Origin of the sequence: Sphingobacterium multivorum, assembly GCF_900457465.1 — a bacterium.
Lineage (GTDB): Bacteria > Bacteroidota > Bacteroidia > Sphingobacteriales > Sphingobacteriaceae > Sphingobacterium > Sphingobacterium multivorum.
The window spans coordinates 115,343-173,013 of the sequence record NZ_UAUU01000009.1 but is presented as its reverse complement, the minus strand read 5'-3'; the positions used below and the strand labels follow the sequence as shown (position 1 = coordinate 173,013).

Here is a 57,671-nt window from a genome sequence, read left to right as displayed (position 1 = left end):
ATGTTTTTTTTCATCCGTATAAATTATTTATGATATTTATGAGTGATCTTCATTTATATAAATGAACTCGTTTCACTCGGTTATTTGTTCATCATTTGTTTTTTGTCACAAGCATTCACGCTGCCTTCGGCGGTATGCGTAGTATTTGTGTTCAATATATACTTTTTTGAACAACAGCACAAAATTATCAGATTATATGAATTATTCGTACTTTTATTTAACAATATTTTTGTATTCCCAATATTTTAAATGGGTGATTTTGGAATTGTTAAAATTGATGTGCTAAAATACGCATTTGCCTATTAGAAAGGACGGTTTTAACCAAATTTAACAAGTCTATTGACGATATTTACGCCTATAAAATGGCGGGGTTTTAGATCCTCACACTGCGGAATGAATGGGGAAATTTGAGTGGGATCTCGTATAATTTAGAAACAAACTTGATGTAACGGCTCATTCAACAAATGAGTAGCTACATTTATAAAATAATTTCAATGAAAAAAGCATTTGTTTATTTGATGACGATTTTACCTTTGGCTAGTTTTGCCCAACAGATTCCCATGTTTGTGGGAACATATACGAGTAAAACCGCGAGCAAGGGTATCTATATTTATAATTTTGATGTTAAAACTGGTGAAACAACTTTGTTGAGCACACAAGAGAGTAAAGATCCGTCCTTTTTAGCACGAAATAATAACTTTATTTATGCCGTTAATGAGGTTCCAAATCAAGAGGGGACTGTTTCTGCCTATTCTTTTAAGGACGGTCATTTAACTTTTCTAAACTCACTTCCTTCTGGAGGGGAGTCGCCTTGTTTTGTTGAAGTACATCCGAAGGGTAGCTTGCTCGCTGTGGCAAATTATACAGGCGGCTCTGCAGCTTTGTTTGATTTAGAAAGTAATGGTGTGTTAAGCAAAAGAGCGCGTTTAATACAACACGAGGGTAAGGGGGTGGATCCCGTACGCCAAGAAAAGCCACATGTACATTCTACTTTTTTCTCCAATAAAGGGGATAAGTTGTACGTCCAAGATCTTGGTTTGGATGAGATTTCTATTTATCCGGTGAATAAAGCGGGAAATGTCTATAGTCTTGCTGATGAATCGGAAGATGTCTTTACTCCAGCTGGAGGAGGACCACGTCATATCGTGTTTGATAAGAAAGAGAAATTCCTGTATGTCGTCCTGGAAATGACCGGTCAAATTGCATCGTATAAGAAAGATGGAGATGCATGGATGTATCAAAGTACTTTTGATATCAACCCCGAAGGTTTTAAAGGAAGTAACGGTGGAGCTGATATTAAGATCTCCGCTGATGGAAAATTTCTGTATGCGACCAACCGCGGCGATGCCAATACAATAGCTACTTTTTCGGTAGAGAAGGACGGCGAATTGAAGAAAATTTCTAATCTTTCAGTGAAAGGCAAAGGACCACGCAATTTCAACCTTTCTCCGGACGGGAAATATCTTTTGGTCGCAAATCAATATACCAATAACATTGTTTTGTTTAGCCGGGATGCCAAAACGGGTTTGTTGACAGATACTGGAAAAGAAATCGCTGTACCAGCTCCTGTTTGTATTATATTTTAATCCAGAAAGGACGTTCTAATAAGAAGAAGATTTTTAGGAATAACTGTATAGGCTTTTCTTAAAAATCTTCCTTTCGACAATCTAATTTACCTTCCTTTTCGAGATCATTTAAGGTGGTACCCTTCCATGTTTTCACACGCTGTATATAAGCTGCTCTGCCAATCATGTGTGCGGCAACCGGAGCCGTTAGGATCAGAAAAAATCCAATGGCTATAGCCTTGGTTGTTACGGATACATCCGGGAAGGTCATGGCCGCACAGATGAGTAAAAGTCCCACACCCAGCGTTGCTGCCTTTACCGTAACCGAAAGGCGTAAATAAAAATCGGGCATCCGCAAGATGCCAATAGACGCAAATAGTATGGCCAATGCCCCGATGGTACTGAGTATGGCTAAAGTAATATCAATCATCTTTGCTTTGTTTTTCTAAATAAAATGAAAACGCGATCGTGCCAAGAAATGCGATCAGTGCCAAGATCATGGCAATGTCTAAAAACACTTCCTGCGACGTTCGTATACTATACACGGTAATAATGCCGATCCCGATGGTGATAATGAGATCGAGGGCAATCACACGATCAAATATCTGAGGGCCTTTATACAGACGAATAAAAGCCAGTATGACTGAAATAGTCAGGATCGGAAGGATCACATAATCAAAGTAGCTATTTAAAGTCATCTTAAGAGTTCTAAAAGTCTTCGTTCAACATTATTTTTAAGGGTAGAAACAAACTGTTCTTTGCTTTTCATGTACATGACGTGAATAAAGAGCGTTTTTTTATCTTCACTTACGTCGAGGATAAGTGTGCCGGGTGTCAACGAAATAAAGGTTGAAAGCAGGTTTATTTCCAAATCGGTTTTTGCATCCATGGGGTATTTAACAATCGCCGGTTTGATAAAAAACTTGGGTGTTATCACGTCGTAGGCAACCTGCACATTGGCGACAATCATTTCCCACAGGAAAAAAAGAATAAAACTCAATGTTTTGGGTACCCGATAAAAGTAGCGTTGATCCACCTCATTTCTGTTCATCAACCAGAGGATACCAAATCCCAACATAAAGCCGAATAGGAAGTTGGTATAGTACATCGATCCCGTCAGTGCGACCCAGATAAAGGATAACATGAGGTTCATTAAAAACTGTTTAATCATATCATTTCTGCCCTCCTAATACAGCGTTTATGTAAGGTGATGTGTCCAATAATTGTGTAGCGATCTGATCTGCGACATGGATAATTGATTCGGCGTTGAGTCCGATATACAGGGACGCTGATGCCAAAATAACGACAGGAAGTATGAGCATTGTTCTTTTATAGCCGATCATGCCCGCAAATTTATCCTCAATGATTTCCGGATCGGGGGCATCTTTCCAGAATACCTGTGCCCACATTTTGGCGATGACAAACAAGGTGATAAAACTGCCAATGATCAGAGCTCCCGCGAAAGCATACTTCTCTAGGTGAAAGGCATCTTTGAATAGATAGATTTTAGGCCAAAAGCCCGAGAGCGGTGGGATGCCCACCAGTGAAAAAAGAACAATGGCAAAAAGCAATGAGATCTTTGGGTATTGCGCATAAAGTCCGCCCAGTTTATTCATATCCATGGTACCACGGAGTTGTCGTATAACACCGGCGATGAGGAATAAATTCGTTTTGACCATAATATCATGGATCAGATAGAAAACGGCGCCCAATAAGGCCCATTTGCTATACAAACCTAATCCGCCAATCATAAAACCAATATGGCAAACGATCAAATAGGAAAATAACCTCCGGATATTGGATTTGATCAATGCACCAAAAGCGCCCGTCAGAATAGTCAATATAGCCAGTACGATAAGGAGTTCTTTGGTAAAATGATTGGGAATAAATAATAGGGAAAAGACCCTGAACAAGGCGTAAATCCCAACTTTGGTCAATAAGCCCCCAAATGTCGCTGCTACGGCCGAAGGCGGCGTATGGTAAGAAGAGGGTAACCAGAAATAGAGTGGAAAAACGGCGGATTTAATGCCAAAACCGATCAGGAAAAATGTTGCTGTAATTTCTACTAATGCCTGATTTTGTATTTTGGGGATACGCAGTGCCAAGTCGGCCATGTTTAAGGAACCTGAAATGCCATAAAGTATTCCTATTCCGGTTAGGAAAAATGTGGAGGCCAGGATATTCATGGCCATATATTTTACAGCCCCCTCCAATTGGGATTTTCTACCCCCTAAGGTCATCAGTACAAAAGAGGAAATAATAATGACTTCAAACCATACGTACAGGTTGAAGATGTCACCTGTCAGAAAGGCGCCGTTAAGTCCCATCATCAAAAAGTGAAAGATCGGGAAATAGCCGTAGAGGATGCGCTGGCGTCCCACACCGACACAGGAAAAGATGGAGACCGCCAGCCCTGCGATTGAAGTCAGGAGAACAAGGGTACTGCTGAATAGGTCGGCAACAAAAACAATCCCAAAAGGAGCTTTCCAATTGGCCGCATTCATGGTCAAAATACCACCGTCATAAACCTTGAAGAATAGTTTAAAGGCAAGAATGAGTGCAAGCAAGCTTCCACCAACGCTCAGAAAACGTTGTGCAGTGGATTTGCGCCACAACATCAGTTGGACAATAGCAATAAATAAATGCACGATAATCGTGGCAATAATGTGGTTGTCTATCATATATCTTCTTCCTCAGGCGTGTTCAAATCATCCAGATCATCGGTACCCAGCAATGCATATACACGCTTGAGTAAAACGATGGCAAAGGAGGTCAGGCCAAAGCTGATCACGATGGCCGTTAAAATAAGGGCTTGCGGAATCGGGTCCGCATAAATATCGGTGAATACCTTCAAATCGGGACCTATAATGGGTGGTTTACCTTTAATAATATTTCCCAATAAGAAGATCAATATATTGGTACCATTGCCCAGTAACATAATACCCAGCAACAATTTCACCATGCTTCGACGCAGGATGAGGTATATTCCGGCAGCATAAAGGATGCCGATCAAGAGTACGAGTATCAGTTCCATTATTCTTCTTCTTCTGTCGTTAAAGCAATTGTAAATAAAATCGTCAGGACGACGCCAATGACAACAAAGTATACACCAAGGTCAAAAAATAAGGCGGTTCCTATCATCCCGATGACGGGAATTTTCTCTTCCAGCCAAAGACCGGTCATGACGGGATAACCAAAAAATGCAGGTAGGAACATACTGATGGCCGAAATTCCCAGTCCGATGGGGATGAGCGACAGGGGCTTGTATTGAATCAATTTCATGGTATTTTGCGGGCCAAAGGCAAAACTATGCAGGACAAAAGCAATCGAAGCAACCAGGCCGCCCACGAAACCTCCGCCTGGGTAATAATGCCCCCGGAGTAGAAGGAACACCGAGAAAAGTAAAAGTATTGGTAATAAATACCGCGTAGCGGTCTGTAATATTGTACTGTTCATTTGTTATTATTTAGCAATGAGTTGTCCGCTCATTTGTGCATCACCTTTATCTTTCATTATTCTTTGTCAGAGGACTTTAAACGTAATTTTAATAAGCTATATACCCCCAGTGCAGCGATACTCAATACCACAATTTCAAACATGGTGTCAAAACCTCTGAAATCGACAAGTATTACATTGACGACATTTTTTCCTTTAGCAAGCACATAGGCGTAATCGCCATAGAAATCACTGATATTTGTGGTTGTTGGTTCGTGCAGAACTCGAAGTGCGACCATGGAAAGCAAAATTCCAAAAACGATAGCGACAATGGCGTCACGAATGATGGTGCGCCGGTTGGCCAGGTTCAGGAAAGAAGGTAGTTTAAAGAGTACCAATACGAAGAGTACCACAGTAAGGGTATCGATGGTAAACTGTGTCATCGCTAGATCTGGAGCACTGTAAAACACGAAAATAAGACATATAGCATAACCTACAACACTGGTGGCTACTACGGCTGTTAAACGGGATGAGGTGCGGATGGTGAGTACAATGGCGCCGATCAAAATGCAGACTGTGGTGACTTCGTAGAAACTCACCGGAGATAAGGTTTCCCATTTAATATGGAGTGGCCCACCCAGGTATAGTTGGTAGGCGATGAGTAATTCGGCAAATAAGATAATTTTCAACAGATACGAACGCAAATAGCCGTTGTGCATTTTGCTGGTGAAAAAAGTAGAGAATAAAACAATTTCCTGAGCACATAATCGAATGATATATTCAGGCGAAATCTTATTGAAATTTGCAATCCAAGCCAATTTTTTAGCATTGGGTCTGTTTGCGAAATAAAGTAAGGTACCCGCGGCAATTGTAATAGCGCTTAATAGCAGGACTAAATTAAAGCCATGCCAGATTTTCAGTTGAAAAGTTTCCGGTTTTGCAAGTATGCTTACCGCGGTTGGCCCTGCAATCCAGTCGCCGATAAGTCCGGGGATACAGCCAAAAGCAACACCGAGGACGGCTAAAAGTAAAGGCGGGATCCACATGGCTTTATAGGGTAGGTGGATTTCATGAAATTGCTCGGGCAACTTACCCATAAAAGGTTTGATACCGGCCATAAATCCAGCAGAGACTAAGAGTATATTTGTTGCTACTGCAGCGACGGTCAAATAGAGAAATAAATCAGGTGTGGCATGTAGTGTTGCCTCATAAATCAAATCCTTTCCAATAAACCCAAATGTAAGTGGAATACCGGCACTGGAAAGTGCCGCTAGGAAACCTGCTATAGCGACAGGCATTAATACCTTACGTAGCCCCCGTAAGATGGTAAGATCCCGCGTTCCCGTTTCATGGTCTATAATCCCCGTAATCAAGAATAAGGCAGCTTTATACAAGGCATGTACGAGTATAAAGACACTTACTGCGATAACGGCATCCTTGGTGCCTAGTCCCAACAAGAATACTAAAATACCGAGGGCGGATATGGTTGAATAGGCGAGTACTCCCTTGAGGTCTGTTCTAAAAAGCGAATGGAATGCAGCATAAAGCATCGTGAAACCACCAATGGCCATGAGGGAATACGTCCAGATCGGGTTGCCCCCAAGTATTGGTGAAAAACGGGCCAAAAGATAGATTCCTGCCTTAACCATCGTTGCCGAGTGTAAGTAGGCCGACACTGGCGTTGGCGCCTTCATGGCACCGGGTAACCAAAAATGGAAAGGGAATTGTGCTGATTTCGTAATTGCTCCAAGTGTTATGAGGGCAAAGACCAGGGGAAATAGTGGATGTTGCTGAATGAGGGATACTTTGTCGATGAGTGCTGTAATATGGTAAGTACCCGCAATATTACCCAGCAAAATAAAACCTGCCAGTAGAAAAAAACCACCCAGACCAGTAATGGAAAGTGCAGTTAATGCGCTTTTGCGCGAATCATTTTTGTCATTGTTAAATCCAATGAGAAAAAATGAGCTGATCGAGGTTAGTTCCCAAAAGATGAAGAGCAACAGCATATTGTCCGACAGGACTAACCCCAGCATAGCCGACATAAAAAGGCAGAGGTAGCCAAAGAACCGGTCGATATACCGATGACCTTTGAGATAGGCATTCGCGTAGAAGAAGATACAAGCTCCAATCCCAGTGATCAATAAGGCGAAAAGTAGGGATAGTCCATCTAATTTAAAATCCAGATTGATGCCTAAGGAGGGCACCCAGGGTGTTGATTGCACGAAATAGGAGCCTTGGCCAATAGGTACAATATATTGTGCAAAGTATAAAAATAGAAGTACCGGTAAGAATGCGAGAATAAAACCCCATCTGGTTTTTAGGAACCGACCAAATGGAACAATAAGGCTCGATGTTATTAATCCTGACAGAACAGTAAATAGCATTTAGTCTTTGTTTTAATTTTTAACCTTCACTATTTCATCGTTGCCAATGCTTATATGGCGATGAAGGTTTTTTGAAAGTTTACAATATAATAAAAAAAAGCGAAAAAATGCTAGTTTTTGATCACTTTCCCGCTATATAAAGGATGAAAGAGGGGATTTTGTTTTGAATTCGGGGGAAAAATCAAGGTTAAAAATTCTTAAAAAAATGAATGAAAAAACACTAATTTATTGAGAAATATGATTTTTACGCGATGATATTCATAATTAATGTAATAAAAATGTTAAATCTTGTTAAACAAAATTTAAAAATTCTATCTTTAGAGTAGTTAATCAGCCGCCAAGGACTGTTTCTAATCAATTTTGTTATACCCGTTGGAATTATGGGCCCTGAAGAGAAGTTATTTAGAACGCATTATAAAAGCTTGTGTCATTTTGCATGGAAATTTGTAGGAGAATCTGCTATTGCAGAAGATTTGGTGCAAGAGGCATTTATTACATTCTTTAGAGAGCAGCAACGAATGGATGAATCCGAAACTTTTGTACGGAACTATTTATATACTGCGGTGCGGTTTTCTTGTCTGAAGCATTTAAGGCATGAAAAAGTAAAGGAAAAGTATTGGACCCGAGTAAAGTTCATTGAGGAAGATGCGCATTCAGTTGAGCTTTCTATGATTCATACTGAAGTGATCAATGAAGTCTATCGAATTATTGCTGAAATGCCAGTTGCTTGTCAGAAAATTTTTAAGATGGGTTATTTGGAAGGATTGTCGAATCTTGAAATTACTGAAAAACTTCAGATCAGCGTAAATACAGTGAAAACGCAAAAACAGCGTGGTATGAAGATTTTATTAGATAAGCTACACCCCGAATTTTTACCCTTTATTATTTTTTTATTAAAATAATTTTAATTTCCTGTCACCCTTGACGAATCTATAGGGTTTCTAACCTATAGATATGAAAGCTAATACCAATTACATAGCCAAACTCATCAATAAGTTGCTTCGTGGTCAAGAAACCATGACGGATCGGGATGCTATTGAGCAATGGCGGAAATCGGACAAAAGTAACGATGATTTGCTTGAAAGCTTTCGAGACGCAAAAAATATTGAGGAGGATCTTATCTTTTTGGACAATTTGGATGAAGATGGTGCTTGGCATAAAATTCAACATGTTTCCGCTAAAGCAAAGAGAAATTATAGACCACTTCTTCATGCGGCAGCCATTCTCGTGATATTGCTGGGAACATCGCTCTTTTATATCCTTCAGCAGAAAGGTAAAGTTTTAGAGAAAGTAGCAATTGTACATCCTGTAAAAGGGGATATTTCACCGGCGAAATCTGGAGCTTTACTCGTCCTGGCGGATGGATCGATCATGCCTTTGGAGAAATCTAACAAAGCAGTTGACCCGAAAATAGTTGCCTTAACGAATAAAGACAGTGTTGATCAACTGAATAATCCGAAAGCAGAGACTCGAATACAATTTAATACGCTGGTTGTTCCTAAGGGTAATTTTTATAAATTAAATTTAGAAGATGGCACCCAGGTTTGGGTAAATGCCAACTCTCAGCTTAAATTTCCTGTAAAATTTAAAGAAAATGAGCGTCGTGTCATTTTGGAGGGAGAGGCTTACTTTGAGGTCGCTCATGAAGCTAAGCGTCCTTTTGTTGTGGAATCTAGAGGAAGCGAAGTGAAGGTGCTGGGGACACATTTCAATGTTAACGCTTATAGTAGTAATGTCCGTACGACATTATCCTCGGGAAGAGTTCAAGTTAGCCATTCAGGAAATATTATTGTTCTTGAGCCCGGAGAGTATGCGAATCTCAAAGGTGAACTTCTCAGCAAAGGGAAGGCAGACTTAGATCACGATCTTTCCTGGCATAATAATCAGTTTTATTTTAAGAAAGAAACGATCGTAGAGATTGCCTCTACACTATCTAAATGGTACGATGTTCAGGTTCGATTTAAGAAAGATGTGGCGCTGGATAAGGTGTATAACGGTAATTTTAAACGCGATGTTAAGCTGTCCGAAGTTTTGGAAATGTTGACTTACGTCTGTGATTTGAAATTTGAGCTTCAAGGAAAAGAATTAATTGTCGAAAACAAATAAAAAGGAGTGCTTATGTAAGAGAAATAATACCTAACCTAAAGGTCTTACATGCAAAGTAGAACAGGAATGTTGCAGCATCCCTGTTCCGAAATGATCAAAAGGCCTAGAAATTTTTAAAGCGAATTAAGTAAACCCAATTAACCACAAAGAGTAAATGTATGAATAACTTACCATTTGGCAAAACGTGGCGACTGATACCTCATGACCCACGGTTTTGTAAACCTTTACGTATTATGAAAATTAGTACCTGCCTTCTTTTCGCCTTTGTGACCGGAGTTCAAGCCAATGGCCTTGCACAGAAAGTTACTTTGAAGATGAAAAATGCAAGGATTGAAGAAGCATTGAATGCGATTTCCAAACAATCCAATTTGCAATTATTTTATGGGGAGAATATTGATTCTAAGGTGAGGGTCAATGTGAACTTAAAAAATGCTTCAGTAGAAGAAGCATTGAATTCTGTCCTACGCAACAATCATATAGACTATAAGATTATAGCAAATACGATTTCAGTTAATGGCGAGGAAGGCAGTCGTTCGGATCGAAATGCGCTGCAACAGGGTATCTCTGGAACTGTTAAGAGTCAGGATGGAAAAGGGTTGAGCGGTGCAACAGTAACCGTAAAAGGAACCTCTATTTCAACACAGACTGACGACTTGGGCCATTTTAAAATCAATGCTTCTACATCGGCTGTTTTGGTTGTTCGGTATGTAGGATTTGGCACCCGGGAAGTCTCAATGGACGGTAAGTCAACCGTAAATATTACACTTACGGCTAATGATTTAAAATTAGACGAAGTCAACGTCGTTGCGACCGGATATCAGAATCTTGATCGTAAGTTTTTCACGGGGGCATCCACGAAAATTGATGCGAAAGAAGCCGAACGAGCTGGGGTTCCTGATGTTTCCCGGATGCTGGAAGGCCAAGCAGCGGGTGTCTCTGTTCAAAACGTATCTGGGACATTTGGTGCAGCACCAAAAATTCGGGTACGGGGCGCAACCTCATTAACTGGGGATAATAAACCCTTATGGGTAATTGATGGTGTTATCTTGGATGAGGCCGTCAATATCTCCAACGAAGCATTATCTACAGGAGATGCTAATACATTATTAGGGTCTTCTGTAGCAGGGCTAAACCCCGACGACATCGAATCGATTACTGTGTTGAAAGATGCTGCCGCAACTGCGATGTATGGTGCTGCTGCGATGAATGGAGTGGTCGTCGTGAATACAAAAAAAGGTAAAAATACAGATGGGCAGGTACATTTTAATTATTCTGGAAACTTTACGACCTATATTAAACCCAACTATAACCAATTCGATATCATGAATTCTGCTGAGCAGATGCAGTTGGTAATTGATATGGAAAACAAAGGTTACCTCAATCACTCTCAGGTTTCGAGAGCTGGAACAGGAGGGGTATTTACCAAAATGTATAACCTTATGTATGAGTATGATCCTAGCACTGATTCTTTCAAACTCAGAAATGATGCTCCTTCTCGTTATAATTTCTTACAACGTTATGCAAATGTAAATACAGATTGGTTTGACCTATTGTTTAGAAACAGTTTTGTACATGATCATTCGTTAAGTATGAGTACCGGAACTGCAAAGGCACAGACCTATGCTTCAACGAGTTTTATGAATGATCCTGGTTATACGCTTGGCAATCAGGCAAAACGTTTTACGGCGAATATTCGTAATAACTATAAGATCAATGATAAATTGAGTACAGAGTTTATTTTTCAGGGAAATATCCGTGATCAACGTACGCCTGGAACTCTAAATCGTAACTCCGATGCAGTTTATGGTAGTTATTCCCGGGATTTTGACATTAACCCATATTCCTATGCGCTCAATACCAGCCGTATTATTACACCTTACGATGAAAATGGTGACCTGGAGTATTTTACGCGAGATTATGCGCCATTTAATATCTTCAATGAACTCGATAACAATTACATCAAACTAAAATTGATGGATATTAAAGTTCAGGCGGGTTTAACGTATAAGATTTTGCCCTCCTTGACCTATTCAGCAACCGGAATGTATCGTTATTATAATTCCGAAAGGCAACATATGATCACGGAGAATGCCAACCTTTCTAAAGCCTATCGGGCAAACCAAGACCAAACTGTCAATAGCGGAAATCGCTTTCTTTACGCTGACCCCGATTTTCCAAATACCGATAAATATGTTATTCTTCCCAATGGAGGATTTTTTAATGTAGCCAATAACAATATGATCAGTTATTATATGCGGCACAATTTGGAATTCAACAAAAAGTGGAATGACCATACCATGAATTTGTTTGGAACTTATGAACTCCAATATGCAGATAAGCAGAGCCACGATTTTAATGGGCCAGGAATCGAATATGGAAATGGCAATCTGGTTTTACCTGCCTATCGGTATTATAAAAAGCAGATTGAATCCGGCGATTCGCCATTTGCGATGAATTATACTTACGACCGTAAACTCGCTTATGCATTGCGCGGTGCTTATAATTATAAAGATAAATACTCATTTAACTTTACAACCCGTTATGACGGGGCCAATAAAATGGGCCGTACGAATGTCGCAAGGTGGTTACCTACATGGAACGTATCTGGAGCATGGGATATCGATCAAGAGAATTTCTTTAATAGAGATAATAAGATCTTGTCACGCGCTAGGTTAAGGGGAACTTATGGTCTGGTTGCTAATATGGGGAATGCTTCTAATTCTTCGGCTGTTTTCTATAATGCTATTACTTATAGACCTTACGACGGAGAAAAAGAAGGCAAGATTAGCATAAATGGCCTGGAAAATTCCGAGCTAACCTGGGAGAAAATGTACGAACTTAATATTGGTACAGATTTAGGATTTTTGAACGATCGAATCGATCTGAATTTTGATTATTATAGGCGTAATATATTTGATTTAATTGGGCCAATTCGTACTTCAGGGATTGGTGGACAATTTGAGAAATTAGCAAACTACGCTGATATGAAAGGTCATGGGGTTGATATTCAGCTTGGCGGATATCCATTTAAAGACCCGAATGGTTTTACCTGGCGTACACAGCTTACACTTGGTTTTAACAAAACGAAAATTACCAAATTAAATGTAACCCGCAATATCTGGGATCTGATTTCAGGCGAAGGTGGAGCAATGGTCGGCAAACCTCATAGAGGTTTGTATTCTCTAGACTTTGATAAATTGGCCGCCAATGGAGGTTATCCGACCTATATCGGTACGGATGGTACTCCAGGTGAAACTTATTTCTGGTTTCAGGACAATCAAACGGAATTTCTTAAATATGAAGGACCTGTGGATCCGACGCTTGCCGGAGGCTACTACAACCGATTGGAATATAAAAATTTTAGTTTTTCCTTTTTGTTGAAGTTTGGTTTGGGCAATATGGTTCGTCTACAGCCTAATTATTCTCCTGTATATCTAGATATGTATAATGTATCAAGGGAACTGATCAATCGTTTTATTTACAAAGGCGACGAATATTTAACAGTAATTCCTTCTACACTCGATGGGTTAACTGCAGAATTTGATGTCCAGAATGCTGCTGGTGACCGTACGGCATCTGTTTATTCTTATAATGCTTACAACTATTCCTCAGAACGTGTAGCAAAAGGTGATTATCTACGTTTATCGCAAATTTCCGTGGGATATAATATTCCCAAATCTGTTGTCAGTAAAATTAAATTTAGAACTGCGCAAGTAAATTTGGTGGGTAATAACCTCTGGCTGATTTATTCCGATAAAAAATTAAATGGAGTCGATCCTGAGTTCTATAACAATGGAGGGGTAGCCTTACCCGTTCCGAAGCAAGTAACTCTATCTGTAAAATTGGGATTTTAAACGACTAAATTATGAAACTTACAAATCTTAAATATTTATTCATTTCTTCTACGCTGCTACTCAGCAGTTGTAACAAATATCTGGATCAGCAACCGGATATGCGCGCCGAGATCAATTCGGTTGATAAAGTCAAAAGACTGATTACCTCAGCTTACCCTTTTGGTAATTATCTTGCTATGGCCGAAACCTATTCAGATAATGTGGAAGATAAAGGGGTAGGCGGTCTATACCAGCCAGTTCCTTTCTTATATTTTTGGCAAGACATCAACAACAATGATACAGACAGCCCCAATAGCTACTGGAATAATTGTTACGCAGCAATTGCAGCTGCAAACCATGCTTTGGCAGCAATTGAAACGAATAACTTCGGAAAAGAGATTGCAGCGTTCAAAGGCGAGGCTCTAGTTGCAAGGGCGTATGCACATTTTATGCTCGTCAATTTCTTTGCAAAAGTCTACGACTATAAAAATCCGGAGGCTAATACTTCACCTGGTATTCCATATGTTACTGAACCTGAGACAGTTGTAATTAAGAAGTATGATCGTGGAACGGTGAAATCTGTTTATGATAATATTCGGAAGGATCTGGAAGAGGGATTAGCACTTTTAGACGGGAATCCAGCAGAATGGAATGTACCAAAATACCATTTTACACCAGCTGCTGCGCATGCCTTTGCATCTCGATTCTATTTGTTTACAGGCGAATGGCAAAAAGTGGTTGACAATGCCAACAAAATTTTTGCAGGAGGAAATTTTGCAGGAAAATTAATCCCCTATAATTCCACATTCAAGAAAATGACCTTCGAGGAGGTGCATACGGTCTTTTCCAAAGCCGATCAACCTTATAGCTTGCTGATTAACGAAACTTACAGTGGTTATCAACGCTGGTGGAATAATCGTTATGCTATGGGTATCAATGTGTTTCAAAAGATTTATAATGGTACTACGGCTGCAGGAGCGAAGTTTTATAATTTCGGTGTCTCCTATGGTGCTCCACACTATACTACTTATATCTGGAAGGAATTTTGGTACGTAACAAATGCAACCGCAAATACAGGATTTCCTATGCTTATGGTCCCGGTATTAATTACAGATGAGGCACTAATGAATCGAGCAGAGGCCTATTTGGAATTGGGAAATAATGCAGCTGGTATTGCCGATATGAATTTAATGGCAAGCAATCGAATAGATGGTTACAATCCTACAAACCATGCTGTAACAGCTGCAAAATCCAAAGCATTTTTTGGTGTTCAAGATGATAAGGAAGCACTTATTCAGACGGTTCTACAATTTAAACAAGTTGGATTTATGTCGATGGGTTTACGTTGGTTCGATATTATTCGTAAAGGCATAACAGTAAGACATCTTGTTATTGCCAACGATGAGAGTGAGTCTTATATCGAATTAAAGCCTGAGGATCCAAGACGTGTTTTCCAGATCCCACAAGAAGCGAAGTTGTCAGGTGTTGAACAAAATCCAAGGTAATTTTATGAAAACGATAACAAAAACATGTATAATAGTCGGTCTGTTCGCTAGTTTATATTCCTGTGTAAAAGAGGAGAAGCTGAATACTAAAATTGAAAATTACGACACCTTTGTTCCAGGAACTATTGACGAATGGATTACAAAGAATTTGACCGATCCCTATAATATTGAAGTAGTCTATCGGTATCAGCGAAATATGCATGATATCAATAAAAATATAGCACCGGCAGACGAATCCAAGGTTATTCCACAAATGGATGTGGTAATTAATGGTTTTTTGGATGTTTATAAGAAAATTGGGGGAGTACCCTTTATAAAAACATACACACCCAAACAGTTTGCTTTATTTGGATCAGGTGACTACGATGTGGATGGTTCAGTAAAAGGTGGAACTGCAGACGGAGGTAGACGGATCACATTGTATGGGGTTAATAATTTTGACATTGCGAATTCAAATTCTGTAACTGGTAACCTTCAGGTTATTCACCATGAATTTACCCATATCCTTAATCAGATGAGATTTATCCCTGCTGAGTTCGGAAAAATCTGTGCAGGTGATTATTATTCGAATTGGACTGCACAGGAGAATGACCAGGCAAAAGCAAGATCATTGGGCTTCATTACACCTTATTCGAGAAAGTCGATAGGAGAAGATTTTGCTGAAGTCTTATCACATTTAATCGTCGCTGGTCAATTGTATTATGACGATTTTGCTTACGATAGTGGAAAGGATGCTTATCCCAAGTTTAAACAAAAAGAAGCGATTGTACGGGATTATATGATGCAGAATTTTAACATCGATGTAACGCAATTGCAGATTGAATTTCAGCGCGTCATGGCGGAAAAATATAAATCTAGCCGGTATTCCGCCACAACAGCATTGAGCAATGACTATGTTGGTTCGTTGGACTGGGATATCCGAAACACCTGGGGATTAGAAAACACGATTTCCAGCAAGCAAAGATCATTATTTATGGCAATTTTGGATGAGCTCGGAGGCTGGACCACCAAATCAATGACCTTCCAGTTTGTCTCCGCCACAAAGGCGACATTAAACATCGGTTTTGGCGATAATAGTGTAACCTACACGGCATCCTACGATTTTGATATTGTAAAAAATACAGACAATACATTTAAAATCGCTAAGTCGGCGACCCAAGGGACAGGCAATAATTATGGTAATGGTAACATTGACTGGGTATTAAAAGATACGAAACCCCTGATCGATTATTTGGGCAGTACTAGTTTTTCGGCCGACTGGAAACAAGTTGATTTGTCGGTCAATCCGAGCGATTATCTGCAATTTATGATCTTAAAAGATACAAAGGATCCAAATGCAACATTTATGGGCAAAGTAAATTTGAGGAAGTATTAGATTATGAAAAAGATATTTTATTTAATGTTTTTGGTCCTATTGGCTTTCAGTTGTAGCAAACCAAAAGAAATGGATCCCATATTCGGCAATCCCGATGATAGGATTTCCGATACATTATTGTATGTTAAAAAGACATTGGTAGATGCACCATATGGATGGAAAGCTTATACAACCACGGAGATATCCAAAGGGGGATATGGCTTCTATATGCAGTTTGGTGAAAATGATCGATTAAAGATGGTTGCGGATTTGAACGAGACTACGTCTTCCGTAATAAAAGAGTCTACCTATCGCATACGTCAGATAATGTATGCTACGCTTTCTTTTGACACGTATAACTATATTACTATGTTGCAAGACCCAGATCCAAGTGTTTTTGGTGGAACAGCTGGGAAGGGACATGGTAGTGATAATGAATACGATTACGTGAAGACCCATGGCGATACCTTGTTCTTTCAGGGACGGAAGTTTATTAAACCGCTTATTCTGGTTAAAGCAAAAGAAGATGAAGCAAAAAAATATACTTCGAAGGGCTATCTTGATGTAATTAATAAAAACAAAGCATTTTTTAAGAAAAACCCCTTGACCTCCATTGTTGTGGGCAATGTGGAAGCAGAATTGGCATTTGGTTTTCGAACCAAAAGAATGTCTATTATTACAGCCAATTCTGATGGAAGCTTTTCTTCTTCTTTTGTTGAATTCTGTAATACAATTGACGGTATTGAAATCGTTGGCGGCGTGCTGATAAATAATATTCAACTACAGCGTTTCATATGGAAAGATGAAAATTCTCTTGTTGGTCTTGACAAAGATGGTAAGGAATATCCGTTGAAAATTAATTCTTCTTCTGTGGTTCCGTATCTTACAGCGTTAGGGGCAAGTTTCTCTGTGATTACAATTCCGGATGTGACGACGTATAATGGCTGGAGTACAAATTTTGCAACACGTAAAGCGCAAGCAAAAGCAGGAATTAATAGATGGGCATTCGACGGGGTTAATTTCTTTATTTTAAGGACTATAGATTTTAAGTTCCAATCGGTTAATAAAAGGATGTCTGTTGTGTTTAATACGACATACGAAGGTTCGAAGACATTCAACCTAACCTATAACTATACCTATACAGTTGAAAATGGTAAATTTAAATTTACATTAAGTGGGACACCTACGGGAAATGATGGAGCACTTTACAACGATGTTCGCTATTTACTGCAGGAGCGGATTAATGTTGACACGTTTGAACTGGGGTACTTTGTGAATTCCGAAACCGGAGAAGTCATGTCTCAATTTAAGAGCGTTGAGCATCCTGATTTTTATTTTACAGGTCAAAATAATTAATGTTTTATTTCAGTATCGATCGGGCGGTGGTCGGGTCGATACTGATATTTCTATTTATAATGATGTTGCTATGAAAGAATTTTATAAAAGTATTTTAATTCTTGGATTACTGTTTATTGGGGGATGTGGTAAAAATTCATTAGACCCAAATAGGTCGCAAAAATTTGCTGCTAGTAAAGACAACGAGTTTATTGAGAAGGTAGTTGTTTCAGCTACAGAATTTAATTCTTGTGCAGAAAAATACAATGATTCTACGATGCGATATATGAGATATGCTGGTACACATGACGTGTCAAATTACGACTTTGCAACGAAAATGTCGCAGCTGATTCAATCAGGTTTGGCATGCTCAGCTTCAACATCACCGAATACACCTGTTGGACCTCAGCCATGGACTCCCAAGCCAATCGACGTGAATATAGATTATACTCCTGATGTAATTTATACTTATTTAGATAATCCTTCGCATTATATCGGTTCTTCCAATTTGACGACAATGAAATGTTTGATTTCTTCGTACAAATCTCTTATAGCTCAGAACCTGATTGTAAGTGATATCAATGAAAGAACTTTGTTGTTTTCTAAGCAGGTCGTAAATGATGGCTATGAGAATGTCTATATTAATCCTTTACCACATTATGATCCTTGGAGTGGATTTTATCTTTTAGCAGCGATACAGACCTTGGTAGGAACAAGAGACATTAGTGAACAGATCTATAATCAATATTTTGCTGGTAATTCAAATGAAACCATTGTTTATCCTGTTGTTCAAAATATTGGTTGGATATATATAGGTAACACTGGCGGGCCGAACCAAGAAAATATTCTTCCTGAGGTTCAAAAAACTGTACAGATAAATTATAATTCTAGCTTCGCTTTATATGCACCAACTTGGGAAAAGATTTATCAAGATCCGCGAATAGAGCCTATGCCTAGTACTAGCATATATTTTAATGGTTTTAACAATAAACTGTACTCCAATAGTAGCTTTACCCAATATGTACCAGATGGCTTATATAGATTACCAGCAGAGCATCAAAGTTTGTATGAGAAGAATCATTTTATTGTTGAAATAAAAAATGGTGAGATCTATAAGCAGTTTGGAAAATCTTAGATAATACGGCTAAGCCAAGTGAGCAAGATTATGATAAAAATTCTTAACCTACTTATCTTTTTTTCAGTTCTTATTTTTTGTGCTTGTTATAGGCATACTCATGTGATAAAGACTGAAATTATAGGAAAGATTCCCATATCAGCTCCCTTCTATATCGATTTATATAGTTTCGAGACAGGTGAAAAGATGATGTCTGATACATTAGATTAAGAAGATTTTGTTTTAACTAGTAAATCGCTCCCAAAGGGGATTTATCAAATAGTTTTTTCGTGGGAGCGGAATGTGGTGAAGCCGCAGGAGATTGAGCGATTTGCCCGTCAGCCTGAACTTGGTACACCAAAGTATTATATTTCAACTATATTTTGGCTCGATCCCAATGAGTCCGGAAAATATAAGTTCTTGCTTGAAAGTCCTGGTAAACAAGCGGAGTTAGAAGAACTACTGTTGGCTAAAAATGGAAGCGAATCTATTAAAATGGCGGTTGTATCAGGTGGAAAAAACAACAAGTTATATAATGAATACTTAACATTAGTGGATCGTTATAAGGATAAAAACAGACATCAAAAAGATAGTCTTCAGCAAGTAGCAGTACGTTATAGTGATCATAGATTCTTGCAAGAAGAAGGTCGAATACAAAAGCTCTTATCAAAAGACTGGTTGGTTGATGTGAAGAACGAACTGTTAACTGAAGAAATCGATTTTATGAAAGAGAATATTGACAATGAGGTCATTCATCGTATTTATCAAATTCAGTTAAACAATAAAGAAGATGTCGAACGGTATCGTGAAATATATAACTTGTTTCAATTTAACGTGAGACAGAATTTGGCCAATAGTAATTAAAATAATAGACCTATTAAAAATCATTAGTTATGAGAGAAGTCTTTAAAACACAGATAAACTTCGGTAGTTATATCTGGGGAGTTGCGATGATTATATTTATCGTGATGCTATCTTATGGAGGTCTTGAAAAAGGACTGTATCTAGGCACACTATTGTTATTTGGCGTATTCGCGATAACTTGGTATTTTACATTCTTTTATAAAAGGTATTGGATTGAAGGTGATAAGCTTTTTATTAAGACAGTCTCGGGTACAAAGTCTGTAGATATTACTTCTATATGTAAATTAGAAACTGATAAGGTAGACTGGTTTGGTACGATGAGACTTACAATTTTAAGGCCTTATAGAAAAGGAATGGTACTGCACTATAATAAGATCGACGATATATTCGTTGATCCAGAAAATCCTACCGAATTTATTGATAAATTAAAACAGATTGCACCGAATATCGATGTCATAGCAGGTAAATAGTTTACCGTTTTGAGTCACTTATATCGAACCAAATCTGTTGTTAGATTCTAAAGTTACTTATGCTAAACGACTCTGGCTTCCTTCTAATTGGAGATTCAGTGATATAGTCGATAAATCGCCATAAATAGAGCGTCCTGTATAGTAGATTGTAGCTATTCCTTAGGAATATAAGCTGAAAAGGATAACAGTACAATTCTTGTTACAATACAAATTGGCTTTTTGGGAACAAACTCATTTTGTGTGTTATTCTTTGTTTTTACTTCCTTTTAAGCAATTATCTTTTATTTTTCATTGCCGATTTTCTAAGTTCATAAGGAAAAAAGAGAGTATGAAATTCTGCTTGGTAACTTTTTTGTGTGAATAGTAAAAAATATTTAGCACTTTTACCAAACAATTATTAAGCACTTACATGTAAGTGCACATACATGTCCTAAAATATCCGCTACGAAGTACAATTTGTAGTCGCGGGATCTTTAACGATGCAGAAGGAAGAAGTATTATTTAAAACACACTATAACGGGTTGTGCCACTTTGCTTGGAAAATTGTTGGTGATTTAGCTGTAGCTGAAGACCTGGTTCAAGATTCATTTGTCGCTTATTTTAAAAACACCGATCAGGTCAGCGACAATGAGATTGCCGTTAAAAATTACTTGTATAGTTCGGTTCGTTTCGCCTGTTACAATCATATTCGCCACGAAAAAGTACAACAAAGATATTGGAATGTTGTCGGTTTTACAGAAGAGGATAATATAGCCCTTGAATTGAACATGATTCATAGCGAGGCTATCCAGGAAATTTACAGAATTATCGAACAGATGCCAACCTCTTGTCAACAAGTCTTTCGCCTTGGCTATTTAGATGGCTTGTCTAATCTTGAAATAACCCGGGAATTGAAAATTAGCATCAATACCGTAAAAACCCAAAAACAGCGCGGTATGAAAATGCTTTTAAAACGACTAAATCCTGAGTTTTTACCCCTTATTATATTTTTGTTAAAAAATATTTAAATTCTTGTCACCCTTTTCCTGCCTTAAGTTTCTTTACTGTACAATATGGAAGAAAACTCAGGGCATATCTCTCAGCTGCTTCAAAAATTTTTATTTGGTCAATTGACCGAATTAGAACAAAAACAATTTGAAGAGTGGCTACAAGCTAGTGACCAAAACAGACGGCTTCTAGAATCATTTCGAAAAGCAAAGAGTATTGAACAAGATTTAGCTGTTGTTAAGCAATTGGATGCAAATAGAGCTTGGGAAAAGCTTAACAGCAGGAATAATAAATCTAATTATAAGTGGTTTATCAGTATTGCCGCATCGTTACTTCTATTGGCCACATTTTTCTATCTATGGCAGAGCAGTTATTTGAAGACAGATGAAGATGCTGTACATAATCTAACTTTGAATTTGGAGCAGGATGTCGAACCCGCACAGAGTGGGGCTATTTTACATTTGTCCAATGGTGAAAAAGTTGTGCTTAATAACAAGACGTCCAAAACCTACCATACAAATAAGACATTTGTTGGAAATGGCGCGGAATTAATCGTTAAAAACGATAAAAACCAGCAAGTATCTCGTTTGAATTCGCTCATAGTGCCACGTGCAAGTTATTATAAAATCACTTTGAGCGATGGTACCAAAGTTTGGGTTAATGCACAGTCGAAATTAAATTTTCCGGCGCAATTTTCAGCAGATGAAAGAAGGGTGAGTTTAGAGGGAGAGGCCTATTTTGAAGTGGCACATGACGCTAAAAAGCCTTTTTACGTTGATTCAAAAGCTGGAGAAATCAAGGTTTTGGGTACGCATTTCAATGTATTCGCTTACCACGATGATATCCGTGCAACGCTAGTCGAAGGTAAAGTAGAGGTGCGACAAAAGGAAAATAAATTAGAATTGAATCCAGGTGAATTTGCTTCCCTTTCGAAAAATAATATGATAAAGGGGAATGCTGATATTCAGCAGGATTTAGCTTGGCATAACAATGAATTTTACTTTAAAAAGGAAACGATTGTAAATATTGCTCATCAACTGTCCCGATGGTACGATCTGGATGTGAAATTTAGGGGCAATGTGCAACTCAGCAAAGAATATAGCGGTAGTATACAGCGCGATGTAAAACTTTCTCAAGTGTTGGAGATGTTATCGTATGTCAGTGACCTTCGATTTGAAGTTCACGGTAAGGAATTGATTATTGAGAACAAAAGCTAACTTATTTTAAAATATAAAACTAATTCAGCAAGGCTTATGATATAATATTACTATCCAATCATTAAAGTGCCCCAAAAAAAGAGAACAGGAATGTTGGCGCATCCCTGTTCAGAAATGTGATCAAAGGGCTCATAACTTAAAAGTGAACTATTAATTACCTAATTAACCACAAAATGTAAATGTATGAATAACTTACCATTTAGCAAAGCCTGGTCCTTGTTACCCCAAGATCATAGGTTTTGCAAACCCTTACGTATTATGAAAATTAGTACATGCCTTTTATTCGCATTTGTAACCGGTGTTCATGCTAAAGGAACAGCCCAAAAAGTTACCTTGAAAATGAGGAATGCACGGATTGAGGAAGCGCTTTCTGCGATTTCTAAACAATCCAACTTGCGTGTTCTCTATAGCGAAAACTTAAACGCTAAATCTCGTGTTACAGTCAATCTAAAAAATGCGTCTGTAGAAGAGGCGTTAAACTCGATTTTAAGAGATAAAAATATCGAGTACAAAATTATTGCAAATACAATTTCTGTCAATAGTAATGGAAAGAATGACGTAGTTGTCGAGGGGACACAACAGTCGATCGCTGGAACAGTTAAAAATGCTGAGGGGAATCCGTTGGCTGGTGCTACAATCACCGTCAAGGGAACTTCCATTTCCACGCAAACCGATTCAAACGGACATTTTAAGATAAATGCTGGGGGAAATGCGGTATTGGTTGTCCGATATGTGGGTTATAGCAATCTTGAAGTTAGTGTCAATAATAGAAGTTCCATCGCGATCGTATTGGATTCTAACCAAAATCAAATCGACGAAGTTGTTGTAACAGGACTTGGAGCTAAAATAGACAAAAGAACATTTACAGGGGCTACATCTAAGGTCGATATGAAAGATATTGAACTTGGTGGACTTCCTGATCCATCAAGAGCTTTGGAAGGCCGTGTTGCTGGGGTTTCGGTTCAAAACACAACCGGAACTTTTGGATCAGCTCCAAAAATTAGAGTCCGTGGTGCAACGTCAATTTATGGTAGTTCAAAACCGCTTTGGGTAATTGATGGGATTATCATAGAAGATGTGTCAAACGTCTCTTCAGATGATCTGTCTTCGGGAGATGCATTGACCCTAATCAGTTCTGCTGTCGCCGGCTTAAATGCCAATGATATTGAGTCGTTTACCGTGCTAAAAGATGGTTCTGCGACTTCAATATATGGTGCTAGGGCTATGGGAGGTGTTATTGTTATTACAACAAAGAAAGGAAAAGCTGGTCGGAACTCCGCCAATTATGTGGGTGAGTTTACTTCAAGAGCGATTCCTTCTTATAATAATTTCAATATCATGAATTCTCAAGAGCAGATGGCATTTAATCAAGTTCTTGAACAAAGGGGATGGTTGACAATGGCAGATGTGGCAAGTAGATCCGAATCGGGTGTCTATGGGAAAATGTATGAATTAATAAAGGCAGGTCAATTAGAAAATACACAAGAAGCGAGAAACGCTTATTTAAGGAAAGCAGAGTACCGAAATACAGATTGGTTTAAACAATTGTTCAGCCGGACAATCATGCAGAACCACTCAGTCAGTCTTTCATCAGGTACAGAAAGAGCACAATATTATACATCCATTAGTGGTGTTTTTGATAATGGCTGGGCGCGTAAATCAGATGTGAAACGCTATACAGGGATGTTTAATGCTTCCTATGATTTATTTGATAATCTTAAATTAGATTTGCGAACAAATGGATCCTATCGTGATCAGCGGGCTCCTGGTACATTAGGTTCTTCTGTAGATCGAGTTTCCATGGAAATTAAACGGGATTTCGACATTAACCCTTATAGTTATGCATTAAATACTTCACGGACACTTGATCCTAATGAATTCTATACACGGAATTATGCACCATTTAATATCCTGCATGAATTGGATAACAATTACATGGATATAAATGCTGCCGATATTAAATTTCAAGGAGAATTGCGATGGAAGCCGATCAAGGCATTGGAATTGGGGTTATTGGCCGCTACAAGATATCAGCAAACATCGCAACAGCACTATATTAAAGATCAGTCAAATCAGGCATTAGCTTATCGTTGGATGCCTACTACGTTTATTCGTGATGCGAATCCTTTCTTATATACTGATCCGAGTGATCCTTATGCAGTGCCAGTTTCTGTCTTACCATATGGCGGTATCTATAATCGTACAGACAATAAGATGTTGACAAAGGATTTCCGTTTTACAGCAGCTTTCGACAAAACTTTTAAAGAGATCCATAAGATATACGCATTTGCCGGTGCTGAAACGAATTCTGTGGATCGAAATCAGAACTGGTTTAGAGGTTGGGGTTTGCAATATGATTTAGGGGAAATTCCATTTATAGATTATAAGCTGTTTAAGAAAAGCCAGGAAGAAAATGCTGATTATTATTCTATTGATAGAAGAAAAAATGGTGATATAGCTCCTGCTCGTAACAGACAAGTAGCATTTTATGGAACCGCAAATTATACGTTTGACAACCGATATACTATTAATGGTACATTACGCTACGAAGGGACCAACCGTTTAGGACGTACAACCTCTGCACGTTGGATGCCGACATGGAACGTTTCAGGAATGTGGAATGTAATGGAAGAGGATTTCTTCAAGAAATTGGAGACACCTTTTTCAAACCTGAGTTTTAAGGGTTCTTATAGTTTGACTGCTGATAGAGGTCCCGACTTTGTAACCAATTCGAAGATTATCATTCAAAGTTATAACCCATGGCGTCCTAATACCGCAGATAAAGAAACAGGTCTTAATATTTCTGATTTAGAAAATTCGGAACTTACCTATGAAAAGAAACATGAGTTAAATATAGGTACTTCCATTGGTTTATTTAAGAACAGGATCGCATTGGATGTTGATTACTATAAACGTAAGAACTTCGACTTAATCGGTATTGTCAATACACAGGGACTTGGTGGCGAGATTTCAAAGTACGGGAATGTTGCCAATATGGAATCTCATGGATTGGAATTTAGTCTTTCCGCAACAATATTGAAAAAGCAAGATTTTTCGTGGGTTTCTAGCTTTATTTACACCAAAGCGAAAAACAAGATTACGGCTTTGGAAAACAATAGTCGAGTTGCAGACTTAATTGCTGCTGGCGGATATGGACGGGTTGGTTATCCCGTAAGACCGCTATTTTCCATTCCATTTAATAGACTTCTTCCGAATGGTCTGCCCGTCTACAATTACATCGATGGAGCAGAGACAACAACGGGGGTTTATTTTCAGGAACGCAAGCAAATTGACTGGTTGAAGTATGAGGGGCCAACTGAACCGACCGATATGGGAAGTTTTGGGAACGTATTTTCATATAAGAATTTTAAGCTCAATGTATTTATCACCTATTCTTTTGGAAATGTAGTTCGATTGGATCCAGCATACAAAACAGGTTATTCCGACTTAAATGCTACACCAAGGGAATTTTGGGATGCCTGGACTGTTCCTGGAGAGGAAGCATTTACGAATATTCCTGTGATTTTGGATAGACGTTTTATCCGAAACAATAGTCAATACGATTATGCTTATAATGCCTACAATTATTCAACGGAAACTGTTGCAAAAGGTGATTTTATTCGTTTGAAGGACATTTCCTTGTCTTATGAGCTACCAAAATATTTTGTGCAATCTCTTAAGATGAGCAATCTTGGTGTACGGTTCAATGTGATCAATCCTTGGTTAATTTATGCGGATAAGCGCCTTAATGGGCAAGATCCAGAATTTGTTAATTCAGGAGGTGTGGCATTACCAATTGCGAAACAATATACATTAACCTTAAAAATGGGATTCTAGCATATGAAAAAGAGATTATCATATATATTAATTGCAGCGGGAATAATAGCGACAAGCTTTTCTTCCTGTAAGAAATATTTGGATGAATTGCCCGATAATAGGGCTGAACTAAATACAACAGACAAAATTGGGAAAATGCTCGTTGGGGCTTATCCAGAGAATGCTTATGTTATGGTAGCTGAGTTATCTTCTGACAATGTGGATGATGTTGGGCCAGTTTACTTAAACTACGCACGCTTCATAGAACAAATATACAAATGGCAAGATATTACTGAAACGAGTAATGATGGAATCGATCGTATTTGGGGAGCGTGTTATGGAGCTATTGCTAATGCAAATGCTGCTTTGCAAGCTATTGATGAACAGGGGAATCCAGCGAGCTTAAAAGCACAGCGTGGTGAAGCGTTGTTGGCACGGGCTTATAACCATTGGATTCTTGTAAATATGTTTGCACAGAATTATTCGAAAAAGTATTCAACAACAGATTTGGGTGTTACTTATATGACGAAAGGAGAAACTACCCTAAATCCAAAATATGAACGTAATACTGTTCAGGAAGTTTACGATTTTATTAAAAAGGATATAGAAGAAGGTTTACCATTAATCAATGACGCTTCTTACGCCAACTCTAGTGTTGCAAAATATCACTTTAACCGAGCGGCAGCTTATACCTTTGCATCGCGTGTTGCATTATTTATGGAAGATTGGACAAAGGCAGTGGAGTATTCCACCGAAGCGTTAGGAAACAATCCAACAGCGACTTTACGTGATTATGCAACGATTGCCTCTTTTTCTGCTGCGATCAATAATACAACGAGAGAGTATAATGCGAGCTCAGTGAAAGCTAATTTCTTAGTAGCTACGGCTTATTCGGCGATGGGGACAACTTTTGGGGGGTATTCAACCAACAACAGAATCAGTCACGGTGGATCTATTGCAATGACGGAGACAGCGTTTGCTGCTCAGCCTTTTGGGAAAGCTACGACATCAACGGATTATAGAATTCGTGCATTTTCCTATACGAGTACGACGGCAAATAAAGTGATTTTTCCACATGTTGCCTACATTTTTGAATATACTGATCAAGTTGCGGGAATTGGATTTTCACGAGGAGTCTATACGCCGATCACGTCGGAAGAAGCTTTATTGAATAGGGCGGAAGCAAATATTCATCTTAAGAATTATGCGGCAGCCATTACTGATATGCAAATCCATATTAATAACAATACCATTAGCAAGCCTGGGACAATAAGTGAAGCTTCGATTAACAATTGGGCGAATTCATTTGCATATTTTACTCCTACAGCTCCAACACCGAAAAAGAAATTGAACCCAGATTTTCAGATTGAAAGCGGTACACAGGAAAATATGATCCATGCAGTATTATCGCTTAAACGCCTTCAGTTTCTTCATACTGGCTTAAGATGGTTCGATGTAAAACGTTATGGCATTGAAATAACCAGAAGGGTCGCTCCTGCGGTCAACAATGGAACGATGACTTTTACGGTTACCGATAATACGCTATCGATCCGAGATCCTCGTCGTGCAATTCAATTACCTCAAGATGTAGTAAGTGCAGGTTTAACACCAAATCCTAGATCAAATGAAATTAAGTAATAAACTATTTATGTTATTAGCTTCATGCGGAGTGTTGTTTTCTGCATGTAACAAAGAGGATAAATTAAATCCCAATAGTGTTTTTGTAGATTCAACAATACCAAAGAACGCTTTGGACAATTACCTCTATAAAAACTATATTCTACCCTACAATGTCGAGATACTGTACAAGTACGTCGATAAAGAATCTGATATGAGCTATCGATTGGTACCTGCACCTTTTGAATCTTCTATAAGATTGTCCAAGCTTATGCTTTATCTTGTTATGGAGCCATATTCAGAAGTGACTGGAGGGAAGGAGTTCCTTAAAAACAACTTTCCAAAATTAATTACGTTTACTGGTTCAGCTCCAATTCAAACAAACGGTGTCATGATTTTGGGAACAGCAGAATCAGGTACAAAAGTATCTTTGTATAATTTGTTGGAATTAAATGAAACCAATGGTAAAAACCCAGCTTTTCTGACGGGCCGATTTTTCAAAACAGTTCACCATGAGTTTCAACATATTCTAAATCAGAATAAGCCTTATCCAAGTAATTTTAAGGAGATCACAGGTACTAGTTACGTGGAGGATGACTGGAATGCGAAATATCCTGCCAATGCTACAGGTATAGGAGCCGCGATCGCAGCAGGCTTTATCTCACCGTATGCTTCTAAGGCCGATACTGAGGATTTTGCTGAACTGTATTCGTTCTATGTTACGCGGAGTCAAGCTGATTTTGATGCCATGCTGAATGTTGAAAATTCTACGGCAGCGGGAAGGGCTTTGATCCTTTCAAAATTAGCAATTGTGAAAAACTATATGAAATCTGAGTGGGGAATTGATATGGATCTCTTAAGAGCCAATATTCTTGCTCGTTATCCTAATCTTAACACGTTTGATCAAACAACTTTAAATTAAGAAAAAATGAAATTTAAACTATTTATTTTAGGAATAACCATTTTGTCTTTGGGCGCAAGTTGTGAGAAGAAGATGGATCGTATTTTTGAAGACAGTCCGAGTGACCGTCTAAACGCGAGCGTGGCTAATGTATACTCTACTTTACAAGCGAATAAAGATGGCTGGATAATCAAGTATTTTCCAAGCAGCGGATTAGAATTTGGAGGATATACCTTATTTGCCAAATTTAATAATACCACTGACGTTAGTATTGAAGGTGATTTTACAACACTTGCTGCACAGGTAAGTACTTATACTGTCGCACCTGGTGCTGGCGCAATTTTGACCTTCGATACCTATAATCGCATATTTCATTATTTTGCATTGCCTGCAGTCTTTAATAGAGAGCCTGCATATCAATTACCCGGTTTCCTTACAGCATCAATTGGTGCGAGTAACGAGGGGATGAAAGGTGAAAATGATTTCTTGGTAACAAAGGCATCAGCTGATTCCATTGTCATGGAAGGTAGAAAATCGTACAATAAGGTTGTGATGGTCCCGATTAAATCTTCAGAGGCTTCTACAATTATAGCGACCTACCGCGCTGCGCTTACAAAATTCCATGCATTTTCAAATTACAAATTTGAAGTTGGGACAGAATCCTTCGCAGCAACATTTTCAACCGCAGCAACGAAACGAGCATTATTGATTGCAGGTAATACTAAACCATATGCTTATCGTTATACGCCTACTGGACTCGAATTTTACACAGAATATGAAGTAAATGGAGTGAAGTTTAGAGAATTGAAGTATGTAGAACCAACAGGAGCGTATACCAAAGGGTATTTTACCAACGATGCGGGTACGATCAAGTTAGTTCCACAAAGTTAAAAGCAATTTTCTCCCTACGGAATCAGGGAGAAAGTTTCATATGTTTATTTAATGGCCCCTTCAGAATATTTTTTGGAGGGGCTTTTTTGTAAATATTTTTTTCCATGTAATGAATTTATTGATTTAGTTGTCATAATTAAAAGGTGTAGGCCTTACCTTAATTAGTTTAATTGAAATAAACCAAAATGTAAATTTTATGAAGTATTTTTTTAGTGCCCTTTTATTTGTTTTTGCAGCTCAGTTATTTGCGCAACAAAAAACCAGTCAGACTAAACATCTGCCATTTGAGACGATCTATTTTGCCGGTGTTCAATTTAACAATGCAAGCAATTTGAATAGGATTTTGAAAGATTATGATTCCGGAAAGGTACCTGGGTTTGGCTGGAATGCTGGAGCTGGACTTGCATACAGGATGAAACAAACCCTTATTGGGGTGAATTTTAGCTTGTCGACAAGCAGTAAAAACGACAATACAATGAACACAGGAGATTTTACGGTTTATGTATCTACCAATGCGATACGTACAGGCAGATTGATCTTTAGTCCGCAGCTGGGAGTCGGTAAACAGTCTACTACTTTTACGGTTCAAAAGAAAAATCTGAATGGAGAATTTAGAGACTTTTTGACCACGCAGTCCAATCAAACTAAAATGGAGCATGATGCTGCTATTGTCGATTTAAGTATTACGTTGAAAACATCCAATTCCGAACGCACTAGCTTTCGCCCGGAATGTAGAATAGGTTATAAATCGTCTATTGCACAGAATGAATGGAAAGTAGTGAATGCTACAGTTTCGAATGTTCCGAAGGATAGACTGGGCCATTTCTATCTGCAATTGGCTTGGGGTATTGGACGATAAAAGCAAAACAAGGAATAGCGGATGCAGTTATAAATTTAATCTAATGTTCGGACGTTTTAGTTAGCACCTTACCGCATAAGTTAACTTATCGTTATACTTTTGTGAATGCCCTACTTGAACTTGCTGTAAAACATATAGATGGTGAATAGGAGAGAAAGTGTATGATCCATAAAGAAGTATAGGTGTTGCAGAAAAGCAAATAATGCGATAACTTAGCGTAACCTATTTTCTGAAATTTACTTACCATGAAACGGATTATTTTCCTCCTATTCATTATTCTTATAAAGGCTGTTGCTGTGCAAGCGCAACAAAAGACCAGAGCGTTTCTATTTACGAAACCACATAAGATCGTCGAGAACGCTAAGTATGGTAAAATAAGCCTATACGACGCAAGGGAGATAAAAGATAATCTGGGTGTCATACAAGTAGGTATGATGAACGCAAACCGGTTGTTGGTGGCGGAGCCATCATTGGAAAAACAGTTACAGAGCCAATTGGAACAAATAACCGGTCGTAAAGGCAATGGTGAATTGCTGATGCGGTTGGAAAAATTCTGTATAGCGGAATTGACGGGAGCTTTTTCTGAAAAGGGATTTTTGGATTTTAGAGCAATCTTATTCTCAAAAGAGGCTAATGGAGAATATTTACAGCTAGCCCGAGCTGATACAGCTATCGTCGTTAAAGGAATGGATGTAACCAAAGCGACTTTGGCACGCGCCAGCGACGTTGTCAATAACCTGATCCTTGATGCATTAACCAAAAACGGCGATACCACAAAAAGCTATAGTCTCAGTGAAATCGAACATTACGACGATATTCAAAAGAAACAATTGGCACTTTATAACACGGAAACATATAAAGATGGGTTATATCTGACCTACGAAGAATTTGCCCTTCAAACACCGTCAGGTGGGCAGGCCCAATTAAGAGAGGGGGATTTAAACTTAGGCTTCTTTAAAGAGAATGAAAAAGGGAAACTTAAAAAGGTAAACCCGAAAGATTATTATGCAGTAGTGCATGCTGGTAATCCTTTTATTTCAAGTCAGGATCAGTTTTATGCTTTAATCAAGGAAGATGATGATTTTATTTTTGTGGGTCCCGTTATGGAAACTGCATCTGCAACCAATGTTGTTGTAGCTTCCGTGTTGCTAGGTGCAATAGGAGGTGTGTTGGTAGCAGGCCCTGAAACAAACTACTATGTGCAGAAACTCGATTATGCAAATGGTAGCTTTATTCGGCTGCTGAATAAACAATAATATGTATCTCTTATTTACATCGTAAAAAACTTTCGACAGAACATAGTATATCGTCCTATTTTCCGAGTAAAATTTGATGTGTTTGCAGTTCTCCACAGTTTGTTAATAACATTGTGGAAAACGTTCTCACTCCAGAGTAGTTAAATAGTGTTCCTAGTTGCTGAAATGGATTAATGGTATAAATTAAATGAATTTACCTTTATATATTAGATGTCTTTTGTATATTAAGTTGTACTATATTAACCCTTGACTAATGAAAACCAAATTTATACTTGTTTTAATATTGTCCTTCATCGTCTGCTTTTCAATAGCAGCTGCTGTATACTATTTCCTAGATGAGAAATCGTCCATTCCCGATTCCTTGTTCGTGGGGGCTATATCAAGCTCTATCGTGATTACATTATTCTCAAAGTTCAATACAGCCGCTCGACGCAAATAATTATATTTTCCTGACACCAACTCCATACCAACTTGCGATCAACTCCGTACTGTAACCACCTTGTGTGCACAGTGAGTCCACGTTGAGTCCACCTTTTAGGGGTGCTTGCACTGTACAGACATCCTGTCTGCATCTTGCTTGCAATTAGAAGGTGGTTAGGAGTTGGTTATAACTAATCCCCAAAAAGGTATCACTAAATTTTCAAATTTATAATTGCTATTTGCTGCAGCTTCCGAAATCCTTAAAAATGAACAAGATACTTGACATAGGGTCGTTTTGGTGGTATATTTATTGTATGGGAATAAATGATAATGGCTATATCCGTGGACTGGTTGGCCCACTGGTAAGCAGAAAGGTAGGAACAAAGAACTACATTCAAGGTAAACCACACCGTGTAAAACAAAACGTCGACACGAAGAATGCTGGTAAAGATTTTGGACAGGCAAGTCGCGCAGGCGCTGCAATTAGGCAGGCTTTTGGCTTAGTGCATCAGGAACTGCATGATGGACAAATGGGCAATCGCTTGAATAGACAGATTTATAGGGCAATGAAGACAAATATCAATGACGATAGGGGAACACTTTGCCTAAACAACTGTAAGCTCGACAGATTGGTGAATTTCCAATTCAATGAAAATTTCCATATGCAGGATGCACTGAATATCGATCCAACAGTTAGCCTAACCGATGAGAATCAGATCGAAATATCATTTCCAATATTTCACATTAACCGAGCATTGCTGCTACCCAAAGATTGTAATGCTATCGCCTTTAAATTCCATACCTTTTCTTTCAATTTCAAAGAAAGGGAGTTCACTGAGGTAAAGGATGAAGAATGGGAAATTGATATCGTCTATGGACAGGATCCAATTCCGGCCAAGATTATCAGCATTCCATGCAACGAATTTGTTGGTACACCCATCCTGGTTGGATTTACGATCATATATCTTTATAAAGATGGCCGACGGTGCAATGTGCTCAATGAAGTAGATTGTACGCCTGCAACTATTCTAGCTGCTTTCCAGTTATAAAAGTGATATTAATCTTTACGTATATTTTTTCCTACCGGAGCGGATATCCATTTACCGCTCCTTTACCTCCGTTTACCGACTTTTTTATTCCGTTGATCTAAATGTAATAAAATGGGATGCCGCGTTGTCTTACTTTTGAATAAGAATCTTAAAGGAAATGATGCAACAAAATCAATATCCTCGCGACAATAAGAAAAGAGATAAAAAACTAACAATATAAAGTATAGCAATTATGAAAACTTTAGTAAAGACATTCGCAGCAGCAGCATTGATTACACTATCAACTTTCGCAATGGCAGCAGCTGACCCTGGTAAAGCATTGAACCTTTCCACAGCCGATTTGGCCATCGATAGCTATGTATCGGTAATGACAGAAGGCGCATCTCAGGGTGTAGAAAAATTGTTCGCATCCGAATTCAATCAAAAAGTTCAGGGAAAAGCTGCACGCACCAATAGCCGTTCAGAAGTCATTTCGTTCCTGAAAAAGCAAAAAGGTGAAAAATTGAACTGCAGCACAAGTACCGAAGTACTCGAGGAATCTGAAAACTATATGGTGGCACGTATCACTATGAAATTTGAGGATTTCACGAAAACAGATTTGGTTACATTGATCAATGAATCGGGAACCTGGAAGGTCGCAAGTTCTGTAAACTCCTATAAATAGAAACTGTTTAATTAAATTCATATGTTTATTTTAGCCACGTCGGGATGATGTGGCTTTTTTTGTTTTACAATCTCTTAGCGAATCTGAAATGGCTTTATTACTTACATGAGTAACGTTTTTAAGTTATCAACAGAGTTATTAACATTATGTTGATAACCTGGTTTCCTCAATTGCAGCGATAGTTGTTATAAGTAATAATTAATTAACCTGTTTATTTCTTGTTTGGCTGCTCCATTTGTTATTATTGCAATACTATTAACAAATTTTATGAAATCCAACTTGTATTTAGCGGCAAAGCTGATTTGTTATTTGCTATTCAATCTATTTATATTTAATGCGAGTGCTCAGGTTGAGAGAACAGCATACTATACAAAGGCAGGGCGAGAAACTAAACTAAAGGATTCAGCCTTTTTTTCCAGAACCATAGTTCATATGACAGATCAGCCTATGTCATACTTTAAGATCGTAGAGCATTATTTACCGAATAATACCATTAAGCTAAATGGAACAGTGCAGGATACAGGTATTATTTTAAAATTCTTTGGGAGGCTGGAGGAGTTTTATTTAAATGGTGAAAAGCGAAGTCTAGAAAATTTTAATTCAGAAAATGTACGTGTTGATTCAGCATTTTACTGGTATCCGAATGGGAAGTTAAGAACAATTTCACATTACCCATTTAACGATAAAATAAAGGGCGGTGTCGCATATTATATCGCACATTACGATTCGTTAGGCAATAAGACTCTTGAAAATGGAAACGGTTTTATTCGCATTGAGTATGATCATGACGATTACCTACAGGGAGAAATTGAAAATTACCGACGTGAAGGTAAATGGGAGGGTATAATGTCTAAGCTGCCAATTACCGAGGTCTTTGCGCGAGGCAAGCTGCTCTTTGGTGTCAAAACCAAAGAAAATGGAACGACCATTAGCTATGATTCAACGACCTATTGGGTTGATCCCGTTTACCCAAGAGGAATGCCAAAATTGATGAACTTTGTTTCTAGACATTATAAATGGCCTAAAGAAGCTAAACGAAATAATGTTAAGGGAGTATTGGAAATTAGTTTTGTTGTGAATAAGGAAGGATATTTAGAAGATATTTTTGTGAAAAAAGACTTGGGCTTTGGTACGGGCGAGGAGGGTATTCGTGTGTTAAAAATGGCCGAAAGATGGAAACCGGGAATACAGCGTGGAGAGCCTATCGGTGTAATGTTCACGATGCCAATTCGGTTAGATGCCAATCCTTGATTGATGGTCCGCTCAAAAGACTGATTGTGTTTTTGGAGTGTAGTTGTTCTTCCGTTCCTATAGTGAAGACTAAAATGAAGTTCTGTGAATAAATGAAGTCCTCAATTTTGGTGACAAGTTGGGTTATTAACAATCTTATTAACATCATGTGGAAAACTTGATTTTACAGCATGATGTTGACCATAAATAGAAATAAGTATTATTTAATCGATTAATTTTTTATTTAACCAGGATATTTGTTATTATTATCAATTATTATGAAGTATTATTTACATTTTTGGGGCTCAACCGTCTGTTTTTTGTTATTCAATTTTTTCTTATCAAATCTTTATGCTCAGGTTTCTTTTACAAGTTATCATAAGAAAGATGGCGATGAAACAAAACAAGCGGATTCGGCCTATTATATGCGGACAATTCATGTTGATGCATCGGGAAAGGATAAAGTTTATCGTGTAGAGGAGTTTTACACGCGCAATGATTCGATCAAACTCAGTGGCATCAGTACAAATGCGCTTTATCCATTTAAATTTCGCGGGCGAAAGTACGAATTTTATGAACAGGGAACGTTAAAAAGCTTAGAAAACTACAGCGACGAAAGTGCTCTTATAGATTCTGCTTTTTATCTGTATCCAGGGAATAAATTGGAGAAGATTGTTTTTTATCCGAGTAGTCTCGATAAAAAAGGAAAACTGAAAATAGAAGATCCCATTTATGTTGTGTACTATGATTCTTTTAACAACAAAACGTTGGAAAATGGGAACGGATTTATTCGGCTAAATTATGGGTGGAGTTATGAAGAGGGACAAATGAAAAACAATTTGCGCGAAGGTGAATGGAAAGGAAAGATGGGAAAGGATAGCTTTGTTGAAACGTACTCGAATAATCAATTAGTGTCAGGGACTAAAACAAAGGTTGACGGAGAGGTTTTTAAATATGATTCGTCTAACTTTATGAGTCCGCCTGATTACCCCGGTGGAATTTCTAGACTGATGGGCTTTATAGCGAGCAATTATGTCTACCCAAAGGAGGCGATTAGTAATCAGGTGTCTGGTGTGGTCATGATAGCGTTTGTGATAGACAAAGATGGTAACATAAAAAATCCGGTAGTAAAGAAAGATTTAGGTTTTGGAACAGGGGAGGAAGGAATCCGTGTTATAAAAAAAGCAGGCAAATGGAAGCCCGGAATACAACGTGGAGAGAAACTAAATGTGAAGTATTCGCTCCCAATCCGCTTGAACACATCGCGATAGAACTGTTTAGATAGCATTAAATAAGGAGATATTAAATGTAATCTCTCGCATATTTGAAATGAAATTCTAGCGGGATAGTGCTAAAATACCTAAAAAGGGCTTTCCAATTTTTTGGAAAGCCCTTTTTAGGTATAAAGTATTTAAGATAGACTATTTTTTCAAAGCCGCAGCGCCTTTGATGATTCCTTCTACAACGGCAGGATCCTGAAGTGTTGAAGTATCTCCTACATTGGCGATATCGTCTTCGGCAATCTTGCGTAAGATACGACGCATGATCTTTCCTGAACGTGTTTTTGGTAAATCATCAACAAATTGGATAATGTCTGGTTTAGCAATTGGACCGATAATACGTGAAACGGTTTCCATGATATCCTTTCTGGTGGCTTCTGCATCGGTGTGGTGATTCGCAATGACATAAGCATAGATACCCTGTCCTTTTACTGGGTGCGGATATCCGACAATGGCCGATTCAACAACGTCAGCGTGCATATTGATGGCATTTTCCACCTCTGCTGTACCAATGCGGTGACCCGAAACATTTAATACATCATCTACACGGCCTGTGATTTTGTAATAGCCCTCTGGACTACGGAAACATCCATCGCCCGTAAAATACATATCTTTATACGTCGAGAAATAGGTTTGACGACAGCGGTCATGATCGCCCCATGTCGTGCGTAACATACCTGGCCATGGGAATTTAATACACAGATTGCCAGTTACGTCATTGCCTTCGATTTCTTTTCCATTCTCATCCATCAAAGCGGGTTGAATGCCCGGCATCGGGAACATCGCATAACTTGCTTTTTCTGGTGTTACTCCGGCCAATGAAGTGATCAAATGGCCTCCATTCTCTGTCTGCCAATAGGTGTCAACAATAGGGCAATTCTTTTTACCAACTTTTTCGTTAAACCAGTTCCAGGCTTCTTCGTTGATTGGTTCGCCTACAGATCCCAAAACACGTAAAGATGAAAGGTCGTTTTTGTCGACAAATTCGTCCCCAAAAGCCATCAATGAACGCAAAGCAGTAGGGGATGTATAGATAATATTGACTTTGAACTTATCAACGATATCCCAATAACGGCTCGCATCCGGGAATGTTGGAATACCCTCAAACATTAAAGAAGTAGCTCCTTGTGATAACGGTCCGTAAACGATGTAACTGTGTCCTGTAATCCAGCCGATATCCGCTGTACAGTAAAATACATCGTTTGGCTTATATTGGAAGGTATTCATAAAGGTATAGCCTGTATACACCATATAACCACCACAAGTGTGTACTACACCCTTAGGTTTACCTGTGGATCCCGATGTATAAAGGATGAATAAATTGTCCTCAGCATCCATCTCTTCTGCTGGACATGCTGGATTTCCCTGTGTTTCTACTTTTTTGATCTCATCTTCCCACCATACGTCACGTCCTTTGATCATCGATACCGGTGTACGCGTACGTGTTAAAACAATTACTTTTTCAACAGTGTCACATTGCATTAAAGCATCGTCCACAATGTTTTTTAAACCAATGGTTTTATTGCCGCGGTAACTACCATCTGAAGTGACGATCAGTTTGCATTCCGCATCGATGATACGATCCGCGATAGATCGTGCTGAAAAACCTCCAAACACCACCGAGTGGATAGCGCCGATACGAGCACAGGCTAATACAGCAATAACCAATTCAGGAACCATTGGCAAGTAAATACATACCCGGTCTCCTTTTTTGATGTTATTATTTTTAAGTACGTTGGCAAATTGCTCTACCTTTTGTAGTAATTGCTTATAGGAAAGAATGCGGTGCGCTTCATTGGGATCATTAGGTTCCCAGATGATGGCTGGTTTATCTCCATTAGCATAAATATGGCGATCTAGACAGTTTTCTGTAATATTTAATTTAGCACCCTCAAACCATTTGACATTGGGTTCCTCAAAGTTCCAGTTCAGCACTTTATTCCACTTTCTCTTCCAGAAAAAATGATCTGCAATGCTCGCCCAAAACTCCTCAGGTTGTTCTACACTTCGCTTATATTCACTTTGATATTCTTCAAATGATTTTATTTGTAGGCTCATCGTTATTAGGATTATTATGAATTATTTTAATTTATATTGTTATCGTTGCGAAATTGTTTTTGATATTTCGATTTCGGTGTACAATTTAGCGGTTTTTGCCCATTTTATCAAAAAATTGATGTTTAATATAATGTTAAACTACTTTTATCTATAAGATTGTTATCTTGCATCAAGATTTTTCAAGATGTCTTTTCTAAGAAAGCTATTCTATATTACAATCTATACAAATCTTCTGATCGCCATGGCGGCCATGGCACAATGCGCATTGACTTATATCATATTTGAACGGTCTATCAATTGGTATATCGTTTTAGCAGAAGGAACGGCGACCTTGCTACTCTATAATTTTAGCCTGTGGTGGTCCAAACCGAAGCACCCAAAAGAATCAAAATTCCCCCGGACACGCTGGATCTTTAATCATGAATGGGTCATGTGGTTAAACAATGGTATCGCTTTGCTTGTGCTTGGTTATTGCTTGTGGTTTATTCATGTGTATTCCTTTTTGTTTTTGGGATTTATTGGAATCCTGAGTCTACTATACGGAATGCCTCTATTTACCTTCCGTGACCGCAAAGTGGGGCTTCGACAGATACCCGGGGCCAAGATTTTTCACATTGCCCTGGTCTGGGTCTGCAGCAGTGTGGTGCTCCCTTATGTGGAACTAGCCAACATCGGTGTCACAATAGATCAGTGGGTTTTTATTGCGCTCTGCGGATTGAAGTTTATATTTTTGGTTATCTGTACATTGCCTTTCGATATTCGGGATATCCAACAGGATTCCTATTATCATCTACGCACTTTACCTAATATGCTGGGCGAACAAAAAGCTAAAAATCTAACCTATGGACTATTAGGCCTGCATTGTGTTTTGATCTTGACCGTGCCTTATACAGCACCTATTAAAATCGGATTGATTCTGACCAACGTACTCATATTTGCCTTGCTTAAGTTGGCTGTTTTCAAAACAAAAGACCATTACCACTACGCTTATCTACTGGACTGTAGCTTGGTGCTTCAGTTTCTGATTGTTGTTGTTGTCGGTATCTTTAGCCCTGGAACCTGATTTTTTAGAGCTTTCAAGAGCAATGGCTTACTTTAATCTCCTGCACCTGTATGAATAGTGGGTACTTAATTGATTACTTGCTCGCTTGCTCGCATGATTGATTGAAGATTTTGGCAAATAACTCTTTGCCAAAATTAAGACGTCAAAAAGGCGACGATCTTATCTGCGGCGACTTCCGACAATTTATAATAACTTTCAAAGGTCCATCCGGCAACATGCGGCGACAAGATTACATTGTCTCTACGGATAAGATCTGCATACCAGCTCTGTTCGGCGAGTTTTGGGAACTTTTCTACGGGCAACACATCAAATGCTGCTCCGATAATGGAACCGGAATCAAGGCCGTTTAATACTGCAGGTACCTGTACAATACCGCCTCGGGCACCAAGTAAGAAGAAAATGGGTTTCTCAAATTTTGCCAGATAATCCACATCAATCATACCTCTTGTTTCATCCGTTAAGGGGATATGGAAACTGATCACATCGGCTTCTTTGCAGATCTTTTCCATGTCTGCTGCCGATGCATATTGATCCGTATAGTCGATTCGATATTTATCATAGGCAAGTACCTGTACATCAAAGCCGGATAATTTTTTTGCCATGGCCACACCATTGTGTCCATAGCCGATCAAACCTACAGTACGCCCCTTAAGTTCATATCCACGATTGGCCTCACGCAGCCACTGCCCAGATCGTATTTGTTGGTCACCACGATTCAAATTGTTCATTAGACTAAGCAACATACCGATCATATGTTCACCTACAGCATCCCGATTGCCTTCATTGGCCGGAATTAACAGCACGTCTCTTTGCGCAGCAATTGTATCGTCGATATTGTCCATCCCAGCACCAGCACGAGCGATAAAGCGGAGGTTTGGTGCCAAGTCAAAAAAAGCTTTATCTACCTGAAATTTGGAACGGATAACCATACCCGAGTAATTAGCGATGATTTTTTCAGTTTCTTCTCGGCTGATATCAGGTTGATAATTGTAGGCGATCCCCGCCTGTTCGAATTTCTCAAGCATGATTTCATGAATGTCGTCGACGATCAAAATGGTAGTTTTCATTCAGTTATTTTTTTATGTGGGACTGATCAGTGAATACTGTTGTGGTGTAGTACGATGATTTAGATCCCAGCGTCATGATTATGGTTGATCTGCATAAAATCTACAGATAATAATTTGTTTAATTGTTGTTGTTTCATGCGGTTAGGCATTATTTTCATGCCAAAATTTCGCATTCTTATCAGGAATGGATTCTCCCATTGTGCGATTTTTCCTATCCTCCAGGAAGTATTACAGATGTAATTTACCCGATCCAATCTTCTTTTTTCGAATCCTTGAAAAGCCAAACTAACGGAAGCTGCGGTCTGGAGTTCATCCACGAGAACAGCAACATCTTCAATAGCCTGACAGGCTCCCTGGCCCAAGTTGGGAGTCGTTGCATGTCCAGCGTCACCCAATAATAGGATATTGTCAAAAGCGAGTTGCTGAAGTGGTTCGATGTCAATGATGTCATTTGCAATTAGCTCGCTATCCTTTGTTTCCGAAAGAATCGTTGGAATAGGGGCATGATAATCTTTAAAATTTTCGAGGAGCTCCTTTGTTTTCCAGTTTTTTAAGACCGGATTTTGTGCCTCAGTATTGATGCATGCGTACCAATAGATGCGGTTATTGACAAGTGGGGTCATCCCAAAGCGGCCTTTGCTGCCCCAGGTTTCTGTCCCCTTACTGAGCTGTATACTGCTATTATCGATGGTGGCCCGCCAACAGGTATAGCCTGAATAGCGTGGTGCCGAACCCGGTATGAGTTGTTGTCGTAGTGCTGAGTGTACACCATCGGCAATCAAAAGGGCTTGGCCGCGTACATGGCTTCCGTCTGCGAAATAAACTTGAATATCTTCTCCCTCCCGTTCAAAGGAAACGGCACGTTTGCCGAGATGAACTTGTCCATTGGGGATTTTGGATAAGAGAAACTGATGCAGATCTGCCCGATGGATAGCGAAATTGTCCTGTTGATATTTTTGACTGATTGACCTGGTGTCTGGTTCAACAAGAATATTTCCCTTTTGATCCAAGACATTATAAGATGCAAGGTAATGCCCTATCGTAACGATTTCATCCTTCAATCCGAGATGTTCCAAAGCTTGCATGGCGTTGGCTGCGAGCCCGAATCCAGCACCTATGCCTTTGAGTTCAATGGCGCTTTCATAGACATGTGCTTCAATACCTACTTTTGCAAGCCCTATTGCAGCACATAATCCAGCGATACCTCCGCCTACGATAATAAATGTGCTGTCCGTCGAATGCATATTAAAGACTGTTTGCTATTTCGTTTGTTAAACCGACAAAATCATCTACCGTCAATCGTTCTGCGCGTAGCTCGTACAGTGGATTGTCGGACATTTTATCTTTGGGAACAACGCCCGAAAGTGAGTTACGGAGGGTTTTACGACGTTGATTGAAGCCCGCTTTAACAACACGCCAAAATAGTTTTTCATCACAATTCAATTGTTCACGGTCATTGCGCGTCATGCGGATAACGCCCGACAATACTTTTGGCGGTGGATTAAAAGCTCCTGCTTTTACAGTAAAAAGATATTCTACTTTATAATAGGCCTGTAAAAAGACACTCAAGATACCATATTCCTTGCTGCCCGCCTTAGCTGTACAACGTTCGGCTACTTCTTTCTGGAACATACCCGTCATTTGAACGACACGTTGGCGTTCATCCAAAATTTTAAAGAGAATCTGGGAGGAGATGTTGTAAGGGAAATTGCCAATGACAGCCATTTTCTCACCAAAATACTGTGAAAAGTCAAGGTTCAGGAAATCACCGTGGATCAATCGCTTACCCAATTGGGGATATTTATCGTCCAAATAAGCAATGGATTCGTCATCCACATCGATCAAATAGGTTTCATATTCCTCTTTTTGCAAGAGAAAATCAGAAAGTACACCCATTCCTGGACCTACTTCAAGCACTTGGCTAAAACCCAATTTAGGATCCAATGCTTCCACAATCTTTTGTGCAGCATTTTTATCGTTCAAGAAATGCTGTCCTAAATGTTTTTTTGCTCTTACTGTGCTCATGTTGCAAAAGTAAAAAATAAATAAGTGAAAAGTCATTCTAAGAAAAAAATCCCTATTTTTGAATCAAAGCATTTAAATAGAATGAGCGATAAATTAAAAATCGGAATTACCGTAGGCGATATTAACGGCATTGGACTTGAAGTCATCATTAAATCTTTGGTAGATCAGCGTATGTGCGATTTCTTTACGCCAGTGGTTTACGGAAATACAAAGGTGGCTTCTTTTCACCGTAAAGCGATCGGTGTAAATGATTTTAGTTTTAACGTGATCAATGATGCTGAGCAGGCGCATTCCAAAAGAGCAAATATGATCAATTGCTGGCAGGAAGACGTCAAGATTTCGTTGGGTGAAGAAAACGAGATCGGCGGTAAATATGCTTTCCTTTCGTTGGAGAAAGCTGTTGAAGACCTGAAAGCCGGCAAGATTGATGCTTTAGTGACTGCCCCAATTAATAAGCATAATATTCAACAGGAGGGATTTCAATTTCCCGGCCATACCGAATATTTGCAGGCCAAAGTAGAGGCTGATGATGTATTGATGTTTATGGTTTGTGATGAATTGCGTATTGGCGTGGTAACAGGTCATATTCCACTGCATGAGGTTGCGGCGAATATTACCGAAGAGGCTATTCTTAAAAAGCTAGCCCTGATGAATGACTCATTGAAGAAAGATTTTTGGATTGAAAAGCCTAAGATCGCAGTTTTGGGACTAAATCCACATGCTGGCGATCATGGGATTATTGGTACCGAAGATGATCAGATCATTAGACCTACCGTAGAAAAAGCAAACGAACAGGGGATCTTCTGCTTTGGTCCATATCCTGCCGATGGATTCTTCGCAAAAGGTGCTTATGAGAAATTCGATGCGGTACTCGCGATGTACCATGACCAGGGTTTAATCCCTTTTAAGCATATTGCCAAAGGTGCCGGTGTAAACTTTACAGCTGGTTTACCTATCGTACGTACTTCGCCAGATCACGGTACAGGCTATGATATTGCTGGAAAAAACTTAGCTTCTGAAAGCTCTTTTGTAGAGGCAATTTTCTCGGCTTTACATATTGTAAAACGCCGCCGTGAACAAGCCGAATTACTTAAAAATCCACTTGCTTTCCGTAAGTTATCCAAAGATAGAGACTAAATATTCCGTCTTACTTTTTTAGGGACAAGGATAAAGAGGGTTGATTTAATCTGTAAGCTCGCCGCTTATAGTGTCAGCGTCTTTGATCCTTGTTCAATTGTCTCTAATTCCAATACAAAAAAAATTGTTACTTTTGCAAACTGTTTGGTTTTTTACCTGCTGTTCTAACTATGTACGATAATTTACAACATCCAATATTTTCAATCATTAAGGAACTCGCCGAGACAACAAATACAGAATGTTATGTCATCGGGGGGTATGTTCGCGACTATATTATGAAGCGGCCTTTTAAGAATGATGTGGATATTGTTGTCGTCGGCAGCGGCATTGAATTTGCGACTTTACTGGGTGATAGGCTACATACTAAAGTTGCTGTCTACAAGAATTTTGGTACAGCCATGCTGGTTTATGAAGGACTCAATGTGGAGTTCGTCGGTGCCCGAAGGGAATCCTATCGTGCCAACTCGCGTAAGCCTATTGTGGAAGACGGTACCTTATCCGATGATCAAAATCGACGTGATTTTACGATCAACGCGATGGCGTTTTCATTGAATAAAGCAGATTATGGTGCTTTGGTGGATCCGTTTGACGGCGTGCAAGATCTTGAACAACGTATTATTCGAACGCCTCTAGATCCGATAGAAACGTTTTCTGATGATCCACTGCGTATGATGCGGGCTATCCGTTTTGCGACACAGCTAAATTTTAAAATCACGATTGATGCAATCAAAGCGATTAGCGATACCAAAGAGCGAATAAAGATTATCTCGAAAGAACGTATTATCGATGAAATCAATAAGATTATTCTCTCACCTAAACCGTCAGTAGGTTTTAAATATCTTTTTGATACCGGTCTCCTGGAATTGATATTTCCGGCCATGTATAATTTGCACGGGGTTGATGTCATTGATGGCAAAGGCCATAAAGATAATTTCTACCACACCTTGGAAGTGCTGGATAATGTATGTGAATTGTCTGATGACCTCTGGTTACGTTGGGCAGCGATTATGCATGATATTGCCAAACCGGCAACAAAACGTTTCGATAAAAAGCTCGGCTGGACCTTTCATGGGCACGAAGATCGTGGTGCCCGTATGGTACCAAAGCTTTTTGCCGAACTAAAGTTGCCGCTCCATGAGAAAATGAAATTTGTGCAAAAGCTGGTACAATTGCATCTTCGGCCAATTGTCTTGGCGCAGGATATCGTAACAGATTCTGCTGTACGTCGTCTGTTGTTTGAGGCTGGCGATGATATTGAAGCCCTGATGATGTTATGTCATGCGGATGTGACCACAAAAAATGAGTTTAAAAAGAAGAAATATCGTCAGAATTTTGAACTTGTCAAACAAAAATTGAAGGATGTCGAAGAGCGGGACAAGGTTCGGAACTGGCAGCCGCCGATCAGTGGCGAGGATATCATGATCCTATTTGGCTTGGCACCAGGGCGTACTGTAGGGTTGCTGAAAAATTTGATTCGCGAGGCTATTTTAGAGGGCGAGATTCCAAATTCCAGAGTAGAGGCATACCAATTTTTGGTGAAAAAAGCAGGGGAAATGAACCTGACGATCAAAGAAGAAATCCCATTGGAAATTTCCAATTCTTAAAATATAGTATTAATTTTAGAGGGTTAAAAGAAGAAAATAGCAGAGATGGCAATTTATAGATTTAGAGTTACTTTTGAGGATTATGAAGATGTATATCGTGAGATCGACATGCCTTCTAAAAGCACATTTATAGACCTACATGAGGAAATCCATAAATCAACAGGTTATGCTGCAGATGCATCTTCCTCGTTCTATGTGAGCAATGATCAGTGGAAAAAGGGAACAGAGATTGCATTCAAGCCTACACAACGTAAAAAAGATGCTGAGGTATTGTTGATGGAGAATATCCGTTTAAGTAAGTTTATCGATGATCCACATCAGAAATTTTACTACGTTTACAATTTTGATCGCCCTTATGATTTCCAGGTTGAATTGATCAAGATCTTGAAGGAAGAGGATGGAAAGGACTATCCGGCGTTGTTTAAGTCTATTGGTCAGGTTCCCAAAACAATGACTGCGGCTAATTTTCCGGTCTCAGATGCTGTTGAAGAGGACGATTATGTGGAGGAAGACGATACGCAATATGGCGTCGATGATGAAGACGAACTGGATGGCTTCGACAGTGATGGTGACGATGAGGAAGAGGGCGAAGAAGGTGAAGAGCGTGAAGAATCCAGCGGCTACGAAGACGAATATTAATGAAGAAGACTTTACAGGTTCTTTCGGCCTGTGAAGTGCTATATTATGGCAAATAAAAAAACATTGATAGCCATTGTGGGGCCAACTGCTGTTGGTAAGACTACAATGGCTATTTCATTGGCACAATATTTTAAAACAGCGATCATTTCGGCTGATTCCCGTCAGTTCTATCGGGAAATGTCTATTGGTACGGCTAAACCAGATCCAGTGGAACTTGCTGCTGCTCCCCATTATTTCATTGATTCACATTCCATCACGCAGGATTATTCTGCAGGAGATTTTGAACGGGAGGCTTTACTGAAACTAGAAGAGTTATTTCAATTGCATGACGTCGTCATTATGGTAGGTGGATCAGGCTTGTTTGTACGGGCCCTATGTGAAGGATTGGATGATCTACCCAAGGCCGGAGATGAAGTGCGCGAGCGACTTAATCATGAACTTGCAGTATTGGGATTGGAGGCCTTAAAAGATCGATTGAAAAGTATTGACCCTGCATATTTTGAAACGGCGGACATCGATAATCCGCAACGTGTCGTCCGGGCGCTTGAAGTTTTTGAGGCGACTGGTAAACCGATGTCATTTTACCATAAGAAAGATGTCGAAAAAAGACCTTTTGATATTCTTACCATTGGCTTGAATATGGATCGGGCAAAGTTGTATGAAAGGATCAATTTACGTGTCGATCTGATGATGAAAAATGGCTTACTGGACGAAGTGAAAGCTTTACTTCCTTTCAGAACGAAGCCTGCATTGCTCACTGTTGGCTATGCCGAGTTGTTTGATTATCTTGATGGCAAGCAGTCTTTGGCGGAAGCGACCGAAAAAATCAAACAAAATTCGCGACGTTATGCCAAGCGACAGATTACATGGTTTAAAAAATACGGTAATACACACTGGTTCCAACCCCAGGAAACTGCCGCTATCATTGATTTTATTCAAAAGGAGCTGAGGGGAGAACATTCCTAAGGATCTGATAGGAGAGAACTTGGGCTTATCCGCGCAGATTCAAATGAAGCATATGGCCTGTGTTTCAAAGCATACCTATCGTATACAGGCAATTTTTAAATAGAAGAAATAAAAAAAGAGGCTGTCTCAAAAAGGCAGTCTCTTTTTTTGCATTATCTAAGGTTTATTATTTGTTTTAACTGTTTGATTTTCATATATTTATAGTGTAAACAAAAAGGATATATGCCATCTCAAAGAGCTACTTTTAAGCCTTACTATCAGGACCAGATCATGGCCATTCCTCCAACTTTGGACGAACTGGTGTCCAAAGGTCATCCGGTACGTATCGTTAACGATGTAATCAACCGGATCAACATCCAGTCCCTATTGGACGCTTATAAGATAAAAGGCTGCTCCAGTTATCATCCGCAGATGTTGTTGAAAGTTTTGGTGTTTGGCTACGTAAGCAATGTCTACAGCAGTCGCAAATTGGAAACGGCGTGCCGGGAGAACATCAATTTCATGTGGCTGAGCGGCATGAGCTATCCCGACCACAATACCATCAACAGATTTCGAGGCGTTCGTTTGAAAGAAGCACTTCGTAGTGTATTTGAAGAAGTTGTCAAACTCCTATCCGAAGAAGGTCTGCTGAGTATAGAAGATGTTTACACCGATGGCACCAAGATTGAAGCCAATGCTAACAAATACACCTTTGTCTGGAAAAAAGCTATCCAGACCAATAAGGAGAAGATGAAAGCTGCCTTAAAAGATATTTGGGAATACGCCCAAAGTATCGCCAAAGCAGAGGACAACCTTCCGGAACCTCCCGATCTGACAACAATTGACCGCGAAAAAGTTCAGGCTACGGTCGATAACCTGAACCGGGTCTTGTCCGATAAACCTTCGGTAAGCAAGAAGATGAGGGCAAAGTTGCGCTATGCGACTAAAAACTACCCGGCCAAGATTGTTCAATATGAAGAGCAGGAAGTAACGCTTGGAGATAGAAATAGTTATAGCAAGACAGATCCCGATGCTACTTTTATGCGCATGAAAGAGGATCATATGAAAAATGGCCAGCTCAAACCAGGTTATAACATTCAGATATCTACTTCCAATCAATACATCGTCAATTACACCATACATCCCAACCCCACAGATACCACAACGCTACCCGGTCATCTGGCACAACATGAGGCGAGCTTTGGGGAAATACTGAAAACCATTACCGCAGATGCTGGCTATGGCAGCCAGGAGAACTATGCGTTACTAGAAGGGAAAAACATTGGGGCCTATGTGAAATATGGTATGTTTGACAAGGAGCAGAAAAAGAGTTATTCGGGCAAGAAGCCATTCTCCGTTGATAAACTACATTATAACCCTGCAAAAGATTGCTATATCTGTCCAATGGGACAGGAAATGAACTGCATAGGTCTATTTACACAAAAGACCTCCACAGGTTTCGAGCAAAAAATAAAAGATATCAGGCAAAAAACTGCACAAACTGCCCATTGAACGGTGCTTGCCACAAATCACAGGGCAATAGAATCATCCAGATAAATGAACAGCTTGAGGCTTATAAAGATAGAGCATACGGATTGCTTAACAGCGATGTCGGTATAGCCAAAAGAAAACAGCGATGTCACGATGTCGAACCAGTCTTTGGAAACATAAAACAGAACCACGGGTTCCGAAGATTTATGCTCCGCGGTAAGGAAAAAGTGTCCATAGAATGGGGTTATTGGCTATAGCGCAAAATCTAAGGAAAAAAGCAGCTTAAAAAGCTACTTTTTGTTCTTTTTCTTCCCAAATGAACAGTTCTGTGAAATAATCAACAAACAACTCACAAATCTATCGCATAGCCATATTTAATAAAAAAGCTGCCTCAATAAATTTGAGACAGCTTCTTTTTTTATTTCTTCTTGGAAATTACTTCACTAAATAGTTCCATCCGAATGGATCTTCTACTTTACCATAACGCAAGTCGTTGAGGTAATTCAAAACACGATTTGAAAACTCGCGGCCCTCTACTGGTGGCAAGTGATAATCTTGTCCTTCAAAACCGATACGGCTGATATCCGTAATTGTGGCTGCAGTACCAGCTGCGAAAGCTTCCGTTACTGTACCGGCTTTAATACCGTCGATTAGTTCTTGAATAGATACCTTTCTCTGCTCGGCTTTATAACCCCATTTCTCCGCCAATTCCATAATTGTACGGCGTGTCACACCGTGTAAGATTGTATCACCATGTGGTGTGATAATCGTATCGCCAATGCGGAAAATAAGGTTTGCCGTACCTGCTTCTTCAATGTATTTATGTTCAGAAGCATCTGTCCACATAATTTGGTCATAACCTTCGTCATTGGCCAATTGTGTTGGGTAAAGCGATAAGGCGTAGTTACCTGCATTTTTAGAAAAACCAACACCACCCTCTGCTGCACGTGTATAGTAGGTTTCCACTTTTAAGCTGATTGCTTTGCTATAATATGCGCCTACAGGGCCAGTGATAATGATAAATTTGTATGACTTAGAAGGGTGTACACCTAATGCCGCTTCTGTTGCGAACATAAAAGGACGGATGTACAATGATGAACCTTCTTTTGCCGGGATCCAGTTACGGTCGATGTCCAATAGTTTGCTTAGACCATCCATAAAAATCTCCTCAGGCACCTCCGGCATTTGAAGCCGTGCGGCAGATTTGTTGAATCTTTCCCAGTTTCTGTCCGGACGGAAGATACTCACTGTTCCATCTGCAAATTTATAAGCTTTGATTCCTTCAAAGATCGCTTGACCATAGTGTAAAGCGGACATCGAAGGACTAATACTGATATCTCCATAAGGGACGATGCTGACATCTTTCCATTCACCGTCATCATAGTTTGCGACCAGCATGTGGTCGGATAAAATCTTTCCGAATTTTAGATTGTCGAAATCTACTTGCGAGAGTCTTGAATTTTGAGTTGGCTCTACGCGAATTGAATAGTTCTCTGTCGCGTTCATCTTATTATTTAATTACTTAGGCTAAGTTAGGAAAAAAATGAAATATAAGTTGCACATATACCTGTATAATTTACCAGCCTGGCTATGCCTTTTATTTCGGACAGTTGTTCCCTATTTTACTACACTTTTTTTTGAAATGGAAGAATTTCACTTCATATCTCTCGGTTATCCTGTATTAATAATTAAATGTGTTAATTTTTTATTAATTAATACACTCTTTTCATATTATGGCATAAAGTTTGGCTGTAAAGAATGCGGTCCTTTAGATGGGCATTCTGGTCCGCAGTAACGCTATAAAATCACTTATCATAAAAATAAACTTAGTATGGAATTGACGCACAGTCTAAACAAAAGTAACGAAGTAGCAGCAGGCGATAATCGCTCCTTGTTACAGGGTGATGTTGAAGTTCAGAAGAAAGGTATTTCTATGAATTTTATTCTTGGTTTTTTTGTTTTTTTATATAAAACGGCAATTAAACCTTAACAAACCTCCATTATAGTCTAAGCTTTCTTGAGCTTATCAATTAGACGAACTCACAGCAGTTCTTTAAAACAACAAAATTCAGCAATACGAGATTAGCCAAAATAAGGTTTCCAAAAATTTTGGCTAATCTCCAGCCGGAGACCGTGCTATTATTCGGTCGCTGTGCCGTATTTTTAAGTTGATATGCCGTATTATTCGGCGAGTATTTTCAGGAGCGGCTCGAGATATTCGCGGCTGTTACTCAATCTTGGAACCTTATTTTGTCCACCTAGCTTACCTCTTGATTTCATCCATTTATAGAATGTATCTTCGGGCGCATTGTGTACAATAGGTGGTCGAAGTGCCATATTCTTAAAACGTTTGGCGTCATAATCCGAATTGATTTCACGGAGTTTAGCATCCAATATTTCACAAAAACGCTTAAAATCATTGGGTTGTTGCTCAAATTCGATCACCCATTCGTGTGCTCCGGCCTCGGCATCTTTAAAATAGACCGGTCCAGCGGTATAATCTCTGATTCGTGCCTGTGTCAATTTGCTCGCTTCGGCCAAGGCTTGTTCGGCGTTGTCAACAATAACCTCTTCGCCAAAGGTGTTAATATATTGTTTGGTTCGTCCTGAGATCTTAAAGCGATAGGGAGACAATGAGGTAAACTTGATGGTATCTCCAATTTTATAACGCCACAAACCCGCATTGGTTGAAATGATCAATGCATAGTTTTTTCCGAGCTCCACCTGATCCAAACGTAAGGTTGACGGATTTTCTTCGTGCATTCGTTCAGTAGGTAAGAATTCGTAATAAATACCATAATCTAGCATGAGCAGAAGATCTTCCGAATCAGATTGATCCTGTAAGCCAAAATATCCTTCTGAGGCATTATAATTCTCGAGATAATACATGTTGTCCGAAGGGATCAATTTTTGGAATTGCTCGCGGTAAGGTTTGAAGCTTACTCCGCCATGTCCATAAAATTCTAGATTTGGCCATACCTCAAGCAAGTTGTCTTTGCCTGTAATCTCAAGAATACGCTTGGCCATAACAATATTCCATGTCGGTACGCCAGCTAAGCTCGTTACATTTTCTTTAAGTGTAATTTGGGCAATCTGCTCAATTTTCTCTTCAAAGTTTGGGTTTAAAGTAACTTCCATATTGGGCGTTCGCTTAAATTCGGCCCAGAAAGGAAGGTTGCGGATGAGGATTGATGAAAGATCACCGTAGTAGGAATCCGGACTGAAATTGTTGATCTGTGAAGAACCACCAATAACAACAGATTTTCCCGTAAATACGCGATTTTCAGGTCTATTATGACAGTATATTGTGAGCATATCTTTACCGCCCTGGAAGTGACACTCTTCGAGTGCTTCCTCACTAACGGGAATAAATTTGCTGCGATCAGATGTGGTGCCTGAGGACTTGGCAAACCATTTGATATCAGAAGGCCATAGGATATTCTGCTCGCCTTTTATCATACGATCAACGTAGCCCTTGATATCATCATAGTCCTGTATCGGGACGCGTTCTTTGAAGATCTCTGGCGTTAATATACTTGTATAATCGTATTTTTTTCCCCATTCCGTCGCTTCAGCAGTGGCAATTAAACTCTGAAACCATTCTTCTTGTACATCGTGTGGGTATTTCATGAAAAGTTCAATCTGGTGAATTCTTTTTTTCATGAACCAAGTAAAAATGGAGTTTAATAAGGCCATATTGGGAGGGATTCTTTAATCTTTAAAATTTTTTCCTTCTTAATTCAAAATGTCGACCGAGATAAAATTTACGGGCAAGCTCATTATCTGCAATTTCCTCAGGGGTACCTGTCAGCATGATCTTTCCTTCGGTCAGGAGATAGGCCCTGTCCGTAATAGATAGCGTTTCCTGTACGTTGTGGTCGGTAATTAAGATGCCGATGTTACGGGTTTTGAGCTTGGCTACGATCGTCTGAATTTCTTCTACGGCGATCGGGTCAACCCCTGCAAAAGGTTCATCCAGAAGAATAAAGGATGGATTAGCAGCTAATGCTCGCGCAATTTCGGTACGTCGACGCTCACCACCGGACAACAAATCACCTCTGTTTTTACGGACACGGTGTAAGCTGAATTCTGTGAGTAGTTCTTCCAGTTTTGCCAGACGTTCTTCTTTATTCGGATAATGGATTTCTAATACAGCCAGGATGTTGTTCTCTACGGAGAGCTTCCGAAAAACCGATGCTTCCTGAGCGAGATAACCTATCCCACGTTGTGCGCGTTGATACATCGCATCCTGCGTAATCTCCTGATCGTCGAGAAATACTTTCCCTTCATTGGGCTTGATAAGACCAACAATCATATAGAATGAGGTCGTTTTTCCTGCCCCATTAGGGCCCAATAACCCGACAATCTCGCCTTGTTCCACATGGAAGGAAACATTGTTGACAACGGTACGCTGCTTATATTTTTTTATGAGATGTTCTGCCTTTAAAATCATCTTCGTGGAATGTCTTGTGTTGTATGTATCTGTTCAATAGGACTAATTAAAACCCTCACCATTCTTTCATGCCTGGTATCTAATCCAGTATGGGGGGATGCCCGACCAAATCTTGTGTAAATATATTTAATATCTTCTTACTAATGCAATACTAATACTTAATCCCTTTGATGTTGAGCTGTAAGTTTCTTTTGTTGCGCCACACATTCTCTTCAATGCTGTAGCAGATGTCGAAACTTTGCCCAGAATTGATGTGTGTGATATGTTCTGCCAGTCCAAAACCGATACAGTCAAATGAAGGAGAGTCTTCTTGAATAACCGTCATCTTGAGGTGATTGGTGCCCACAATAAAAGCCTGTCCTACTGCATTTACCTTTTTACTGAGGAAAATAGGGGATTCATTTTGGGGCCCGAAAGGTTCAAACTGCTGGAGAATACGGAAGAACTTAGCATCGATATCTTTCAATGCCAACTTTGCATCGATCAAAATTTCTTGGGTCAGCATTTCAGGACTGATACGTCGCGATACCACTTCCTCAAAACGATCCTGGAATAGCGTGACATTATCTAAGGACATCGTTAGTCCGGCAGCATATTTATGACCACCAAATTGCTCCAACAAGTCAGCGCATTCGCTTAAGGCTTCATACAAGTCAAAACCCAGTACCGAACGGCAGGAACCTGCAATATGACCATTTGTTTCGGTCAATATAATCGTCGGACGGTAATATTTTTCGGTCAGTCGGGAAGCGACAATACCAATGACACCTTTGTGCCAGTCGGCTTTATACAATACCGTGGATTTTCGGCTTTTAAGAAGAACATTATCCTCAATCAGTGCAAGCGCTTCTTCTGTTATTTTGAGATCAAAGTCTTTCCGTACATTGTTTTGATCGTCTATGCTAGAGCTGAAGTCTTTGGCTTCTTGCAGCGATTTGGAGATCAAAAGTTTGACGGCGTCCTTAGCATGGTCTATTCTGCCCGCTGCATTGATGCGGGGCCCGATCTGGAACACGATGTCATTCACTGTAAAGATCTTCGTTCGATTATTGGATAAATCAATCAGTGCCTTTAGTCCGACGCAGGGATTCGTATTGAGTTTAATGAGACCAAAGTGGCTTAGTATTCTATTTTCGCCGGTAATAGGAACAATGTCCGAAGCAATACTCACGGCCACAAGATCCAAAAACTGATAACAGGCATTGATATCCATGCCATTGGTGAGTATAAAAGCCTGAATAATCTTAAAGCCTATTCCACAACCTGAAAGTTCTTTGTAAGGGTATTCACAGTCTGCACGCTTGGGATCTAACACGGCGTAGGCTTTGGGAAGTTCCTCACCGGGAAGGTGGTGATCGCCAATGATAAAATCAATTCCTTTGCTATTTGCGTAATCTATTTTATCGATTGCCTTGATACCGCAGTCCAATGCAATAATTAAGCTGAAACCATTTGCTGCGGCATAGTCAATACCCTGTGTGGAGATTCCATAACCTTCGGCATAGCGGTCTGGAATATAAAACTCCAGCTGGCTATGAAATTCCCTGAAAAAACTATAAACAACGGCAACAGCTGTTGTACCGTCTACGTCATAGTCTCCATAGATGAGTATTTTTTCTTTGTTGCCAATGGCTTGGATGATCCGGGTGATGGCTTTTTCCATGTCCCGCATCAAAAATGGATCGTGCAAATCCGATAATTGAGGCCTAAAAAACTGCTTTGATTCGTCAAAAGTCTCCACTCCTCTACTCACGAGCAACTCTGCCAAGACAGTGTTGATGTTTAATTCCTCGCGCAGTTTGTTGGTTATTTTGACATCAGTTTTAGATTTTAGTACCCACCTTTTTTGCATATCTTTGCACAATATTTTAAGTGTAAATATACGTTTTAAGGCTGGACTTACCTAATTCCTAAACCCGGTATTGATCCGCTGTTGCTTAACGTGCATATTCCCAATGTTTTAAATATGGTGCAGGCTTATTCTTTATATGAAGGTTCTTTTTCAGTCGACAAAAGCAGAAAATTTATACCCTTTGATCCGTTAATCGACAAGCCCCAGGACCGGCCAGGCTCCCTATTTATTCAAGTTCACCCCTTTTTGATCGAAACTGATGCGGGACTTGTACTCTGTGATACCGGTCTTGGCTATACCGATGACAGTGGCGTGCTACAACTGCATCATAATATCCGTAAGGCTGGCTTTGAACCGGAAGATGTAAAATATGTACTGATGTCTCATCTTCATAAGGATCATGCTGGAGGGATGGTCACATTTGAAAACGGAATGGGACGCATCGCATTTCCCGAAGCCGAATATATTGTTCAACGTGGCGAATGGGAAGATGCCTATTCAGGTATCTCCAGTTCATACAGGACCGAGATTTTTGATGTGATTCAACGCAGTGGAAATTTAGTTCTGGTGGAAGGTGAAGGAAGAATAAATGCAGAAATCAGCTATGCGCTCAATGGTGGACATACAGCACATCATCAGGCATTTCATATTCAAACGGGCGACCAGCACTATTTCTTTGGCGGAGATGTATTACCTGAGCCCGAAGAAATTTTCCATAACTATGTCGCCAAATATGATTTTGATGGTCGGCGTTCCAAAGAGCTACGTCAGGAGTACTGGGCAGAAGGTGCACCAGCGGGCTGGATTTTTTTGTTTTACCATTCAAAAAATATCACCATTGGTCGTAGTCAGATCCGGGAAGATGGCACCTATAAACTGATTGAAGCAAAGTCGTAAAAGAAAAAACCTCCATGGCCTTTGGGCTCATGAAGGTTTTTTGGAAGGTTTAGTATCCCGGATTTTGTGGGAAGGCTGCACCAGTGTTACTGTCGATAACTTCTTGTGGAATTGGCCAAAGAATAAATTCTTTTTTCACCACATTTTTCGATTGTGTGTTTAATGTTTGCACGCGGCGTAAAAATACATCCTCCCCGAAACGGGCAAGGGTCATGCGACGCATTTCCTCACCAATAAGCTCGCGGGCGCGTTCGTCGAGAATCAAATCCGCATTGATCGCTGCGGCATCGATTAATGACGCTTTTGCACGGGCACGGACAGCGTTGATGGCATCCTTAGCTTGTGCCGGTTTATTGGCACGCCAGTATGCTTCTGCCAATAGTAGGTAAGTTTCGGCCAAACGTACTTTCACACGGTCCTTCATATTTCCTTCAAATGCAGGGTCAACAGCTGTCTTCCCGTAGAAAAATTTGGTTGTTGTCGGGAATACATTGCCTGATTCTTTGATCGCGTCGGTAAGTACGATCTTCTTTCCATAAAGCTCAGGTACGGAGGGATCGTTATAATACCAATCGCGTTTGATATTGAAAGATGAATTTCTGACATCCTGTTTTTCATAGCTATCCAGCCACCATTGGTAAGGGCGTACGTGCCCAAGACCTCTTCCTCCAAGTGAGTCGGCCAAAGCAAATCCTTTTTGTTGTGAATAGAAAGGAACCCACGCGCGTTTGCTCCAATCGGTGTAGCGGTCGCCACCTCCTTGTGTATTGTATACCAATTGGATGGCCCAGATGGTTTCTTGATTGCCGGAACCGCGATTTTGATTGTTTTCAATAAACATATCGTGGAAATAATCCCCGGGTTTATCTTTTTCGGCACCAAAACGTTGATCGTTTAATTTAAAGTAGCCATTTTGAACCACTTTGTTGGCAGCCTCTACAGCTAAATCTGGCTGTCCAGCTTCGATATATGCTTCTGCCAGGTAGTGTAAAGCGGCCCATTTCGTCAATTTACCTTCCTGAATTGTACCTGGATTGTCGGGTAGGTTTTCACTTGCATACTTCAGGTCTTCAATCATGTGCGTCAAGATTTCAGCTTTCGGTGTACGGGTGAAATCACGACGGGGTGTTTCGGAGACCTTGTCCACCCAAGGCACATCGCCGTATAAGTTGACTAAGTAGCGATAGCTATAGGCGCGGAAGAAACGGGCCGTTGCTTCTACACGTTTTGGATCGTTATCCTTGTCCGTCCAGCTGATACCATCCTTTTTTAAAGCCTCGAGGATGGTATTGGTATTACCGATAAATCCGTAGGCATATTTCCAATAATTGCGTACATAAGACGAAGCCGGATTTAGCGTATAATTGCTGAATGGAGCCAATGTAGCGTCTGTACCTGTAGTTTTGATGGCAACGATATCCGTTCCGACCTGTAGCGCTTCCTGCGGGGTTGCTCCTTGGGAAAAGATACTACCGTTCCAGGTCAGGAATTCCATGCGGGCATAAGAGTATAAACCATTTAGTCCAGTTTCGAAGCCTTTCGTGTTAATATAGGTATTATCAGGTGACTGAAAGCTACTGGTGTCTTCATTTAAGAAGTTCTTGCTGCAGCCTGTGAAAAGTAAGCTTAGGCCAGCTAGCATTGTATATAAAGTTGTATTTCTTTTCTTCATGATCTTGATGTGTTTAGAATTGGACATTTACTCCCAATGAGAATGTTCTTGCAACAGGTTAAGGACTGGCAATATTTGTCGTTGTTGGATTACCTGTGGTCGAACTCACGCTCAATGCCTCTACGTTGTAACCTTTGATTTTGGAGAATGTATAGAGGTTACGGGCGTTGATAAAAGCTTTAATGGAAGAGAGATTCAATCTTTTTAGAAAATCGCCGTCAAAAGTATAGCCCAAGCTAAAGTCTCTAATTCGCCAATAGGATGAATTGATATAATAAGTATGGTTATTTACTGGCGTATATCCAGGCGATGGAATATCTGTATTGGTGCGCTCTGGCGTCCAGTAAGGCATGTCGGCAAGGTAATTGGCACCGTTGTTAGGTAAGAAACGTTCGATGTTTTTGAAATCATCTATTTTCGTTCCGCCAAAGGCTCCATTCATAAAGATTGACAGGGAGAAATTCTTGTAGGTGAAATCATTACCAATACCAAGTGTATAAGGCGATATCTTGTTCCCCATCATCGTACGGTCACTGGCGTCGATTTTACCGTCGTTGTTGAGATCTGCTAACTTGGCATCGCCAGGTTTCGCTTTAGGCTGATAGGAGTTTGC

At 39.6% G+C, this 57,671-nt stretch carries 47 protein-coding genes and 1 pseudogene (2 of these 48 running past the window's edge); 30 read left to right on the top strand and 18 right to left on the bottom strand.

The features are described from left to right. Positions 1-14, bottom strand: partial view of a peptidylprolyl isomerase gene (locus tag DTA23_RS12410; RefSeq protein WP_112374932.1) — the beginning only. It extends 1,336 nt beyond the left edge of the window; the window shows 14 of its 1,350 coding nt (coding positions 1-14); the start codon lies at positions 12-14; its stop codon lies beyond the left edge, outside the window. 480 nt (positions 15-494) lie between these two features. Between DTA23_RS12410 and DTA23_RS12405 the strand changes: the two genes are divergently transcribed. Then, positions 495-1,586, top strand: a complete 1,092-nt coding sequence (locus DTA23_RS12405; RefSeq protein ID WP_172462406.1) for a lactonase family protein — start codon at positions 495-497, stop codon at positions 1,584-1,586. Positions 1,587-1,644: 58 nt separating this feature from the next. On the opposite strand, the gene mnhG is transcribed toward DTA23_RS12405, so the two are convergent. From mnhG to DTA23_RS12370, 7 genes are read right to left on the bottom strand one after another with little or no spacing between them, the layout of a single operon-like run. Further along, on the bottom strand, positions 1,645-1,995 hold the full coding sequence (gene mnhG / locus DTA23_RS12400) for a monovalent cation/H(+) antiporter subunit G (protein ID WP_046671613.1): 351 nt from the start codon (positions 1,993-1,995) through the stop codon (positions 1,645-1,647). Then, positions 1,988-2,263: a monovalent cation/H+ antiporter complex subunit F gene (locus tag DTA23_RS12395; RefSeq protein ID WP_046671612.1), complete on the bottom strand. Its 276-nt coding sequence runs from the start codon at positions 2,261-2,263 to the stop codon at positions 1,988-1,990. Before DTA23_RS12395 ends, mnhG begins: the two co-directional genes overlap by 8 nt. Further along, on the bottom strand, positions 2,260-2,718 hold the full coding sequence (locus DTA23_RS12390; RefSeq protein WP_227550155.1) for a Na+/H+ antiporter subunit E: 459 nt from the start codon (positions 2,716-2,718) through the stop codon (positions 2,260-2,262). The genes DTA23_RS12395 and DTA23_RS12390 overlap by 4 nt, the downstream gene beginning before the upstream one ends. A 19-nt stretch (positions 2,719-2,737) precedes the next feature. Continuing rightward, the gene (locus tag DTA23_RS12385) at positions 2,738-4,246 is read right to left on the bottom strand and encodes a proton-conducting transporter transmembrane domain-containing protein (protein WP_112374930.1); all 1,509 of its coding nucleotides are present in this window, start codon (positions 4,244-4,246) and stop codon (positions 2,738-2,740) included. Beyond that, positions 4,243-4,599: a Na+/H+ antiporter subunit C gene (locus DTA23_RS12380; protein ID WP_046671609.1), complete on the bottom strand. Its 357-nt coding sequence runs from the start codon at positions 4,597-4,599 to the stop codon at positions 4,243-4,245. Before DTA23_RS12380 ends, DTA23_RS12385 begins: the two co-directional genes overlap by 4 nt. Continuing rightward, complete coding sequence (locus DTA23_RS12375; protein WP_046671608.1) at positions 4,599-5,021, bottom strand: Na+/H+ antiporter subunit B; 423 nt, start codon at positions 5,019-5,021, stop codon at positions 4,599-4,601. The genes DTA23_RS12380 and DTA23_RS12375 overlap by 1 nt, the downstream gene beginning before the upstream one ends. Before the next feature lie 56 nt (positions 5,022-5,077). Further along, a complete protein-coding gene (locus DTA23_RS12370; RefSeq protein ID WP_112374929.1) occupies positions 5,078-7,387 on the bottom strand; it encodes a putative monovalent cation/H+ antiporter subunit A in 2,310 nt (769 codons plus the stop codon). 380 nt (positions 7,388-7,767) lie between these two features. Between DTA23_RS12370 and DTA23_RS12365 the strand changes: the two genes are divergently transcribed. The 21 genes from DTA23_RS12365 (at position 7,768) to DTA23_RS12265 (ending at position 36,146) form a co-directional block, all read left to right on the top strand. Beyond that, on the top strand, positions 7,768-8,289 hold the full coding sequence (locus DTA23_RS12365; RefSeq protein WP_112374928.1) for an RNA polymerase sigma-70 factor: 522 nt from the start codon (positions 7,768-7,770) through the stop codon (positions 8,287-8,289). 52 nt (positions 8,290-8,341) lie between these two features. Continuing rightward, positions 8,342-9,493: a FecR family protein gene (locus tag DTA23_RS12360; protein ID WP_112374927.1), complete on the top strand. Its 1,152-nt coding sequence runs from the start codon at positions 8,342-8,344 to the stop codon at positions 9,491-9,493. 233 nt (positions 9,494-9,726) lie between these two features. Then, the gene (locus tag DTA23_RS12355; protein ID WP_172462405.1) at positions 9,727-13,347 is read left to right on the top strand and encodes a SusC/RagA family TonB-linked outer membrane protein; all 3,621 of its coding nucleotides are present in this window, start codon (positions 9,727-9,729) and stop codon (positions 13,345-13,347) included. An 11-nt stretch (positions 13,348-13,358) separates the two neighbouring features. Next, positions 13,359-14,831 carry a RagB/SusD family nutrient uptake outer membrane protein gene (locus tag DTA23_RS12350; protein ID WP_112374925.1) on the top strand — a complete coding sequence of 491 codons (1,473 nt, stop codon included), beginning with the start codon at positions 13,359-13,361 and terminating at the stop codon, positions 14,829-14,831. Between the two features lie 4 nt (positions 14,832-14,835). Further along, positions 14,836-16,206, top strand: coding sequence for a substrate import-associated zinc metallohydrolase lipoprotein (locus DTA23_RS12345; RefSeq protein ID WP_146753070.1), 1,371 nt, complete (start codon positions 14,836-14,838; stop codon positions 16,204-16,206). 3 nt (positions 16,207-16,209) lie between these two features. Continuing rightward, positions 16,210-17,541: a DUF4302 domain-containing protein gene (locus tag DTA23_RS12340; protein WP_112374923.1), complete on the top strand. Its 1,332-nt coding sequence runs from the start codon at positions 16,210-16,212 to the stop codon at positions 17,539-17,541. Positions 17,542-17,611: 70 nt separating this feature from the next. Continuing rightward, complete coding sequence (locus DTA23_RS12335; RefSeq protein WP_146753069.1) at positions 17,612-18,655, top strand: hypothetical protein; 1,044 nt, start codon at positions 17,612-17,614, stop codon at positions 18,653-18,655. A gap of 282 nt (positions 18,656-18,937) precedes the next feature. Next, on the top strand, positions 18,938-19,498 hold the full coding sequence (locus tag DTA23_RS12330) for a hypothetical protein (RefSeq protein WP_146753068.1): 561 nt from the start codon (positions 18,938-18,940) through the stop codon (positions 19,496-19,498). A 29-nt stretch (positions 19,499-19,527) separates the two neighbouring features. After that, on the top strand, positions 19,528-19,968 hold the full coding sequence (locus DTA23_RS12325; protein WP_112374920.1) for a PH domain-containing protein: 441 nt from the start codon (positions 19,528-19,530) through the stop codon (positions 19,966-19,968). 479 nt (positions 19,969-20,447) lie between these two features. After that, positions 20,448-20,975 (top strand): RNA polymerase sigma factor, encoded by a 528-nt coding sequence (locus tag DTA23_RS12320; RefSeq protein ID WP_112374919.1) that lies wholly within the window; start codon positions 20,448-20,450, stop codon positions 20,973-20,975. A 45-nt stretch (positions 20,976-21,020) separates the two neighbouring features. Next, positions 21,021-22,172 (top strand): FecR family protein, encoded by a 1,152-nt coding sequence (locus DTA23_RS12315; RefSeq protein ID WP_112374918.1) that lies wholly within the window; start codon positions 21,021-21,023, stop codon positions 22,170-22,172. Between the two features lie 258 nt (positions 22,173-22,430). Further along, positions 22,431-26,009 carry a SusC/RagA family TonB-linked outer membrane protein gene (locus DTA23_RS12310; protein ID WP_239468759.1) on the top strand — a complete coding sequence of 1,193 codons (3,579 nt, stop codon included), beginning with the start codon at positions 22,431-22,433 and terminating at the stop codon, positions 26,007-26,009. A 3-nt stretch (positions 26,010-26,012) separates the two neighbouring features. Continuing rightward, on the top strand, positions 26,013-27,626 hold the full coding sequence (locus tag DTA23_RS12305; protein ID WP_112374916.1) for a RagB/SusD family nutrient uptake outer membrane protein: 1,614 nt from the start codon (positions 26,013-26,015) through the stop codon (positions 27,624-27,626). Further along, entirely contained in the window at positions 27,613-28,527 is a 915-nt protein-coding gene (locus DTA23_RS12300; protein ID WP_239468758.1) for a zinc-binding metallopeptidase, read from the top strand. Before DTA23_RS12305 ends, DTA23_RS12300 begins: the two co-directional genes overlap by 14 nt. Positions 28,528-28,533: 6 nt before the next feature. After that, positions 28,534-29,397 (top strand): DUF4302 domain-containing protein, encoded by an 864-nt coding sequence (locus tag DTA23_RS12295; protein ID WP_112374915.1) that lies wholly within the window; start codon positions 28,534-28,536, stop codon positions 29,395-29,397. A 196-nt stretch (positions 29,398-29,593) separates the two neighbouring features. Beyond that, positions 29,594-30,256 (top strand): hypothetical protein, encoded by a 663-nt coding sequence (locus DTA23_RS12290; RefSeq protein WP_112374914.1) that lies wholly within the window; start codon positions 29,594-29,596, stop codon positions 30,254-30,256. Positions 30,257-30,501: 245 nt separating this feature from the next. Continuing rightward, complete coding sequence (locus DTA23_RS12285) at positions 30,502-31,512, top strand: hypothetical protein (RefSeq protein ID WP_112374913.1); 1,011 nt, start codon at positions 30,502-30,504, stop codon at positions 31,510-31,512. A 686-nt stretch (positions 31,513-32,198) separates the two neighbouring features. After that, on the top strand, positions 32,199-32,981 hold the full coding sequence (locus DTA23_RS12280) for a hypothetical protein (RefSeq protein WP_146753067.1): 783 nt from the start codon (positions 32,199-32,201) through the stop codon (positions 32,979-32,981). 232 nt (positions 32,982-33,213) lie between these two features. Further along, positions 33,214-33,645, top strand: a complete 432-nt coding sequence (locus DTA23_RS12275; RefSeq protein ID WP_112374911.1) for a nuclear transport factor 2 family protein — start codon at positions 33,214-33,216, stop codon at positions 33,643-33,645. Positions 33,646-34,092: 447 nt separating this feature from the next. Then, complete coding sequence (locus DTA23_RS12270; protein ID WP_172462404.1) at positions 34,093-34,896, top strand: energy transducer TonB; 804 nt, start codon at positions 34,093-34,095, stop codon at positions 34,894-34,896. Between the two features lie 257 nt (positions 34,897-35,153). Next, positions 35,154-36,146, top strand: coding sequence for an energy transducer TonB (locus DTA23_RS12265; RefSeq protein WP_112374909.1), 993 nt, complete (start codon positions 35,154-35,156; stop codon positions 36,144-36,146). Between the two features lie 150 nt (positions 36,147-36,296). Here DTA23_RS12265 and acs read toward each other — a convergent pair whose 3' ends face one another. Next, the gene (acs, locus tag DTA23_RS12260) at positions 36,297-38,213 is read right to left on the bottom strand and encodes an acetate--CoA ligase (protein WP_112374908.1); all 1,917 of its coding nucleotides are present in this window, start codon (positions 38,211-38,213) and stop codon (positions 36,297-36,299) included. Positions 38,214-38,397: 184 nt separating this feature from the next. On the opposite strand from acs, the gene DTA23_RS12255 reads away from it, so the two are divergent. Further along, positions 38,398-39,276, top strand: coding sequence for a UbiA prenyltransferase family protein (locus DTA23_RS12255; RefSeq protein ID WP_112374907.1), 879 nt, complete (start codon positions 38,398-38,400; stop codon positions 39,274-39,276). A 134-nt stretch (positions 39,277-39,410) separates the two neighbouring features. Here DTA23_RS12255 and DTA23_RS12250 read toward each other — a convergent pair whose 3' ends face one another. The 3 genes from DTA23_RS12250 to rsmA are packed head-to-tail and all read right to left on the bottom strand — an operon-like array spanning position 39,411 to position 42,368. Next, on the bottom strand, positions 39,411-40,343 hold the full coding sequence (locus tag DTA23_RS12250; protein ID WP_112374906.1) for an NAD(P)-dependent oxidoreductase: 933 nt from the start codon (positions 40,341-40,343) through the stop codon (positions 39,411-39,413). A 59-nt stretch (positions 40,344-40,402) separates the two neighbouring features. Then, positions 40,403-41,587 carry an FAD-dependent monooxygenase gene (locus DTA23_RS12245; RefSeq protein WP_112374905.1) on the bottom strand — a complete coding sequence of 395 codons (1,185 nt, stop codon included), beginning with the start codon at positions 41,585-41,587 and terminating at the stop codon, positions 40,403-40,405. Position 41,588: 1 nt separating this feature from the next. After that, positions 41,589-42,368 carry a 16S rRNA (adenine(1518)-N(6)/adenine(1519)-N(6))-dimethyltransferase RsmA gene (gene rsmA / locus DTA23_RS12240; RefSeq protein ID WP_070560762.1) on the bottom strand — a complete coding sequence of 260 codons (780 nt, stop codon included), beginning with the start codon at positions 42,366-42,368 and terminating at the stop codon, positions 41,589-41,591. An 81-nt stretch (positions 42,369-42,449) separates the two neighbouring features. Between rsmA and pdxA the strand changes: the two genes are divergently transcribed. From pdxA to DTA23_RS12215, 5 genes and pseudogenes are all read left to right on the top strand, one after another. Then, complete coding sequence (gene pdxA, locus DTA23_RS12235) at positions 42,450-43,505, top strand: 4-hydroxythreonine-4-phosphate dehydrogenase PdxA (protein ID WP_070560760.1); 1,056 nt, start codon at positions 42,450-42,452, stop codon at positions 43,503-43,505. 170 nt (positions 43,506-43,675) lie between these two features. Next, positions 43,676-45,109, top strand: a complete 1,434-nt coding sequence (locus DTA23_RS12230; RefSeq protein WP_112374904.1) for a CCA tRNA nucleotidyltransferase — start codon at positions 43,676-43,678, stop codon at positions 45,107-45,109. Positions 45,110-45,154: 45 nt separating this feature from the next. Continuing rightward, on the top strand, positions 45,155-45,748 hold the full coding sequence (locus DTA23_RS12225; RefSeq protein ID WP_112374903.1) for an IS1096 element passenger TnpR family protein: 594 nt from the start codon (positions 45,155-45,157) through the stop codon (positions 45,746-45,748). A 45-nt stretch (positions 45,749-45,793) separates the two neighbouring features. After that, the gene (gene miaA, locus DTA23_RS12220) at positions 45,794-46,714 is read left to right on the top strand and encodes a tRNA (adenosine(37)-N6)-dimethylallyltransferase MiaA (protein WP_112374902.1); all 921 of its coding nucleotides are present in this window, start codon (positions 45,794-45,796) and stop codon (positions 46,712-46,714) included. Between the two features lie 222 nt (positions 46,715-46,936). Next, positions 46,937-48,470, top strand: a pseudogene (locus DTA23_RS12215) (IS1182 family transposase). 149 nt (positions 48,471-48,619) lie between these two features. Here DTA23_RS12215 and DTA23_RS12210 read toward each other — a convergent pair. Continuing rightward, a complete protein-coding gene (locus DTA23_RS12210; protein ID WP_046672808.1) occupies positions 48,620-49,690 on the bottom strand; it encodes a branched-chain amino acid aminotransferase in 1,071 nt (356 codons plus the stop codon). Positions 49,691-50,015: 325 nt separating this feature from the next. Between DTA23_RS12210 and DTA23_RS27135 the strand changes: the two genes are divergently transcribed. Next, positions 50,016-50,174 (top strand): hypothetical protein, encoded by a 159-nt coding sequence (locus DTA23_RS27135; RefSeq protein ID WP_156167568.1) that lies wholly within the window; start codon positions 50,016-50,018, stop codon positions 50,172-50,174. 191 nt (positions 50,175-50,365) lie between these two features. On the opposite strand, the gene DTA23_RS12205 is transcribed toward DTA23_RS27135, so the two are convergent. From DTA23_RS12205 to recJ, 3 genes are all read right to left on the bottom strand, one after another. Next, the gene (locus tag DTA23_RS12205; protein ID WP_112374901.1) at positions 50,366-51,880 is read right to left on the bottom strand and encodes a GH3 auxin-responsive promoter family protein; all 1,515 of its coding nucleotides are present in this window, start codon (positions 51,878-51,880) and stop codon (positions 50,366-50,368) included. Positions 51,881-51,902: 22 nt separating this feature from the next. After that, complete coding sequence (lptB, locus tag DTA23_RS12200; RefSeq protein ID WP_028072074.1) at positions 51,903-52,637, bottom strand: LPS export ABC transporter ATP-binding protein; 735 nt, start codon at positions 52,635-52,637, stop codon at positions 51,903-51,905. Between the two features lie 151 nt (positions 52,638-52,788). Beyond that, positions 52,789-54,489 (bottom strand): single-stranded-DNA-specific exonuclease RecJ, encoded by a 1,701-nt coding sequence (recJ, locus tag DTA23_RS12195; RefSeq protein WP_046672806.1) that lies wholly within the window; start codon positions 54,487-54,489, stop codon positions 52,789-52,791. Between the two features lie 114 nt (positions 54,490-54,603). Here recJ and DTA23_RS12190 point away from each other — a divergent pair, with 114 nt between their 5' ends. Next, positions 54,604-55,386: an MBL fold metallo-hydrolase gene (locus DTA23_RS12190; RefSeq protein WP_112374900.1), complete on the top strand. Its 783-nt coding sequence runs from the start codon at positions 54,604-54,606 to the stop codon at positions 55,384-55,386. A 49-nt stretch (positions 55,387-55,435) separates the two neighbouring features. On the opposite strand, the gene DTA23_RS12185 is transcribed toward DTA23_RS12190, so the two are convergent. After that, positions 55,436-57,058, bottom strand: coding sequence for a RagB/SusD family nutrient uptake outer membrane protein (locus DTA23_RS12185; protein WP_112375431.1), 1,623 nt, complete (start codon positions 57,056-57,058; stop codon positions 55,436-55,438). 58 nt (positions 57,059-57,116) lie between these two features. Further along, positions 57,117-57,671: the 3' portion of a SusC/RagA family TonB-linked outer membrane protein gene (locus tag DTA23_RS12180; protein ID WP_112375430.1), read on the bottom strand. Its footprint extends 2,430 nt past the window's final position; 555 of the gene's 2,985 nt are visible here — the last part of the coding sequence; the start codon falls outside the window, past its right edge; its stop codon occupies positions 57,117-57,119.

Coding starts and splice junctions, on each gene's coding strand:
- DTA23_RS12185 (WP_112375431.1), bottom strand. CDS start 57,058: ATGAAGAAAAGAAATACAACTTTATATACAATGCTAGCTGGCCTAAGC.
- DTA23_RS12365 (WP_112374928.1), top strand. CDS start 7,768: ATGGGCCCTGAAGAGAAGTTATTTAGAACGCATTATAAAAGCTTGTGT.
- miaA (WP_112374902.1), top strand. CDS start 45,794: ATGGCAAATAAAAAAACATTGATAGCCATTGTGGGGCCAACTGCTGTT.
- DTA23_RS12380 (WP_046671609.1), bottom strand. CDS start 4,599: ATGGAACTGATACTCGTACTCTTGATCGGCATCCTTTATGCTGCCGGA.
- mnhG (WP_046671613.1), bottom strand. CDS start 1,995: ATGATTGATATTACTTTAGCCATACTCAGTACCATCGGGGCATTGGCC.
- DTA23_RS12405 (WP_172462406.1), top strand. CDS start 495: ATGAAAAAAGCATTTGTTTATTTGATGACGATTTTACCTTTGGCTAGT.
- DTA23_RS12250 (WP_112374906.1), bottom strand. CDS start 40,343: ATGAAAACTACCATTTTGATCGTCGACGACATTCATGAAATCATGCTT.
- DTA23_RS12300 (WP_239468758.1), top strand. CDS start 27,613: ATGAAATTAAGTAATAAACTATTTATGTTATTAGCTTCATGCGGAGTG.
- recJ (WP_046672806.1), bottom strand. CDS start 54,489: ATGCAAAAAAGGTGGGTACTAAAATCTAAAACTGATGTCAAAATAACC.
- lptB (WP_028072074.1), bottom strand. CDS start 52,637: ATGATTTTAAAGGCAGAACATCTCATAAAAAAATATAAGCAGCGTACC.
- DTA23_RS12385 (WP_112374930.1), bottom strand. CDS start 4,246: ATGATAGACAACCACATTATTGCCACGATTATCGTGCATTTATTTATT.
- DTA23_RS12360 (WP_112374927.1), top strand. CDS start 8,342: ATGAAAGCTAATACCAATTACATAGCCAAACTCATCAATAAGTTGCTT.
- DTA23_RS12245 (WP_112374905.1), bottom strand. CDS start 41,587: ATGCATTCGACGGACAGCACATTTATTATCGTAGGCGGAGGTATCGCT.
- DTA23_RS12355 (WP_172462405.1), top strand. CDS start 9,727: ATGAAAATTAGTACCTGCCTTCTTTTCGCCTTTGTGACCGGAGTTCAA.
- DTA23_RS12390 (WP_227550155.1), bottom strand. CDS start 2,718: ATGAACCTCATGTTATCCTTTATCTGGGTCGCACTGACGGGATCGATG.
- pdxA (WP_070560760.1), top strand. CDS start 42,450: ATGAGCGATAAATTAAAAATCGGAATTACCGTAGGCGATATTAACGGC.
- DTA23_RS12325 (WP_112374920.1), top strand. CDS start 19,528: ATGAGAGAAGTCTTTAAAACACAGATAAACTTCGGTAGTTATATCTGG.
- DTA23_RS12230 (WP_112374904.1), top strand. CDS start 43,676: ATGTACGATAATTTACAACATCCAATATTTTCAATCATTAAGGAACTC.
- DTA23_RS12315 (WP_112374918.1), top strand. CDS start 21,021: ATGGAAGAAAACTCAGGGCATATCTCTCAGCTGCTTCAAAAATTTTTA.
- DTA23_RS12265 (WP_112374909.1), top strand. CDS start 35,154: ATGAAGTATTATTTACATTTTTGGGGCTCAACCGTCTGTTTTTTGTTA.
- DTA23_RS12280 (WP_146753067.1), top strand. CDS start 32,199: ATGAACAAGATACTTGACATAGGGTCGTTTTGGTGGTATATTTATTGT.
- DTA23_RS27135 (WP_156167568.1), top strand. CDS start 50,016: ATGGAATTGACGCACAGTCTAAACAAAAGTAACGAAGTAGCAGCAGGC.
- DTA23_RS12205 (WP_112374901.1), bottom strand. CDS start 51,880: ATGGCCTTATTAAACTCCATTTTTACTTGGTTCATGAAAAAAAGAATT.
- DTA23_RS12225 (WP_112374903.1), top strand. CDS start 45,155: ATGGCAATTTATAGATTTAGAGTTACTTTTGAGGATTATGAAGATGTA.
- DTA23_RS12370 (WP_112374929.1), bottom strand. CDS start 7,387: ATGCTATTTACTGTTCTGTCAGGATTAATAACATCGAGCCTTATTGTT.
- DTA23_RS12255 (WP_112374907.1), top strand. CDS start 38,398: ATGTCTTTTCTAAGAAAGCTATTCTATATTACAATCTATACAAATCTT.
- DTA23_RS12310 (WP_239468759.1), top strand. CDS start 22,431: ATGAAAATTAGTACATGCCTTTTATTCGCATTTGTAACCGGTGTTCAT.
- acs (WP_112374908.1), bottom strand. CDS start 38,213: ATGAGCCTACAAATAAAATCATTTGAAGAATATCAAAGTGAATATAAG.
- DTA23_RS12395 (WP_046671612.1), bottom strand. CDS start 2,263: ATGACTTTAAATAGCTACTTTGATTATGTGATCCTTCCGATCCTGACT.
- DTA23_RS12320 (WP_112374919.1), top strand. CDS start 20,448: ATGCAGAAGGAAGAAGTATTATTTAAAACACACTATAACGGGTTGTGC.
- DTA23_RS12275 (WP_112374911.1), top strand. CDS start 33,214: ATGAAAACTTTAGTAAAGACATTCGCAGCAGCAGCATTGATTACACTA.
- DTA23_RS12210 (WP_046672808.1), bottom strand. CDS start 49,690: ATGAACGCGACAGAGAACTATTCAATTCGCGTAGAGCCAACTCAAAAT.
- DTA23_RS12190 (WP_112374900.1), top strand. CDS start 54,604: ATGGTGCAGGCTTATTCTTTATATGAAGGTTCTTTTTCAGTCGACAAA.
- DTA23_RS12290 (WP_112374914.1), top strand. CDS start 29,594: ATGAAGTATTTTTTTAGTGCCCTTTTATTTGTTTTTGCAGCTCAGTTA.
- rsmA (WP_070560762.1), bottom strand. CDS start 42,368: ATGAGCACAGTAAGAGCAAAAAAACATTTAGGACAGCATTTCTTGAAC.
- DTA23_RS12350 (WP_112374925.1), top strand. CDS start 13,359: ATGAAACTTACAAATCTTAAATATTTATTCATTTCTTCTACGCTGCTA.
- DTA23_RS12285 (WP_112374913.1), top strand. CDS start 30,502: ATGAAACGGATTATTTTCCTCCTATTCATTATTCTTATAAAGGCTGTT.
- DTA23_RS12340 (WP_112374923.1), top strand. CDS start 16,210: ATGAAAAAGATATTTTATTTAATGTTTTTGGTCCTATTGGCTTTCAGT.
- DTA23_RS12335 (WP_146753069.1), top strand. CDS start 17,612: ATGAAAGAATTTTATAAAAGTATTTTAATTCTTGGATTACTGTTTATT.
- DTA23_RS12375 (WP_046671608.1), bottom strand. CDS start 5,021: ATGAACAGTACAATATTACAGACCGCTACGCGGTATTTATTACCAATA.
- DTA23_RS12295 (WP_112374915.1), top strand. CDS start 28,534: ATGAAATTTAAACTATTTATTTTAGGAATAACCATTTTGTCTTTGGGC.
- DTA23_RS12345 (WP_146753070.1), top strand. CDS start 14,836: ATGAAAACGATAACAAAAACATGTATAATAGTCGGTCTGTTCGCTAGT.
- DTA23_RS12305 (WP_112374916.1), top strand. CDS start 26,013: ATGAAAAAGAGATTATCATATATATTAATTGCAGCGGGAATAATAGCG.
- DTA23_RS12270 (WP_172462404.1), top strand. CDS start 34,093: ATGTCATACTTTAAGATCGTAGAGCATTATTTACCGAATAATACCATT.